The 56108-nt window shown below is 64.2% G+C and carries 53 protein-coding genes, 4 tRNA genes and 1 pseudogene (1 of these 58 running past the window's edge); 27 read left to right on the forward strand and 31 right to left on the reverse strand.

Annotated elements, in window-relative coordinates; genetic code table 11:
* The first annotated feature begins 811 nt into the window (after window positions 1-811).
* Window positions 812-1462 (forward strand): TetR/AcrR family transcriptional regulator, encoded by a 651-nt coding sequence (locus AC097O_RS20415; protein WP_479594687.1) that lies wholly within the window; start codon window positions 812-814, stop codon window positions 1460-1462.
* 86 nt (window positions 1463-1548) lie between these two features.
* Complete coding sequence (locus AC097O_RS20420) at window positions 1549-2076, forward strand: PEP-CTERM sorting domain-containing protein (protein ID WP_479589282.1); 528 nt, start codon at window positions 1549-1551, stop codon at window positions 2074-2076.
* 66 nt (window positions 2077-2142) lie between these two features.
* Here AC097O_RS20420 and fumC read toward each other — a convergent pair whose 3' ends face one another.
* From fumC to AC097O_RS20440, 4 genes are all read right to left on the reverse strand, one after another.
* Window positions 2143-3528, reverse strand: a complete 1386-nt coding sequence (gene fumC, locus AC097O_RS20425) for a class II fumarate hydratase (protein ID WP_479594688.1) — start codon at window positions 3526-3528, stop codon at window positions 2143-2145.
* Between the two features lie 69 nt (window positions 3529-3597).
* Window positions 3598-4551, reverse strand: a complete 954-nt coding sequence (locus AC097O_RS20430) for an MBL fold metallo-hydrolase (RefSeq protein WP_479594689.1) — start codon at window positions 4549-4551, stop codon at window positions 3598-3600.
* Window positions 4552-4711: 160 nt separating this feature from the next.
* Window positions 4712-7564, reverse strand: coding sequence for a response regulator (locus AC097O_RS20435; RefSeq protein ID WP_479594690.1), 2853 nt, complete (start codon window positions 7562-7564; stop codon window positions 4712-4714).
* A 30-nt stretch (window positions 7565-7594) separates the two neighbouring features.
* On the reverse strand, window positions 7595-8902 hold the full coding sequence (locus AC097O_RS20440) for an ATP-binding protein (protein ID WP_479594691.1): 1308 nt from the start codon (window positions 8900-8902) through the stop codon (window positions 7595-7597).
* 146 nt (window positions 8903-9048) lie between these two features.
* On the opposite strand from AC097O_RS20440, the gene AC097O_RS20445 reads away from it, so the two are divergent.
* Together AC097O_RS20445 and murI are read left to right on the forward strand one after the other, a co-directional pair.
* Complete coding sequence (locus tag AC097O_RS20445; protein ID WP_479594692.1) at window positions 9049-10611, forward strand: fumarate hydratase; 1563 nt, start codon at window positions 9049-9051, stop codon at window positions 10609-10611.
* Window positions 10608-11426, forward strand: coding sequence for a glutamate racemase (gene murI, locus AC097O_RS20450; protein ID WP_479594693.1), 819 nt, complete (start codon window positions 10608-10610; stop codon window positions 11424-11426). The genes AC097O_RS20445 and murI overlap by 4 nt, the downstream gene beginning before the upstream one ends.
* Here murI and AC097O_RS20455 read toward each other — a convergent pair.
* The 12 genes and pseudogenes from AC097O_RS20455 to AC097O_RS20510 form a co-directional block, all read right to left on the reverse strand.
* Window positions 11423-11881, reverse strand: coding sequence for an N-acetyltransferase family protein (locus AC097O_RS20455; protein WP_479594694.1), 459 nt, complete (start codon window positions 11879-11881; stop codon window positions 11423-11425). The two genes, murI and AC097O_RS20455, sit on opposite strands and share 4 nt — an antisense overlap.
* 12 nt (window positions 11882-11893) lie before the next feature.
* Window positions 11894-12364 (reverse strand): DUF2269 family protein, encoded by a 471-nt coding sequence (locus tag AC097O_RS20460; protein ID WP_479594695.1) that lies wholly within the window; start codon window positions 12362-12364, stop codon window positions 11894-11896.
* On the reverse strand, window positions 12361-12732 hold the full coding sequence (locus AC097O_RS20465) for a DoxX-like family protein (RefSeq protein WP_479594696.1): 372 nt from the start codon (window positions 12730-12732) through the stop codon (window positions 12361-12363). Before AC097O_RS20465 ends, AC097O_RS20460 begins: the two co-directional genes overlap by 4 nt.
* A complete protein-coding gene (locus tag AC097O_RS20470; protein WP_479594697.1) occupies window positions 12729-13244 on the reverse strand; it encodes a hypothetical protein in 516 nt (171 codons plus the stop codon). Before AC097O_RS20470 ends, AC097O_RS20465 begins: the two co-directional genes overlap by 4 nt.
* Window positions 13234-14370 (reverse strand): saccharopine dehydrogenase family protein, encoded by a 1137-nt coding sequence (locus tag AC097O_RS20475; RefSeq protein WP_479594698.1) that lies wholly within the window; start codon window positions 14368-14370, stop codon window positions 13234-13236. Before AC097O_RS20475 ends, AC097O_RS20470 begins: the two co-directional genes overlap by 11 nt.
* A 172-nt stretch (window positions 14371-14542) precedes the next feature.
* Window positions 14543-15178, reverse strand: a complete 636-nt coding sequence (locus AC097O_RS20480; protein WP_315225233.1) for a DUF6806 family protein — start codon at window positions 15176-15178, stop codon at window positions 14543-14545.
* A 137-nt stretch (window positions 15179-15315) separates the two neighbouring features.
* Window positions 15316-15537 carry a hypothetical protein gene (locus AC097O_RS20485; protein WP_479594699.1) on the reverse strand — a complete coding sequence of 74 codons (222 nt, stop codon included), beginning with the start codon at window positions 15535-15537 and terminating at the stop codon, window positions 15316-15318.
* Window positions 15538-15584: 47 nt separating this feature from the next.
* Window positions 15585-15669: transfer RNA gene (locus AC097O_RS20490), tRNA-Leu, on the reverse strand.
* Window positions 15670-15859: 190 nt separating this feature from the next.
* Window positions 15860-15935: transfer RNA gene (locus tag AC097O_RS20495), tRNA-Gly, on the reverse strand.
* 66 nt (window positions 15936-16001) lie between these two features.
* Window positions 16002-16075 (reverse strand) — tRNA-Cys (locus tag AC097O_RS20500).
* 57 nt (window positions 16076-16132) lie between these two features.
* Window positions 16133-16208: transfer RNA gene (locus AC097O_RS20505), tRNA-Gly, on the reverse strand.
* A 101-nt stretch (window positions 16209-16309) separates the two neighbouring features.
* A pseudogene (locus AC097O_RS20510) lies at window positions 16310-17473 on the reverse strand (pyridoxal phosphate-dependent aminotransferase); the annotation flags it as partial.
* A 69-nt stretch (window positions 17474-17542) separates the two neighbouring features.
* On the opposite strand from AC097O_RS20510, the gene AC097O_RS20515 reads away from it, so the two are divergent.
* On the forward strand, window positions 17543-17728 hold the full coding sequence (locus AC097O_RS20515; RefSeq protein ID WP_479594853.1) for a hypothetical protein: 186 nt from the start codon (window positions 17543-17545) through the stop codon (window positions 17726-17728).
* Here the strand turns inward: AC097O_RS20515 and AC097O_RS20520 are convergent.
* A complete protein-coding gene (locus AC097O_RS20520; protein ID WP_479594700.1) occupies window positions 17725-18996 on the reverse strand; it encodes a branched-chain amino acid ABC transporter substrate-binding protein in 1272 nt (423 codons plus the stop codon). The genes AC097O_RS20515 and AC097O_RS20520 overlap by 4 nt on opposite strands.
* Before the next feature lie 92 nt (window positions 18997-19088).
* On the opposite strand from AC097O_RS20520, the gene AC097O_RS20525 reads away from it, so the two are divergent.
* Complete coding sequence (locus AC097O_RS20525) at window positions 19089-19445, forward strand: Hsp20/alpha crystallin family protein (protein ID WP_479594701.1); 357 nt, start codon at window positions 19089-19091, stop codon at window positions 19443-19445.
* On the opposite strand, the gene tsaD is transcribed toward AC097O_RS20525, so the two are convergent.
* Window positions 19442-20515, reverse strand: coding sequence for a tRNA (adenosine(37)-N6)-threonylcarbamoyltransferase complex transferase subunit TsaD (gene tsaD / locus AC097O_RS20530; RefSeq protein WP_479594702.1), 1074 nt, complete (start codon window positions 20513-20515; stop codon window positions 19442-19444). The genes AC097O_RS20525 and tsaD overlap by 4 nt on opposite strands.
* Window positions 20516-20544: 29 nt before the next feature.
* On the opposite strand from tsaD, the gene AC097O_RS20535 reads away from it, so the two are divergent.
* The 5 genes from AC097O_RS20535 (at window position 20545) to AC097O_RS20555 (ending at window position 27032) form a co-directional block, all read left to right on the forward strand.
* Window positions 20545-21192: an ANTAR domain-containing response regulator gene (locus AC097O_RS20535; protein ID WP_479594703.1), complete on the forward strand. Its 648-nt coding sequence runs from the start codon at window positions 20545-20547 to the stop codon at window positions 21190-21192.
* Window positions 21193-21387: 195 nt separating this feature from the next.
* Complete coding sequence (locus tag AC097O_RS20540) at window positions 21388-23553, forward strand: putative bifunctional diguanylate cyclase/phosphodiesterase (RefSeq protein WP_479594704.1); 2166 nt, start codon at window positions 21388-21390, stop codon at window positions 23551-23553.
* Between the two features lie 318 nt (window positions 23554-23871).
* Window positions 23872-25116 (forward strand): CmpA/NrtA family ABC transporter substrate-binding protein, encoded by a 1245-nt coding sequence (locus AC097O_RS20545; protein ID WP_479594705.1) that lies wholly within the window; start codon window positions 23872-23874, stop codon window positions 25114-25116.
* A 138-nt stretch (window positions 25117-25254) separates the two neighbouring features.
* Entirely contained in the window at window positions 25255-26187 is a 933-nt protein-coding gene (gene ntrB, locus AC097O_RS20550) for a nitrate ABC transporter permease (protein WP_479594706.1), read from the forward strand.
* A complete protein-coding gene (locus AC097O_RS20555; RefSeq protein ID WP_315187846.1) occupies window positions 26184-27032 on the forward strand; it encodes a nitrate ABC transporter ATP-binding protein in 849 nt (282 codons plus the stop codon). Before ntrB ends, AC097O_RS20555 begins: the two co-directional genes overlap by 4 nt.
* 167 nt (window positions 27033-27199) lie before the next feature.
* Here AC097O_RS20555 and ypfH read toward each other — a convergent pair whose 3' ends face one another.
* Entirely contained in the window at window positions 27200-27874 is a 675-nt protein-coding gene (gene ypfH / locus AC097O_RS20560; protein WP_479594707.1) for an esterase, read from the reverse strand.
* Between the two features lie 212 nt (window positions 27875-28086).
* Here ypfH and AC097O_RS20565 point away from each other — a divergent pair, with 212 nt between their 5' ends.
* From AC097O_RS20565 to AC097O_RS20590, 6 genes are all read left to right on the forward strand, one after another.
* Window positions 28087-30084 carry an ATP-binding protein gene (locus AC097O_RS20565; protein ID WP_479594709.1) on the forward strand — a complete coding sequence of 666 codons (1998 nt, stop codon included), beginning with the start codon at window positions 28087-28089 and terminating at the stop codon, window positions 30082-30084.
* 170 nt (window positions 30085-30254) lie between these two features.
* On the forward strand, window positions 30255-30626 hold the full coding sequence (locus tag AC097O_RS20570; protein ID WP_479594712.1) for a response regulator transcription factor: 372 nt from the start codon (window positions 30255-30257) through the stop codon (window positions 30624-30626).
* The gene (locus AC097O_RS20575) at window positions 30626-31084 is read left to right on the forward strand and encodes a chemotaxis protein CheX (RefSeq protein WP_479594713.1); all 459 of its coding nucleotides are present in this window, start codon (window positions 30626-30628) and stop codon (window positions 31082-31084) included. The genes AC097O_RS20570 and AC097O_RS20575 overlap by 1 nt, the downstream gene beginning before the upstream one ends.
* A 36-nt stretch (window positions 31085-31120) precedes the next feature.
* Window positions 31121-31513, forward strand: coding sequence for a type VII toxin-antitoxin system MntA family adenylyltransferase antitoxin (gene mntA / locus AC097O_RS20580; protein ID WP_479594714.1), 393 nt, complete (start codon window positions 31121-31123; stop codon window positions 31511-31513).
* Window positions 31513-31902, forward strand: a complete 390-nt coding sequence (gene hepT, locus AC097O_RS20585) for a type VII toxin-antitoxin system HepT family RNase toxin (protein WP_479594715.1) — start codon at window positions 31513-31515, stop codon at window positions 31900-31902. Before mntA ends, hepT begins: the two co-directional genes overlap by 1 nt.
* 170 nt (window positions 31903-32072) lie before the next feature.
* Window positions 32073-32861, forward strand: coding sequence for a hypothetical protein (locus tag AC097O_RS20590; protein ID WP_479594716.1), 789 nt, complete (start codon window positions 32073-32075; stop codon window positions 32859-32861).
* 9 nt (window positions 32862-32870) lie between these two features.
* Here AC097O_RS20590 and AC097O_RS20595 read toward each other — a convergent pair whose 3' ends face one another.
* The 11 genes from AC097O_RS20595 to AC097O_RS20645 form a co-directional block, all read right to left on the reverse strand.
* Window positions 32871-33482 (reverse strand): PIN domain-containing protein, encoded by a 612-nt coding sequence (locus AC097O_RS20595; protein WP_479594717.1) that lies wholly within the window; start codon window positions 33480-33482, stop codon window positions 32871-32873.
* Window positions 33479-33907 (reverse strand): helix-turn-helix domain-containing protein, encoded by a 429-nt coding sequence (locus AC097O_RS20600; protein ID WP_479594718.1) that lies wholly within the window; start codon window positions 33905-33907, stop codon window positions 33479-33481. Before AC097O_RS20600 ends, AC097O_RS20595 begins: the two co-directional genes overlap by 4 nt.
* 55 nt (window positions 33908-33962) lie before the next feature.
* Window positions 33963-37151, reverse strand: coding sequence for a bifunctional diguanylate cyclase/phosphodiesterase (locus tag AC097O_RS20605; RefSeq protein WP_479594719.1), 3189 nt, complete (start codon window positions 37149-37151; stop codon window positions 33963-33965).
* 149 nt (window positions 37152-37300) lie between these two features.
* A complete protein-coding gene (locus tag AC097O_RS20610) occupies window positions 37301-37987 on the reverse strand; it encodes a helix-turn-helix transcriptional regulator (RefSeq protein ID WP_479594720.1) in 687 nt (228 codons plus the stop codon).
* 68 nt (window positions 37988-38055) lie between these two features.
* A complete protein-coding gene (locus AC097O_RS20615; protein ID WP_479594721.1) occupies window positions 38056-38526 on the reverse strand; it encodes a GyrI-like domain-containing protein in 471 nt (156 codons plus the stop codon).
* Window positions 38523-38972, reverse strand: coding sequence for a DUF1801 domain-containing protein (locus tag AC097O_RS20620; RefSeq protein ID WP_479594723.1), 450 nt, complete (start codon window positions 38970-38972; stop codon window positions 38523-38525). The genes AC097O_RS20615 and AC097O_RS20620 overlap by 4 nt, the downstream gene beginning before the upstream one ends.
* Window positions 38954-39379, reverse strand: a complete 426-nt coding sequence (locus AC097O_RS20625; RefSeq protein WP_479594724.1) for a PIN domain-containing protein — start codon at window positions 39377-39379, stop codon at window positions 38954-38956. The genes AC097O_RS20620 and AC097O_RS20625 overlap by 19 nt, the downstream gene beginning before the upstream one ends.
* Complete coding sequence (locus tag AC097O_RS20630) at window positions 39376-39609, reverse strand: FitA-like ribbon-helix-helix domain-containing protein (protein WP_479594725.1); 234 nt, start codon at window positions 39607-39609, stop codon at window positions 39376-39378. Before AC097O_RS20630 ends, AC097O_RS20625 begins: the two co-directional genes overlap by 4 nt.
* A 63-nt stretch (window positions 39610-39672) precedes the next feature.
* Window positions 39673-40077, reverse strand: coding sequence for a VOC family protein (locus tag AC097O_RS20635; protein ID WP_479594726.1), 405 nt, complete (start codon window positions 40075-40077; stop codon window positions 39673-39675).
* Window positions 40078-40240: 163 nt separating this feature from the next.
* A complete protein-coding gene (locus AC097O_RS20640; RefSeq protein ID WP_479594728.1) occupies window positions 40241-41992 on the reverse strand; it encodes a bifunctional protein-serine/threonine kinase/phosphatase in 1752 nt (583 codons plus the stop codon).
* Between the two features lie 12 nt (window positions 41993-42004).
* Window positions 42005-43234 (reverse strand): ANTAR domain-containing protein, encoded by a 1230-nt coding sequence (locus tag AC097O_RS20645; RefSeq protein ID WP_479594730.1) that lies wholly within the window; start codon window positions 43232-43234, stop codon window positions 42005-42007.
* A gap of 379 nt (window positions 43235-43613) precedes the next feature.
* Here AC097O_RS20645 and nirB point away from each other — a divergent pair, with 379 nt between their 5' ends.
* The 9 genes from nirB to AC097O_RS20690 all read left to right on the forward strand — a co-directional run bounded on the left by nirB (window position 43614) and on the right by AC097O_RS20690 (window position 54287).
* A complete protein-coding gene (gene nirB, locus AC097O_RS20650) occupies window positions 43614-46058 on the forward strand; it encodes a nitrite reductase large subunit NirB (protein WP_479594731.1) in 2445 nt (814 codons plus the stop codon).
* 66 nt (window positions 46059-46124) lie between these two features.
* Window positions 46125-46505 (forward strand): nitrite reductase small subunit NirD, encoded by a 381-nt coding sequence (gene nirD / locus AC097O_RS20655; protein ID WP_479594732.1) that lies wholly within the window; start codon window positions 46125-46127, stop codon window positions 46503-46505.
* 11 nt (window positions 46506-46516) lie between these two features.
* Entirely contained in the window at window positions 46517-49294 is a 2778-nt protein-coding gene (locus AC097O_RS20660) for a nitrate reductase (RefSeq protein WP_479594733.1), read from the forward strand.
* A gap of 61 nt (window positions 49295-49355) precedes the next feature.
* Window positions 49356-50291, forward strand: a complete 936-nt coding sequence (ybiB, locus tag AC097O_RS20665; protein ID WP_479594734.1) for a DNA-binding protein YbiB — start codon at window positions 49356-49358, stop codon at window positions 50289-50291.
* Window positions 50288-51121, forward strand: coding sequence for a uroporphyrinogen-III C-methyltransferase (gene cobA / locus AC097O_RS20670; RefSeq protein ID WP_479594735.1), 834 nt, complete (start codon window positions 50288-50290; stop codon window positions 51119-51121). The genes ybiB and cobA overlap by 4 nt, the downstream gene beginning before the upstream one ends.
* 244 nt (window positions 51122-51365) lie before the next feature.
* Complete coding sequence (locus tag AC097O_RS20675; protein WP_479594736.1) at window positions 51366-51989, forward strand: hypothetical protein; 624 nt, start codon at window positions 51366-51368, stop codon at window positions 51987-51989.
* Between the two features lie 59 nt (window positions 51990-52048).
* A complete protein-coding gene (locus AC097O_RS20680) occupies window positions 52049-52297 on the forward strand; it encodes an HPr-rel-A system PqqD family peptide chaperone (protein ID WP_479594737.1) in 249 nt (82 codons plus the stop codon).
* Complete coding sequence (locus tag AC097O_RS20685) at window positions 52294-53211, forward strand: HprK-related kinase A (RefSeq protein ID WP_479594738.1); 918 nt, start codon at window positions 52294-52296, stop codon at window positions 53209-53211. Before AC097O_RS20680 ends, AC097O_RS20685 begins: the two co-directional genes overlap by 4 nt.
* Window positions 53208-54287: a nucleotidyltransferase domain-containing protein gene (locus tag AC097O_RS20690; protein WP_479594739.1), complete on the forward strand. Its 1080-nt coding sequence runs from the start codon at window positions 53208-53210 to the stop codon at window positions 54285-54287. Before AC097O_RS20685 ends, AC097O_RS20690 begins: the two co-directional genes overlap by 4 nt.
* 67 nt (window positions 54288-54354) lie before the next feature.
* On the opposite strand, the gene icd is transcribed toward AC097O_RS20690, so the two are convergent.
* Window positions 54355-55614: an NADP-dependent isocitrate dehydrogenase gene (gene icd, locus AC097O_RS20695; protein ID WP_479594854.1), complete on the reverse strand. Its 1260-nt coding sequence runs from the start codon at window positions 55612-55614 to the stop codon at window positions 54355-54357.
* Between the two features lie 156 nt (window positions 55615-55770).
* Here icd and AC097O_RS20700 point away from each other — a divergent pair, with 156 nt between their 5' ends.
* Window positions 55771-56108: the 5' portion of a DUF192 domain-containing protein gene (locus tag AC097O_RS20700; protein ID WP_479594740.1), read on the forward strand. 118 nt of this gene lie beyond the right edge of the window; 338 of the gene's 456 nt are visible here — the first part of the coding sequence; its start codon is at window positions 55771-55773; its stop codon lies beyond the right edge, outside the window.

Raw genomic sequence — 56108 nt, forward strand, 5'->3', positions numbered from 1 at the left:
CTTCTCCACCGCCCACTTCTTTTGCTCTGCCGTGTATCTCTTGTGTTTCATGCTTTGTCTTTTGCCGCCCATCTTTGCCATTAAATGTTGAGGCGACATCTATCCTGACATGGAGGGGATGGCAGATGGCATAGTCACCTCAAAAAAAAGTTTTCTTCGACTGGCACTTTCACGATTGTTGTTAAGCGTGACACACCAACTAGCGAGACTAGGGTAATAGCAAACACTCCGGGGTTCTCGGATGATTTACTTTTCACAAAGTCAGTGAGTCCTATCCGGATTTGTACAAGGTACGAAAAGTGTGAGGGTGAGCCGATAGCTTGTCTACCTACACTTATTGAGGAGCCCGGCGCAGTACTTCCAGGACGCTGGGTTCAGGCTCCATCATCTCCAAGATATGACCCCAGGGCAGGGGATGGAAACCCGACTACTCCAGGCATCCGATTTGGCCCCTTCACTAATCAAGAGTGCAATGCGTCAGGAAGCGGTTGGGCAGCGCGAATTGGTACATGTGGAAAGGGCACAAGCATGCAACCTAATCCGATGGGGTGGCAAAGCTGCCAGTTGGTTGAGGTTAGAACAAAAAGAAAGTAGGAGTCTGGGAAATAAAAAGTGTCGTGGCGGTCGCGAGACGGACTTGGCCATTATGAAACCCAGGGAAGGCGGTTTTGCCAGATTTTCAGGCCCATTAACCGTAACTATGAGGCAAAGACATAGGTAAAAATGGACCGTTGCGGTCGATTTGCAGCTAAAACTCTTTCTGCCAGACAGACACCTAAACAGGCCGCCGCTTTCTCCTACACTCCGGGCTATGAAAGCGTCCGCCCCCGCCAAAAAGCCGCCACCCCGCACCAACGACCCCGAACGCACCCAGGCCGACATCCTCACCGTGGCCACCCGCGAGTTCTCGGAAAAAGGCTTTGCCGGGGCCCGCATCGACCTGATCGCCGAAGCCACGCGCACCAGCAAGCGCATGATCTACTACTACTTTGGTAGCAAGGAAGCCTTGTACCTGAAGGTGCTGGAAGATGCCTACAGCCGCATCCGCAAGATCGAGAGCGAGCTGCAGCTGCAAGACCTGGAGCCCATCGAGGCCCTGCGCACCCTGGTCAACTTCACCGTGGACTACGAGCGCACCCACCCCGACTTCATCCGCCTGGTGATGAACGAAAACATCCAGCGCGGTGCCTCCCTGGCCCGCAGCACCACCATCCAGCAGCGCAACGCCACCGCCATCGACGGCATCAAGGCGGTCTACCAGCGCGGCGTGGCTTCGGGCGTGTTCCGCCCCGGCCTGGACCCGGTGGACCTGCACATGTCGATCAGCGCCCTGAGCTTCTTCAACGTCTCCAACCGCCACACCTTCGCCCTCATTTTCCAGCGCGACATGGACAGCCCCGAAGCCGTAGCCCAGCGGCGGGCCAATGTGGTGGAGATGCTGCTGCGGTATGTGAGGGCCTAGCCCTCCAGCCTGTAAGCAGTTACCCCTAGTAGCGTTGGCGCGGACTGTCCGACAATTTGGCGGTTCATACCCACAGGAGTTATCCCATGCGGTCATTGTTCCTTGCCCTGGCCTTGCTCACCACGTCGATCGCCACCCAAGCCGGCGTGGTGACAATGAACTTCACGGCCAGCCCCTTGTCGGTCAGCGCGCCGGTTTCTTCGATCAGCGGCAGTTTCACCTGGGAGGCCAACAGCCTGACCGACCCGATCCAGAGCTTGCTATCTGTAGACCTGGCCATCGCCAGCCACACCTACACGCTGGCCGAACTCGGATTCGGCAATTTCACCATCGGCGCGCTGCCGTCCACCGTCTTTGGGGTCGCCTCTGCCGCCAATGCCGATGACTTCCTGTTCCAGTTCAACCCCTCCAGCACCAACCTCGGTTTATTCGCCTTCAGCGTACAGGGAACTACCGACCGGATCTGGTTCGCCGAGGGCGGCAGCAGCCGCTTTTCTTTCGCCAACGAAGTGCCCGAGCCGGGCACGCTGGCGCTGGTGACCCTGGCGCTCATCGGAGCCATAGTGGCCCGGTCGAGGACGCAGCCGCAGCCTAAGGTCGGGTTCACAAAATAATGGGAAATTGGCAGCCAGCGCCCATCCCATAAGCACAAGCAGCTAGTTTTTAGATAGCAAATATCCTCAGCGCCCCACCATATCTCCCGGCACCACCCACTGGTCAAACTGGGCACCCGTTACGTAACCCGAGGCCACTGCGGCTTCGCGCAGGCTGCTGCCGTCCTTGTGGGCTTTTTTGGCAATAAACGCGGCCTTGTCGTAACCAATGTGGGTGTTCAGCGCAGTCACCAGCATCAGCGAGCTGTTGACCAACGCCGTGATGCGCTCGCGGTTGGGCTCGATACCCACGGCGCAGTGGTCGTTGAAGCTGACCATGCCGTCGCTCAGCAGGCGCACGCTTTGCAAAAAGTTGTGCGCCACCATAGGGCGGAACACGTTCAGCTCGAAGTTGCCCGACGCGCCGCCGAAGTTGATGGCCACGTCGTTGCCGAACACCTGGGCGGCCAGCATGGTGACGGCCTCGCTCTGGGTGGGGTTGACCTTGCCGGGCATGATGCTGGAGCCGGGCTCGTTTTCGGGAATGCTGAGCTCGCCGATGCCGCTGCGCGGGCCACTGGCCAGCCAGCGCACGTCGTTGGCGATCTTCATCAGGCTGGCGGCCAGGGTTTTGAGCGCGCCGTGGGCATGCACCAGCGCGTCGCAGCTGGCCAGGGCCTCGAACTTGTTGGGTGCGGTCACAAACGGCAAGCCGGTCAGCCGGGCCAGTTCGCCCGCAGCGGCCACGGCGTAGCCCTTGGGCGCGTTCAGCCCGGTGCCCACGGCGGTGCCGCCCAGCGCCAGCTCGCACAGGTGGGGCAAGGCCGCCTGGATATGGCGCGCGCCGTGGTCGAGCTGGGCGACATAGCCCGAGAACTCCTGGCCCAGGGTGAGCGGCGTGGCATCCTGCAAATGGGTGCGGCCAATTTTCACGATGCCATCGAATTCGGCGGCCTTGTGCGCCAGGGTGTCGCGCAGCTTGCCTAGGGCCGGCAGCAGCTTGCGGGTGATGGCATCGACCGCCGCCACGTGCATGGCCGTGGGAAACACGTCGTTGCTGGACTGGCTGCGGTTCACGTCGTCGTTGGGGTGCACCAGGCGGTCTTCGCCGCGCACGCCGCCCATCAGCTCGCTGGCGCGGTTGGCCAGCACCTCGTTGACGTTCATGTTGGTTTGCGTGCCCGAGCCGGTTTGCCACACCACCAGCGGGAACTCATCCGGGTGCAGGCCCGCGATCACCTCGTCGGCGGCAATGGCGATGGCCTGGGTTTTGGGCGCGTCTTGCAGGCCCAGCGCCTGGTTGACCACGGCCGAGGCCCGCTTCACCAGCGCCAGCGCGCGGATGATTTCGCGCGGCTGCTGCTCGCCGGAGATGTCGAAGTTCTGCAGCGAGCGCTGGGTCTGCGCACCCCACAATTTGTCGGCGGGGACTTCGATGGGGCCAAAGGTGTCGCGTTCGGTACGGGTGGTCATGGGGCAATGTGGCGGGGTTGAGAAGCCCAAATGGTAGCGATTCTCAACAACCCGCCCAGGGGTGCGGCCTTAGCGTGGTATGACGTAGTTCACCGGCACCCAGCTATACGCCTTGCCGTTGGCACGCACCCGGCCCAGGCCGGGGAAGGCGATGTGCGCTGCAGCCACCACGTAGCCGCCCTTGGCGGCATCGGCGAAGGCGGCCTTGCGCTGCACGGCGGCGTTTTTGGCATCGCTGTCGAACGCAATCGTCACGGCAGGGTCGTCAAACTGTACGGCGGCCACGTGGATCAGGTCGCCCCAAATCACCAGCTTCTGGCCCTTGCTTTCCACTACGTAAGTGCTGTGCCCGGCGGTATGGCCGCGCGTGGCGATGGCCTGGATGCCCGGCACCAGGGTGGTGGTGCCGTCAAACGCCGAGAAGCGCTGGGCCTGGACGTAGGGGTTCAGCGAGGCCATCGCGCCCTGGAAAAAGCCCTTGGAATCGGCGGGGGCCTTGTCCAGGTTGGCCTGGCTGAGCCAGAAGTCGGCATCGTGCTTGTCGGCGCGCACGGTGGCGTTGGGGAAAGCCATTTTGTCGCCGTCCACCAGGCCGCCCACGTGGTCGGGGTGCATGTGGGTGATGTAGATCTCGTCCACCTGCTCGGGCTGGTAGCCCGCGGCCTTGAGGTTGGCCACCATTTTGCCCAGCGTGGGGCCGAACAGACCGGCGGCCCCGGCATCGATCAGCACCAGCTTGCTGCCGGTGTTGACCAGGTAGGCGTTGACCGAGGTTTCCAGCGGGGCCGCCAGGTAGGACTTGGCCAGGGCCTTCTGCACCTTGGCGGGCGTGGTGCGGGTCAGCAGCTTGTCTACCGGCAGATCCACCGTGCCATCGGACAAGGCGGTGACTTCAAAATCACCCAGCGCCATGCGGTAGAAGCCGGGGGCCTGGGTCTTGGCCATGGGCGCGGCGGCGTGGGCGGCGGTGGCGGTGAAGGCGGCGGCCAGGGCGGCGCGGAGAATGGTCTGGGCAATATGCATGGTGGTGGCAACAGTAGTGGAGTTGGAGCGCCATTCTGCGGCGTTTTGTAAACCTGCGCACCCTGACGGGTACTGCGGGAATTACATGCCAAATTGGCCCCTCACGCCCATTTGAAAAGCACAAGCAGCTATAAACTCGATAGCACCCAAGCGACCAGGCTCAGACCGGAAACAAGGCCATTTCGCCCAGCATCTGCTCGGCCTTGTCAAAGTCGAATTCAGCCAGCGCAGCGCACACGCGCTGGGCCGCACCGGCGTGTGGCCCGCCTTGCAGCAAGGAGGCCAGGTCGTTGGCGGCCTGGGCGGCGGCGGCATCGCTGTCCAGGATGTAGGCATGCAGGCGCAGTACCAGGGTCTGCAAGGTAGCGGCATCGGGCGGGGCGGTGCGGCCACGGGCGGTGTTGCCCAGCTGCTGCAGGCCGGGCTGTACCACCGCAATGGCATGCAGCAGGTCGGCCAGCAGCGCATCCAGGTGGGCAGCGGGCGAGACATTGGCGCAGGCGGCTTCCAGCGCGGCGGCGGCACGCTCCACCGCCTGTGCCCCAACGTTGCCCGCTGTGCCACGCAGGGTGTGGGCGCAGCGGGTGGCACTGGCGGGGTCGGGGTCGCTGCGGGCCTGGGCGAACTGGTCGGCAAACTCGCCCACACTGGCTGCGAAGCGCTGGAGCAAGCGGCGGTACAGGGCGCTATCCAACGCGCAGCGCGCCAGCCCGCGCCCCGTGTCGATACCGGGCAGCCAGGGCAGGTCGGGAGCGGAAGGCTCGGTGGGGCGGGTACCAGCGGGCGCCAGCGGCTCGCTGTCCACCGGTGCCGCCGGGCTGACCCAGCGGGCAATGGTGGCAAACATGGCCTCCACGTTCAAGGGTTTGGCGATGTAGTCGTTCATGCCCACGGCAATGACCTTGTCGCGCTCGTCCACCATGGCGTTGGCCGTCATGGCGATGATGGGCAGCTGCGCCCAGGCGGGGTTGCGGCGGATCTGCGTGGCGGCGGTATAGCCGTCCATCACCGGCATCTGGCAGTCCATCAGCACGCCGTCGAAGGGCCTATCCAGCGCGCTGTCGCGGTACAGGATGTCCAGCGCCTCCTGGCCGTGCTGGGCCACCGTCACCTGCATGCCCGCACGGGTCAGCAGATGGGTGGCCAGCTCCTGGTTCAGCGCGTTGTCTTCCACCAGCAGCAGGCGCGCGCCCCGCAGTTTTTGCCGGGTGTCACTGTGCAGGGCGCGCCGGTCGCGCACCGGGGGGCGCAGGGTGGAGCCCAAGCCCAGCGCCAGGCCTATGGCATCGGCCAGGTGGGCGCGGGTCACCGGCTTATGGACCACCGCGCGCAGCGGCACCTGCCGCTGGCCGGCCAGGCCCAGGATTTCGCCGTGGCCGTGGGCGGTGACCAGCACCACCGGGGGCGCGGCGGCCAGGTGCTGGCGTTGCAGCTCCAGGGTGCAGTCCAGGCCGTCCATCAAGGGCATTTTCCAGTCCATCAGCACCAGGTCGAAGGGCTGGTCCTGGGCCAGGCTCTGGGCGACCTGGCGCAGGGCATCGGGGCCATCGGCGGCCAGCGTCGCCACCATGCCCAGGCTGGTCAGCAGGCTTTGCAGGATCTCGCGCGCCACCGCCGTGTCGTCTACCACCAGCACCCGCAGGCCGTGCAGCGCAGGCGTGTCCACCGGGGTGGGCGGGGCCAGGCTGTCGGCGCTGGCGGCCTGGATGCCCAGGTAGGCATGGAAATGGAAGCTGGAGCCCGCCCCGGCGACGCTCTCGACCCAGATGCGCCCGCCCATCTGCTCGACCAGGCCTTTGGAAATGGCCAGGCCCAGCCCGGTGCCGCCAAACCGGCGGGTGATGGAATTGTCGGCCTGGGTGAAGGATTGGAACAAGCGGGCGCATTCGTCCGGGGTCATGCCGATGCCGGTGTCCTGCAGCCAGAAATGCAATCCGCCCGATCGCCCGCCCGGCTCTTCGGGCAAAGCACGCACCCCCAGCAGGATGTGGCCGGATGCGGTGAACTTGACGGCATTGTTGCCCAGGTTGGTAAGGATCTGGCCCAGCCGCAAGGGGTCGCCCACGCGCGCGGTGGGCAGGTCGGGTGGCAGGTCGAAATGGAGCTCCAGGCCTTTGTCGGCGGCCTTTTGCCCGATCAGGTTGGCCAGGTTGTCCAGTACCTCTTCGAGTTGGAAGTTGAGCATTTCGATGCCCAGCTTGCCCGCCTCGATCTTGGAGAAGTCCAGGATGTCGTTAAGGATGCCCAGCAGGTTCTCGGCCGCCCGGTTCAGCTTGGTGATGTAGTTGCGGGCATCGGGCGCCAGGTCGAGCTCCAGGGCCAGATGCGACATGCCGATGATGGCATTCATGGGCGTACGGATTTCGTGGCTCATATTTGCCAGAAAGTCGCTTTTGGCCCGGTTGGCCTCCTCGGCCTGCTCTTTGGACCGGGCCAGCGCAACATGCGCGGCCTGCAGGCGCTCTTGCTCCAGCACCAGCTGGACGGTGCGCTCCTCGACGCGCTGCTCCAGGATCTGGTTGAGCGCGCTGTAGCGCAAGTCGGCCAGACGCAGCTGCTGGATGTGTTGGTAGGCCCGCAGCGAGGCCATGGTGGCGGTGTAGAGCTTGTCTGCGGTGATGTTGGTTTTATTGATGTAGTCGTTGATGTCGAAGTCGCGGATCACCTGCCGCTCGGGGGCCAGGCCAGGCTGGCCGGTGCGCAGAATCAACTGCACGGCAGTGTTGCCCAGGGTGCGGCGGATGTGGTCAACCAGGTCCAGCCCGGCGGTATCGGTCTCCATCACCACGTCGATGAAGACCAACGCCCAGTCGCTGTGCAGCGCCAACTGTGTGCGCGCCTCGGCCGCGCTGTAGGCGCTGGTGAACTCCACCGCCCGGCCCTGGTACTCGCAGTCCCGCAAGGTCAGGCGGGTGATGACGTGGACCTCGGGCTCGTCGTCCACCAACAAGACGCGCCAGGGCGCGCCGCGCGCAAGCGCAAGCGGACTGCCGACAGCAGATGGCTTAAACATGTGCCTTTGGACGCTCTACAGTGCGATGGCTCATGGGCTGGCCACTTGCTTGGGCAGGTGGCAGGTGAACACAGCCCCCTGCCCCGGTGCCGTCTGCAACTGGATTTGCCCGCCCAGTTTTTGTGTCACCAGGTTGTAGACCACGTGCATGCCCAGCCCGGTACCGCCACCCTGGCGGTTGGTGGTGAAGAAGGGGTCAAACACTTTGTGGGCCACCGCGTCGTCCATGCCTCGGCCGTTGTCGCGGTAGGTCAGCACCGATTCCGTGGGCGTGTCGGCCAGCGCAATGTGGATTTGCGCATCGGTCTGTCCCGGCGTAAAGCCATGCACCAGCGAGTTGCTGATCAGGTTGGACAAAATCTGCGACCAGGCACCGGGGTAGCTGGTCAGCACCAGATCGGCCGGGCAGTCCACCGCGGTGGCCACGCCGGCCTGGCGCAGCGCCTGCTGGTGGGTCAGCAGCAGGTCCTGGATGTAAGCCAGCGGCTGGAAACTGCGGATGGCATCGTGTGTCTGGTCTACCGCCACCAGCTTGAAGCTTTTGACCAGGGCCGCAGCCTTCTCCAGGCTGATGAAGATCGAGTGCGAGAGTTCCTTGGAGTCGGCCAGAAACCGCTCGAAATCCGGCTGCTCCAGTTGGCCCGCGCGGAACTTGGTCTCCAGCTGCTCCACCATGTATTTGAAGTGGGACGAGCCCGTCAGCCCCAGGCCCACCGGGGTGTTGATCTCGTGGGCGATGCCGGCCACCAGGCCGCCCAACGCCGCCATTTTTTCCGCCTGGGCCAGATCGTGCTGGGCCGCCTGCAGGCGCAGCTCGGCAGCCTGGCGCACCTGGACCTCCTGGGCCAGCAACGCGTTGGCCTGCACCAGCTCCTGGTTGTGCCGAATCACCAGAAAATCGGCCTCGATGCTTTTCTTGAGCTCCCACATCAGCTTCATGTAGGCCTCGGGGTAGTGGCGGGTCTTGCTGTCGAGCACGCAGATGGTGCCAAACATCTCGTTGGGCTGCCATTCCAGCGGCACCCCGAGGTAGGAGATCATGTTCAGCTTGACATCGGGGTTGTGCTCCCACTGCGGGTCTTCCAGCGCATTGGGCACGTGCAGCAGGTCGCGGGTGGCCATCACGGTTTCGCAGTACAGGCCGGTGTCGAGCGCGGCTTTCTCGGCGTGCTCATAAGGGTTGCCTTCCGAGGTACTGGACAGCAGCACCTCGATCTGCTCAGGCAGCACCCGCATCATCAAACCCGCTGGCACATCAAAAATGCGGGCCATGACATTGATGGTGTCCTGCCACTTCTGGAGGAATTCGGGTGGAATCTGGTCGCTTTCATGGGACATCGCTTTTCTCCATAGGGCACACCAACACTGAACGTTATATGGCGCACCTGCCCGCGTCAAGCTCCTGGCCCCGCCCTACCCAGCGGTGATAATTGCAGGGTTTTCACCCCCGTCCGCCCCACTCCAACCATTAGCCAGGCACCCCCATGACCGCCCAACCCACGTCCATCCGCCAAGCCGATCTGATCGAATCCATCGCCGCTGCCCTGCAGTACATCAGCTACTACCACCCCACCGACTACATCGCCCACCTGGCCCGCGCCTATGACCGCGAGCAAAGCGCGGCGGCCAAGGACGCGATTGCGCAGATCCTGACCAATAGCAAGATGAGCGCGACCGGCCAGCGCCCCATCTGCCAGGACACCGGCATCGTCAACGTGTTCCTCAAAGTGGGCATGGACGTGCGCTGGGAAGGCTTTACCGGTAGCCTGGACGACGCGATCAACGAAGGCGTGCGCCAGGGCTACGCCCACCCCGATAACACCTTGCGCGCCAGCATCGTGGCCGACCCGCAGTTCGACCGCAAGAACACCAAGGACAACACCCCCGCCGTCATCGTCACCGAGATCGTGCCCGGCAACACCGTGGACATCACCGTGGCAGCCAAGGGCGGCGGCAGCGAGAACAAAAGCAAGATGGTCATGCTCAACCCCGGCGATTCGGTGGTCGATTGGGTGCTGAAAACCGTGCCCACCATGGGCGCAGGCTGGTGCCCGCCGGGCATGCTCGGGATCGGCATTGGCGGCACCGCAGAAAAAGCCGTGCTGATGGCCAAGCAAAGCCTGATGGACGACCTGGACATGTACGAGCTGCAGGCCAAATCGTCGGCGGGCGGCGCACTCACCAAAACCGAAGCCCTGCGCCTGGAGCTGTTCGAAAAGGTCAACGCCCTCGGCATCGGCGCGCAAGGCCTGGGCGGCCTGACCACCGTGCTGGACATCAAGATCAAGATGTACCCCACCCACGCCGCCAGCAAGCCCGTGGCCATGATCCCCAACTGCGCGGCCACCCGCCACGCCCACTTTGTGATGGATGGCAGCGGCCCGGTGTACCTGGACCCGCCGAGCCTGGACCTGTGGCCCAACGTCAACTGGACCCCCGACTACAACAAAAGCAAAAAGGTCGATCTGAACACCCTGACCAAAGCCGAAGTGGCCAGCTGGAAGCCCGGCGACACCTTGCTGCTCAACGGCAAGATGCTCACCGGCCGCGATGCCGCCCACAAGCGCATCCAGGACATGCTGGCCAAGGGCGAGAAGCTGCCGGTGGACTTCACCAACCGCGTCATCTACTACGTCGGCCCGGTCGACCCGGTGCGTGACGAAGCCGTGGGCCCCGCAGGCCCCACCACCGCCACCCGCATGGACGGCTTCACCGAGATGATGCTGGCCGAGACCGGCCTGATCTCGATGATCGGCAAGTCCGAGCGCGGCCCGGTCGCCATCGAAGCCATCAAAAAGCACAAGAGCGCCTACCTGATGGCCGTGGGCGGCGCCGCCTACCTGGTCAGCAAAGCCATCAAGACCGCCAAGGTAGTGGGCTTTGCCGATCTGGGCATGGAAGCCATTTACGAATTCGACGTGGTCGACATGCCCGTGACCGTGGCCGTGGACGCAGGCGGCACCAGCGCCCACATCACCGGCCCGGCCGAGTGGCAAAAGCGGATTGCGACCGGCGAATTCAAAAATATCGGAGTTGTTGCCGCTTGAGTTCACAGCCTATTGGCGTATTCGACAGCGGCATTGGCGGCCTGAGCGTCTTGCAGGCGCTGCAGGCTGCCCTGCCGCTGGAGCATTTCGTCTACCTGGACGACAGTGCCCACGCGCCCTACGGCGAACGCGACGATGCGCATGTCATCGAGCGCTCCCGCGCCATCACCGCCTACCTGCGCCAGACACACAGCATCAAGGCCCTGGTCATCGCCTGCAACACCGCGACCATGGCCGCCGTCGCCCTGCTCCGTGCCGAGCACCCGGACCTGCCCATCGTGGGCGTGGAGCCTGGCCTGAAACCGGCAGCAGCCGCCAGCCAAACCAAGCACGTGGGCGTGATCGGCACGCGCGGCACCGTGACCAGCGCCAAGTTCAAGGCCTTGCACGCCAGCCTGCAAGACCAGGCCGACTTCGTCGTGCAACCCTGCGACGGCCTGGCCGATGCCATCAGCCGCAGCGTGGAAACCGGCGAAGATTCAAAAGTGATAGCACTCTGCGCCCATTACATAAGCGCCATGGGCACATTTGGCTTAAACCCTGGCGAGATCGACACCCTGGTGCTGGGCTGCACCCATTACGTCTTTGCCCAGTCCCATCTGGCCGCGCTGGTGGGCCCGCAGGTGCGGATTTTGTCCACCGGCGAACCGGTAGCGCGGCGCACGCGGCACCTGCTGGAAACTGCAGGCACGCTGGCCACCCAAGGCCCGGGCCGGGTCCAGCTCGTCACCACCGGTGAACCCGCCGTACTGCAGGCCGCTGCCCGACGCTGGCTGGCGTTTGCGACTGAGGATGCGGTGCGCTGGGCCAACTAGGCCGGTACCGCCTTGCTATAGGCGAAGAAAATTTCGTCGCGCACCCAGCCGAGTGAGTCGTACACCGACTGCGCAGCCAGATTCGTCTTGGCCGTGGTCAGGTCCATCCGCACCACGCCCTGGCTAGCCGCAAACTGCTCCGCCGCCAGCAGCAACGCCCGGCCCGCGCCCGTCTTGCGCGCATCCGGGGCCACGAACAGGTCGTACAGCACATAAATGGGAGCCGCCGCCACCGAGCAAAACGAGGGGTAAAGCTGGCAAAACCCCAGTACACGCCCGCCGTCGCCTTGCGCCACCAGGATGGTGGACTCGCCACGGGCCATGCGCGCCTGGATGAAGGTCGTAGCTAGTGGCAGGTCTGGCGCCTGGTCGTAGAACTGGCGGTAGGCATCGAACAGCGGCGCAACGGTGGGCAGGTCGTGTAGCGTAGCCACACGGGTGGCGATCAAGGACATGAACATCACTTTCTAGAAATGGGGCTTGGCAACCATCAGATAAAACACACCCAGCATCGCCACAAACGCGGGGTAGCCCAGCCATTCCCACCAGCGGGCATAGCGCCAGTAGCGCGGCGGCAAGGGGGTGTCGGCTTGCGCTGCCGCCTGGGCCATGGCCGCCATCTGGATCTGCAGCCACACCACGGGCAACCAGCAGGCCCCGGCCAGCACAAACAAACCCACCGACCACAGCAACCAGGGCGTGGTCAGCGGCCACCCGGCCAGGTGCGCCAGCAGCAAACCCGTGGCGGGCTGCACCACCACCGTGGGTGTTGTCAGCCACCAGTCGGCCCGCACCACCAGCCGCGTCACCACCGCCTGCGCCGCCACATTGCGCGTGCGGTTGGTGAAAAACATGTAAAACGCCGAGCCAAACCCCGTGCCCACCAGCACCACGCTGGACAGGATGTGCAGCCATTTGAGCGTGAGATACAGGCTCATGCGGGCTGCTTCGCCAGCACCCATAGCGCCACCGCGATAGGCAGGTTCTTTGTCAGCGGCCCCAGCGGATGCAGCCACAGCGCGGGCTCCAGCAGCGTGGCGGCGGCGGTCATCAGCAGCATCACCGCCAGCGCGGCCAGGTAAACGCGGCGACCGGGCACAAAGGCCATCGCCAGGCCCAAGCCGAGATCCAACACAGCGCCGCCCACGACCAGCAGGTGCACCCAGGAAGGGGCATGGACACCCGCCGCTCCCAACAGCGCACGACTTTGGCCATCCAACTCCCACACACTGGCGCAGGCGGTCGCCACCCAAACGAAGACCAGGCTCCAGCGCAGCCAGTCGGACTCTTTGGATTCCAGCGTCATGGCACTTCCAGCATGTTTGCCTGGGCTTGTGCCTGTTGCCATTGCTGCACTTCGCCCGCATGCCGCACCAGAAAACGGCGCAGCCTTGCAAATCGCCTGCGCGTTTGCCAATAAAAGATAGCCTCCACTACCGGGCCGATCAGCCAGCGCAAAGCTGCCGGGCCCACCTCCAGGGTGTAGGTATAGACCAACACCGACTGCCCGGGTCCGCTGGCACGGTGGCGCATGGATGCTGCCCATTGGGTAAACGGGAAGGCGCGCCCAAGCATCGTGGCAGCCGCCAGCCGAGGGCGGTCGTAAGCCACAAACTGGGTTCGCATCGACAGCCCGCGCAGCAGCCCAGCGCCAGCGCTTTCGGTCACAGCCCCTTTGAACGGGCAAGGCGCATCTCCCTGCACGCGGGTGGCGCGCACCAGCGAATCCCAACGCAAGCGCCAGTGGTGGTAGTGAAAGGCATCAAAAACCACCGCTTCGCTGGCGGGCATGGGAAATTCCAGCTTTTTATGCGCCATGGTCAGCGGCCTCGTCCACGGTATCGGTCTGCATGCCCCAGCGGGCAAATTCAGGGCCGAAGTCTTCCAGAGGCAACATGCCTACGCAGGCGAAAGCCCCTACCGGCAAGGCCCGCTGGTGGGCCAGCCGCCGAGCCAGCAGGATAGCCGCCATGCAGGGAATTTCTGGCCCGTGATCTTCCCCCGCGGCGATGTGCCAGGCGCGGCGGGCGGGCTGGCCCATGGCATCCAGCCCGGCCACCCGCACCACCATGCCACCGAGCGCCGACCCCAGAAAGTCCAGCCACGGGGCCGTGCGGTGCAACAGGCCCGCCAGCCGGGCCGGTGGGCCAATCCAGCCCCGCGAGCGCAGGGCGGCCAGCAGGGCAAACACCCGCTGCGTCAACTTCACCTCTAGCGCCGCGCGGAACACCACCCGCTGCTGCACCTGGAAGTGCGGCGGGAACAGTGCCAGGTCCGGGATATCGCACAGCGCGCCCAAACGGGGTCGCAAACGGGCGAACTGCACCGCCACCGGCTCGGCCCAGCCGCGCAAAGACTGCCACCGCCCCTCTATCCACACAGGTATGGGCTCGCCGCAATAGCCCAGCACAGCGGCCAGCGTGGCCCGTCCGCGTGGGGCGGTTTGGGCCGGGGCAATGCAGATATCGATGCTGTCGATGCGCTGCCAGCCTTGGCACAGATGCGCCACTACCGCCGACGACAAGGCAGGCACAGTGCTGACTCCGCTGATCGCTGTGCGCCCGGCGGCCTGGAACGCGGCATGCACCGCCACAGGGAAATCACAGACGAAAGCACGACCGTCGGCCAAATCGATGTAATGCGCACCGGCAGCGGCAACGGCCAGGGCCACGCGGTAATCTTGTTGCTGAAAAGGTCCAGCGGTGTGGATGAGCAGGTCTACACCCAGTTGGCGCAGGGCATGGCTGAAATCTGGATGCGCTAGGTCGATGGCAACACCCCGCGCTGCAGAGCCCAGGGTATGGGCCAAGGCATCGGCGCGGCGCGCATCGCGCCCACCCACCAGCAACTGGATGGCGGAATCACCGGCCAAGGCGCGGCAGATGCGGGCACCGAAATTGCCGTATCCGCCAAGGACCAGGATCTTCAACGTCGTGCGTCCCACGGGCACCGGCGGCGATTACCTGCCAAGGCAAAAATTTGGATGAAAATGGGCTCTTGTGCTTGATTCATAAGCGTAAGAAGCTACATATTTAATAGCATACACAGAGACAGCGCGTCAGCCCCCGTGGTGCGCGCGGACCTGTAGGCCCGGGCGCTGGAGCCCGCTCTGGCAATCAGTGCAAGTGGCGCGGCCTGCGTCCGCCGCCGCCGTGGCCACCGGCGCCGCCCGAACCGCCCGGGCCACGGGGGGGCTTGCCCAGCTCCAACGAATTCACCAGGGCATCGAAGCGCTGGGTGAACAGCTGGTCGATTTCGCGCACGATGCCGTTGAGCTCGGACGCATCGAAGTGGCGCTCCATCATGTTGATGACATCCTGCACCAGCAGATCGCGCTGCACCTGCATGATGGCCGCAGGCGTGGGGCCCACGAACAGCATCAGGAAGTCGTCGCGCGAGTCGTCGGTGGCTTCTTCGTCTTCTTCGTCGAAGTCGGTGTCGTAGAAAGTGATCTCAATAGACGCACCGCGCTCGGCCAATTCGTTCAGGCTCATGCACATTTCGTCCAGCGCCTGCTTGAAGTCTTCGTCGCCCGGCACCGTCCAGCACATCTGCAGCATGTGCTCGGTGCCGTTGAACTGGATGCCCGGCTCTTCTTCGTAGGCGCTGCCCGCAGCATCGGCCAGGGACTTGGCCCCGGCGTACTTCCACAGCGGCTTGAGCGCGTCCTGGACTTGGTGGAACGTCACGTCGGTGCGCAAAGGCACTTGGCCGTGCACATGGATTTCAAAGGGGGCGTTGTAACGGGGCATAGGGAGATATTAGGCGCTTTTAGGGGGGTTGCAAACCAGCGCGAGGAGCCGGGGCACAAAACCTTGGGGATTCCTCCCAAGGAAGAGCGCCGTTGTCTGTGGTGGATTGGAAACCTGAGGATTTTACGTGCGCGGGTTCAGTGCGCCAGCGCAGCCACCATGGCCTGGGCCGCCTGCACCGCCTCGGCACGGGTGGGCCAAGGCGTGTCGCTGCCAGCCAAAGGCGGCAGTCCTTCCACATGGACCACCTCGATAGACCACGGCCCACCTGCAAAGTAGCTCAACTTGGCCATGTAATGGCGGCCATTGGCTACGCCGGGCACGTATTCTTCGAGGGGTTCGGGAGATTCTTGTTGCATGGGATTTAGGGCAAATCCAGCATTATCGCCACGCGAAAATGCGAATCTGGTGGCTCGGACCGGAATCGAACCGGTACGACTTGCGTCGGCAGATTTTAAGTCTGCTGTGGCTACCAATTACACCACCGAGCCTGCTGTATCCACCTCGGGCCGGGACCCGAGAATAGGCATCCTGTATCACTGCACCAGAGCTGAAAAGCAGCCGCATTGTAACCCGCAGCTTGGGTGGTTTTGGCTCTGCACGCCCGGTGCTGACCGCCGTAAAACGCAAAAACAAACGGGCATAAAAAAAGGAAGCCTAAGCTTCCTTTTCTGCCAAATTTGGAGCGGGAGAAGAGTCTCGAACTCTCGACCTCAACCTTGGCAAGGTTGCGCTCTACCAACTGAGCTACTCCCGCGTTTCAAGCCTTGCATTCTAGCATGGCTTTTTATGCAAAACCCGAAATCAATCGAATTTTGAATTCTGGAGGCGCGACCCGGAGTCGAACCGGGCTAGCCGGATTTGCAATCCGGTACATAACCGCTTTGTTATCGCGCCGCACTCACTGCATTCATCATAAAAAAGGGAAGCCTGAAGCTTCCCTTTTTACCAATTTGGAGCGGGAGAAGAGTCTCGAACTCTCGACCTCAACCTTGGCAAGGTTGCGCTCTACCAACTGAGCTACTCCCGCGTTTTCAGCCTGAAATCATAACATGACTTTGGACTGATTTTGACTTGAACCGGGGTTCTTGTCGTTTGCTGCTTTGCACTCTAGGTGCGCTGCAGCAAGCCTCAAATTATAGCCCACTTTTTGAGCCTTTCCACGCCCTGCTCCAAACGGCGCAGGTCTTTGGACGCAAAACACCAGCGCAGCCAGCCCTGGGCCTCGGGGGCAAAGGCGTTGCCAGGGGCCAGGCCCAGGCCCGCCTCGGCCACCAAACGCTTGGCGGTGACCAGGGAATCCGGGTGGCCCGCCAGCTGGAAAAAGGCGTACATGCCGCCCTGCGCCGGGGCCACGCGCACGCCGGGCACGGCTTGCAGCAGCGGCACCAGGGTGTCGCGGCAGGTTTTCAGGTGCGCCACCACGCGCGGCGTGATGTTGTCGGTGCCCTGCAAGGCGGCGATACCGGCGCGCTGCACGAACACGCTGGCGCACGAGGTGTTGAACTCGATAAGCTTGCCCATGTGCGGCGTGGCGCTGGAGGGCATCACCAGCCAGCCCAGCCGCCAGCCGGTCATCAAAAAGCTTTTGGAAAAACTGTGCACCACCACCAGCCGGTCTTCGGGCGCGGCCAGGTCCAGAAAGCTGGGGGCGCAGCCGTTGGCGCTGGGTGCGTAGTACAGGCGCTCGTAGACCTCGTCGGCCAGGATCCAGGTGCCCGTGCGGCGGCAGTGGTCGAGGATGGTTTGCTGTTCGGCGCGGGTCAGCGTCCAGCCGGTGGGGTTGTTCGGGGCGTTGAGCACCAGCAGCTTGGTGGCGGGCGTGACCGCCGCCAGCAACTGCGCCATGTCCAGCGCCCAGGCTCCGTCGGCCTGCGGCTGCAGTGCGACGCAGCGCAGCCGTGCACCCAGGATGGCGGGCTGGGCGGTGAGGTTGGGCCAGACCGGCGTGACGGCCACCACCTCGTCGCCCGCGTCCACCAGCATCTGGATGGCCAGCATCAAGGCGTTGACACCGCCAGAGGTGATGGCGATGCGGTCGGCAGCGATGGGGCCATGCAAGCCGCCCATGTAGTCGGCCACCGCCTGGCGCAGCTCGGGCAGGCCTAGGTTGTGGGAATAAAAGGTCTCGCCCTGCTGCAGCGAGGCGATGGCCGCCTGGCGTATGAAATCGGGCGTGACTTCGTCGCTTTCGCCGAACCAGAAGGCCAGCACGTCGCTGCGCCCCATGCCCGCATTGGCGACTTCACGGATTTTGGATTCTTCGAGGTTCAGGATGGCTTGGCGCATAGACGGATAGGAGCTGTGGAGGCATGATTATGGTCGCCCCCGCCTGGAGATATCCCCATGCCCTACCGCGCTGTGATGTGCTGTTTTCTCGCCTTGGCGTTGGTGGGCCCTGGCTTTGCCAAAACCAAAAAAGCCAAAGGCGGCTCCCAGGTGCGCGTCCTCAAAGACTCTTCAGAGAGCACCGCCGAGCGCAACCGCCGCCTGCTGCGCGAATGCAAAGGCAGGCCCAACGCCGGGGCCTGCGCGGGCTATACCCGCTAATTTGGCCGCACCATCTTGCAAGTGGTGGGCATCTCGGCCTGGGCGGCGTTGATCTGCTTGATGACCCGAAAACCGTAGCCCGAGCCTTCCACGTCGAACTTCACACCCGGTGTGCCCTGGCGGTCCATGCTGCCCACGGCCAGGGACTGCTGGAACTGGTGGTCGGCCGCGCGCATGCTGCCAGTTTGGCCATACAAACTGGCGCTGGTGCTTTCCATACTTGTAGCTACAGCTATCAAATCCATAGTGCCGGCCTTTTCAATCGCCTGGGCCAGCGCCTCCACCATCAGCTGCATGCGCATGTGCAGATAGTCGTCGGCGGGCTTGGGAAAGCGCTGGCGAAAGGCCTGCACAAAGGCCTGGCTCTGCGCCGTGGGCGTGTTCGGCAGCCAGTCGGCCACGGCGATGACCTTGCCCACACCCGCCTCGCCCAGCGCTGCCGGAGCCCCCAGCGCGTTGCCGTAGAAGGTGTAGAACTTGCCCTCGAAGCCCACTTCGCGGGCGGCCTTGACCAGCAGGGTCAGGTCGTTGCCGAAGTTGCCGGTGATGACGGCCTGCGCGCCGCTGGCCTTGATCTTGGTGGCGTAGGGAATGAAGTCTTTGACGCGGCCCAGCGGGTGCAGTTCGTCGCCCACCAGCCGCACGTCGGGGCGCTGCAGGGCCAGTTGGCGCTTGGCTTCGCGCGCCACGGCCTGGCCGAAGCTGTAGTCCTGGCCCAGGATATAGACGCTTTTGACCGCTGCGTCGTCCTTGAACACCGCCATCAGCGCGGCCATGCGCATGTCGGCGTGCGCGTCAAAGCGGAAGTGCCAGAAGCTGCATTTCTCGTTCGTCAGCGTGGGGTCTACTGCGGCGTAGTTCAGCAGCAGCACGCGCTTGCCGGGTTCGCGGTCGTTGTGCTTGTTGATGGCATCGACCAGCACGGCGGCGGTGGCGGACGAGTTGCCTTGCAGGATGAACTGCGCGCCGTCGTCGATGGCGGCGCGCATAGCCGACAGGGCTTCTTCGTTCTGGCCCTTGCTGTCATAGCGCTCCAGCGCCAGCAGGTGTTTGCCGTCGGGCAGCGGCACGCCGCCACGTGTATTGACGCGCTCCACCGCCCAGACCAGGTTACGGAACACCGCCTCGCCGCCGTTGCCAAACGGGCCGCTCAGGCCTTCAACCAAGGCCAGCTTGATGGGCGCGGGGGCGGCCTGGGCTGACAGAAAAACCAGGCCACATAGCGCCACAGCGCACGATTTCAAGAGCGCACGTCGAAACTTAAACATCTAAAAACTTCCTTGAAATAGGGGGTGGCGCACGCAGATGTGATTCAGGCGGCAATCACTGTGAGCGCCGCGTAATGTAAACGGAGCCTACTATGTTTATCGCAGCCACCCACCCCGCTTTTGCCCGCCACAACAACCTGCGCGCCCTGCAACATTTGCTCGACGAGAAGCGCTCTGCAGGCTACCGCATCACCCAGGACGAGCATGCCTACAGCCTGCAGTTCGACGTGCCCGGCATTGCCAAGGAGCAGCTCTCCATCGGCATCGAAGGCAGCGTGGTGCGCATTGAAAGCCAGCCCGATGCGCCCCGCACCTACAAGGCCGCGTACGAGTTGCCGCAGGACATCGACGTGTCGGCCAGCGATGCGCGGCTGGAGAACGGTGTGCTGACCTTGAAACTGGCCAAGAAAGCCCCGGTCAGCAACGTCTCCAACCTGACCATCAACTAAAGCGAATCCAAGGGCCAACGCGGCTTGACGTCAAAAGCGTAAGCCCGCGTGGGTGCCTGCAGGCCCGACTGCAGGCGCATGGCACCGGCCATGGCGATCATCGCGCCGTTGTCGGTGCACAGGTGCAGCTCGGGGTAGTGCACGCGGATACCGGCCTTGGCGCAGACCGCATTGAGCTGGCTGCGCAGCGATTTATTCGCCCCCACCCCGCCAGCGACCACCAGCCTGCGCAGGCCGGTGCGTTGCAGGGCCGTCATGGATTTCTTCAACAGCACTTCGACGATGGCCGCTTGGGTGCTGGCGGCGAGGTCGGCTTTGCGGGCCTCCAGGTCGTCACCCAATTTCTTGGCCTGCGTCATCACCGCCGTTTTCAAACCGGCAAACGAAAAATCCAGGTTGCCGCTGTGCAGTAAGGGACGTGGCAACTTGAAAGCCACCGGGTCGCCTTGCTCGGCCAGGCGCGACAAGGCCGGGCCGCCGGGGTAGCCCAGGCCCATGAGCTTGGCGGATTTGTCGAAGGCCTCGCCCGCTGCATCGTCTATGGTTTCGCCCAGCATCTCGTAGCGGCCCACGCCGTCCACCCGCATCAGCTGGGTGTGGCCACCGGACACCAGCAGCGCCACAAACGGAAACTCCGGTGGGTCCACGCTCAAGAAGGGCGACAGCAAATGCCCTTCCAGGTGGTGCACGCCCAGCACCGGCTTGCCCAGGGCAGCGCCCAGCGCACAGGCCACGCCCGCACCCACCAGCAGCGCACCGGCGAGGCCAGGGCCGCGGGTGTAGGCCACCACGTCCACGTCTTGCAGGGTGTGTGCGGCTTCATCCAGCACCTGGCGGGTGAGCGGCAGCACGCGGCGGATGTGGTCGCGGCTGGCCAGCTCGGGCACTACGCCGCCGTAGGCCTGGTGCATCTCGATCTGGCTGTGCAGCGCGTGCGCCAGCAATACCGGCAAAGCCGCGCCGTCGGCGCGCACGAGCGCAATTCCGGTTTCATCACACGATGATTCAATACCCAATACCAGCACAGGCGTTCCCTCATTAATCAGGCTTGGAGTGTAGGCCCGCACCATGTTGGCGCGAATCTTGCAGGTTTTTGCGCATGAATGAAGCCCTGCGCATCGTAGTGATTGCCCCCGACCTGGACGTGCTGGACCCGCACGACGAAGCCGGCCTGCTGCAGGCCGAACGCTCGCGGGCGCTGCGCATTGGCCTGCTGGAAAACGGCTACAACCTGGTCGCCAGCCTGCCCGCCGACGTGTTCCTGACCGAGCGCCTGGCCCAGTTGCAGCCCGACATGGTGATCGTGGATGCCGAAAGCGAAGCACGCGACGCGCTGGAACACGTGGTGATGGCCACCCGCAACGCGCGCCGCCCCATCGTCATGTTTACCAACGACGACGACACCTCGCACGTGAAAGACGCGGTGGCGGCGGGCGTATCGGCCTACATCGTGGCCGGGCTGTCTGCCGCGCGCATCCGCCCCATTCTGGACGTGGCCATGGCCCGCTTCGAGTTCGAACAGGCGCTGCGCAAGGAACTGGCCGACACCCGCCAGGAGCTGGACGGCCACAAGGCCGAGCTGCTCAACCGCAAGGTGATCGACCGCGCCAAGGGCCTGCTGATGCAGCGCCAGGGCCTGACCGAGCAACAGGCCTACGACCGCCTGCGCAAGGCCGCCATGGACAAGAGCCTGAAGCTGGTGGATGTAGCCCAGCGCATCCTGGACGTGGCCGACCTGCTGGGTTAAGCACCGCGCAGTTACAGCGCACACAAACGGTGCACAATTTTGTCCGCAATAATGTTTTGAAATAAAATATGCCGCTTGCGCCCTAGCTGATTGCACGAGCAGCTACTTATTCAATAGCAAGACTGCCGCACCCCAGGGTGAAGCTACCGGTTCTTGCCCCTCCCCTTTTTCATGCCGCCCTTGCCAACGTCCTCTGTGGAAACTGCCCTCGCTCCCGCCGCCCGTTCGCACCACGCCAGCCCCTTGCTGGCGCGGTCGATGAACCTGCACAAGGTGCTGGACACCCTGGTCAACAACCTGGAAGGCATGGCCTACCGCTGCCTGCCCGACGTGCACTGGACCATGCGCTTTGTCAGCCAGGGCTGCTACAAGCTCACCGGCTACCACGCGCTGGAGCTGATCGACAACCAGGCCGTGTCGTGGGAGCGCATCACCCACCCGAACGACCGCATCCGGGTGCGCGCCGAGATCCTGGCTGCCGCCGCTGCCGACCAGCGCTTCACCGTGCACTACGCCATCCAAACCCGTGGTGGAGCCGTGCGCCGCGTCAAGGAGCAAGGCGTGATGGTGATCGACGAGGGCGAGCAGCAGGTACTGGAAGGTTTTATCGAAGACGTGACCGAGGGCTTTGTGACCCTGGAGGCGCTGGCCCATGCCGAAGCCCGCTACCGGCAGATTTTTGAGCATGCGCGCGATGGCATCTTCCAGACCTCGCAAGAGGGCCGCTACCTGTCGGCGAATCCGGCGCTGGCCCGGCTGTACGGCTACGACACCGCCGAGGCGCTGATGGCCGACATGGCCGACATCGACCGCCGTCTGTACGTGCAGCCGCAGCGGCGCGAGCGCTTCCAGAAACTGATGGCCGCCCACGGCGAGGTGCGCAACTTCGAGTCCGAGGTGTACCGGCGCGACGGCAGCACCATCTGGATTTCGGAAAACGCCCACAGCGTGCGCGATGCCCAGGGCGCGTTCGTCTGCTTCGAGGGCACGGTGCAAGACATCACCGAACGCCGCAGCCAGCGCGAACAACTCGAGCGCCAGGCCAACTACGACGGCCTGACCGGCCTGGCCAACCGCAACCTGCTGCGCGACCGCATCGGCCCGGCCATCGCCCACGCCGAGCGCATGGGCCTGTTTCTGGCCGTGGTGTTCATCGACCTGGACCACTTCAAGCTCATCAACGACAGCCTGGGCCACGACGCGGGCGACCAGTTGCTGGTGGAGATTGCCCAGCGCATGCGCAACTGCGTGCGCGCCAGCGACACCGTGTCGCGCCACAGCGGCGACGAGTTTGTGCTGCTGCTCAACGAGCACTTCCGGGCCAACAGCGTGATCTCGCACCTGCAGCGCGTGCTCAAGCAGATCAACCAGCCGGTGAGCTTGTTGGGGCGCGAATTCCAGGTGGGCGCCAGCATGGGCGTGGCGCTGTACCCGCAAGACGGCGACGACGCGCAAAGCCTGCTCAAGCACGCCGACGTGGCCATGTACGCCGCCAAGGAGCGGGGCCGCAACAACTTCCAGTTCTTCACCCCCGAGCTGAACAAGGTGGCCGACGAGCGGCTCGACCTGGCCACCGCCATGCGCGCCGGGCTGGAGCACAACGAATTCACCGTGGCCTTCCAGCCCAAGGTCGACCAGCACCGGCGCATCGTCGGCGTGGAAGCCCTGGCCCGCTGGCACAGCGCCAGTATCGGCGTGGTGGGGCCCGACCGCTTCATTCCGATCGCCGAAGAAACCGGGCTGATCGGCGAACTCACCGAGCTGATCCTGCGCCAGGCCTTTGCTGCCGCCGCGCAGTGGGACGGGCCGCAGGGCGCGCACCTGGTGATCGCCGTCAATTTGTCGGCGCGGCTGTTTTTGGCCGACGACCTGGTGCTGCGCATGGCCGCCCTGGTGCGCGCCAGCGGCCTGCCGCCCGAGCGGGTGGAGCTGGAGATCACCGAAGGCGTGTTCCTGGACGACAGCGCGCGCGCCATCAGCGTGCTCAACGCCTTCAAGGCGCAGGGTTTCCGGGTGGCGATGGACGACTTTGGCACCGGCTATTCCAGCCTGTCGTACCTGCGCCATCTGCCGCTGGACACGGTGAAGATCGACCGCTCGCTGGTCACCGACATCGAGTCCGATGACGACGTGGCCATGATCGCCCGCGCCATGGTCAGCCTGTGCCAGAACCTGCGCAAGACCGTGGTCGCCGAGGGCGTGGAAAACCAGGCCCAGTTCGACCTGCTGCGCAGCCAGGGCTGCGACGAATTCCAGGGCTACCTGCTGGCCAAGCCCATGGCCAACGCCGCCTTTTGCCAACTGCTGGCGCAAGACGGTGGCTTCATCCGCGCACCCTCGCCCGCCAAATCCAGCCGCTGAAATGGTGCACTGCACAAGAACAGTGCAAAACCTTTGCTTACAAACGAAATAGGCCTCTAGCGCTTATTCCATAAGCACAAGCAGCTACTAATAGAGTAGCAAATCAGTGCCCACCCCACCTGGCACGGTGCTTGCATTACCAGACCAAGACCACCGATGGTCCCATGGCAGCGAGCACCCAATGGCGGGTGCCCAACGCCACGTATTCGGACAAAGGCGTCCCCACCCGTTAGAGGCTGCAACCTGCAGCGCGCTGCGCGGTGAGGACGCCTTTTTTCGTTCTGGAACCACTTTCGTTTCAATCTTGGGAGCCCTTTGATGACCGACCTTTTGAAGACCAAACTCAGCCGCCGCTCGGTGCTGCAAACCGCCGCCGTCGGTGCCGTGGGCATCAGCCCCGCCCTGCGCGCCCTGGCCTATGCCCAAGGCTCCGACAAGCCCGAAAAAGAAGAAGTCAAAATCGGCTTCATCCCCCTGACCGACTGCGCCAGCGTGGTGATGGCCTCGGTGCTGGGCATCGACAAAAAATACGGCGTGAAGATCATCCCCAGCAAGGAAGCCAGCTGGGCCGGTGTGCGCGACAAGCTGGTCAACGGCGAGCTCGACTTTGCCCACGCCCTGTACGGCCTGATTTACGGCGTGCACCTGGGCCTGAGCGGCCCCAAGAAAGACATGGCCGTGCTGATGACCCTGAACCAGAACGGCCAGGCCATCACCTTGAGCAAAAAGCTGGCCGAAAAGGGCGCGGTCGACGGCCCCGGCCTGGCCAAGCTGATGGCCGCCGAGAAGCGCGAATACACCTTTGCCCAGACCTTCCCCACCGGCACCCACGCCATGTGGCTGTACTACTGGATGGCGGCCCACGGCATCAACCCCATGAGCGATGCCAAGGTCATCACCGTGCCGCCGCCGCAAATGGTGGCCAACATGCGCGTGGGCAATATGGACGGCTACTGCGTGGGCGAGCCCTGGAACCACCGCGCCATCATCGACGGCATCGGCATCACCGCCACCACCACGCAAGACATCTGGAAAGACCACCCCGAAAAGGTGCTGGGCACCACCGGCGAATTCGTCAAGAAGTACCCCAACACCGCCCGCGCCGTGACCGCGGCGATTCTGGAAGCCGGCCGCTGGATCGATGCCGGCCTGGCCAACAAGAACAAGATGGCCGAAACCATCGCCGACAAGAGCTACGTCAACACCAGCGTGGATGCCATCAACCAGCGCATTCTGGGCCGCTACCAGAACGGCCTGGGCAAGACCTGGGACGACCCGAACTACATGAAGTTCTACAACGAAGGCACGGTCAACTTCCCGTTCCTGTCCGACGGCATGTGGTTCATGACCCAGCACAAACGCTGGGGCTTGCTGAAAGACCACCCCGACTACCTGGCCGTGGCCAAGCAGATCAACCAGATCGACATCTACAAGCAAGCCGCTGCCGCCAGCAAAACGCCGGTGCCCAAGAGCGACATGCGCAGCAGCAAGCTGATGGACGGCGTGGTCTGGGACGGCAAGGACCCTAAAAAGTACGCCGACAGCTTCAAGGTCAAAGCCTAGGGCTTGGCTCCCCCCCAGGCTGCGCTGCGCTTCGCCAACCCCCTACCGGGGGCGATACCAGTGGCCTGGCAAAGCCAGTTCCACGGTATCCACGAATAAGTCCACCGCTCTCATCTGTCACATCCCCAGGAGAAAACCATGGTCAGTGCCGTATTCCATTCCCCCCGCGATGCATCGTTTGATGCCTCCGACAGTCCACCCGCTCCCAAAATGCTAGCTGCTACCGCCCAAGACACCAGCGCTAGCGACCTGAAAGACGTAAAAATGGCGACTCCCAAAATGCCTTTTGACTGGCGCGGTTTCTGGCGCCAGGTGGTGCCGCCCGTCCTGGGTCTGGGCCTGCTGATCGGCATCTGGGCGATTGTGTCCATCACCACCGCCAGCAACATCCCCTCGCCGTACGAGACCTTCCAGCAGGCCGTGGTGCTGTTCAGCGACCCGTTCTACCGCAAGGGCCCGAACGACCAGGGCGTGGGCTGGAACGTGCTGGCTTCGCTGGAACGGGTGGCACTGGGCTTTGGCCTGGCGGCGCTGGTGGGCATACCAGCCGGTTTTGCGATTGGCCGGTTTGAGTTCATGGGCCGCATGTTCAACCCGCTGATCAGCCTGCTGCGCCCGGTGTCGCCGCTGGCCTGGCTGCCGATTGGTTTGATGGTGTTCAAGGGTGCCAACCCCGCCGCCATCTGGACCATCTTCATCTGCTCGATCTGGCCCATGGTCATCAACACCGCAGTGGGCGTGCAGCGCGTACCGCAGGACTACATGAACGTGGCCCGCGTGCTGAACCTGAGCGAATGGAAGATCGTCACCAAGATCCTGTTCCCCGCCGTGTTGCCCTACATGCTGACCGGCGTGCGCCTGGCCGTGGGCACCGCCTGGCTGGTGATCGTGGCGGCAGAGATGCTGACCGGCGGCGTGGGCATTGGCTTCTGGGTGTGGGACGAGTGGAACAACCTGAACGTCAAGAACATCATCATCGCCATCTTCGTGATCGGCATCGTCGGCCTGATGCTGGAATACGCCCTGATCAAACTGGCCACCGCATTTACTTTTGAAGAGGTGAAATCATGAACCCCACCCCCGCCAGCCTGAGCACCAAGTACATCGAAATCCAGGGTGTCGAGCAGACCTTCAAGACCGCCAAGGGCATCTTCCCGGCCCTGCGCGACATCAACCTGACCATTGCCAAGGGCGAATTTGTGGCGCTGATCGGCCACTCGGGCTGCGGCAAGTCCACCCTGCTGAACCTGATTGCCGGCCTGACCGACCCCACCAACGGCACGCTGCTGTGCGCCAACCGCGAGATCAAGGGCCCCGGCCCCGAGCGGGCGGTGGTGTTCCAGAACCACTCGCTGCTGCCCTGGCTGACCTGCTATGAGAACGTGTATTTGGCGGTAGAGCGCGTCTTCGGCGCGGCCAACAAGTCCACCGGTGCGCCGTCAGAAAACAAGGCCCAGCTCAAGGCCCGCACCGATGCAGTGCTGGCCCTGGTGGGCCTGACCGCCGCCGCGCAAAAGCGCCCCGGCGAAATCTCGGGCGGCATGAAGCAGCGCGTGGGCATTGCCCGCGCCCTGAGCATGGAGCCCAAGGTCTTGCTGATGGACGAGCCCTTTGGCGCGCTGGACGCACTGACCCGCGCCAAGCTGCAAGACGAGCTGCTGGCCATCGTGCAAAAAACCCACAGCACCGTGGTCATGGTGACCCACGACGTGGACGAAGCCGTGCTGCTGAGCGACAAGATCGTGATGCTGACCAATGGCCCTGCCGCCACCATCGGCGAAGTACTCAGCGTGAACCTGCCGCGCCCGCGCAACCGCGTGGAACTGGCCGACAACGCCGACTACCAGGGCTACCGCAAGGCGGTGATCGACTTCTTGTACACCCGGCAGGCCCACGTAGAAAAAATTACTGCGTAATTTTTTGGCTCACCCCCAGGCTACAGTGCTGCGCATCTTTCGCCAACCCCCTTGCTGGGGGCAACACCAGCAGCCTGGCAAAGCCAGTTCTGCGGTGTTTCTGGAAGGCGCGCGTTCAGTCTGTAACAGGCGGGGTGTATAGCCGCATCCACGGCCTGTATGTGGCCTCAGGGTTGGGGTGGGCTGCTCTGCGCAGCCTGCTCCCAGATGCGCTTGGGGATGTGGCCCTTCAGCCGCTCAATCAGCAGCTCCACCACCTCCTCATTCACGGCATGCCCCAGGAAGGGGATCACATCGGCGGTGATGTCACCACCCAGGCGCACCAGCCGCTCGGCTGCGGCGACCGTGTGGCCATAGGCCACCACCTCGTCGCTCTTGCCATGGATGAAGTGCAGTGTGGTGGTGGCCGGTGCCTGCTCTGGCAACTGGGCAAACCGCCCCGACAGCGCCACCACGCGGCCCGCCAGGGGTTCTGCTAGCTGGGTGGATTCGAGTGCCATGATCGCGCCCTGCGAAAAGCCCACCAGGGCTGTCTCGGCATGCGTCAAACCGGTGCGCTGCTGCCAGCCGCGCACCGTGGCCACGAAGCGCGGCAGGGTGTCGGCTATGCGCTGCGGGCGGTTGTCATCGCTGATGCCTTGCACCGAAAACCATTGGAACCCCGCACCCAGGTCGGAGGCATCCGGCCCGGCCACGCAGACCACCGCCGCCTGCGGGAACTCCAGCGCCAGCCGCTGGCCCAGCAGCACCAGGTTCTGCGGCGTGCCGCCCACGCCATGGAACAACAGAAACAACTGGCGCGGCGCGCTGGCGGGCATTTGAACGGTGATGGATGCGGGCATGGAAGGGATTCAGAAAAATGGGCAGCCGGGCATGTTAAACGGTGTGCGCTGACCACCCCATTCTGGTGCAGCCCATGGCCCGCAGGCTGGCCCTGTTATTGCCTGTTCTGTGCATGCCCCCTACTTCATTTACTACAAAAAAAGTAGCTACTCACGCCGATGGTATAAGCACGGAAAGCCTTTTCTCCTTAGGAAAGTACCGCGACATTGTTTTGGCGGTAGCGCTGTTTCTGCTGTTCGACCTGGGCGTGCTGGTGCTGAACTTTGCCACCTCTTACCAGATCAGCGAAGACGCGCACAGCATCAACCTGGCAGGCCGCCAGCGCATGCTGTCGCAGCGCTCGGCCAAGGCCTTGCTGGTGGTGGAAGCCGCCCGTACCAAGGGCCAGGCCGCACCTGAAGCCCTGGCCGAGCTGCGCGATGCCGTCAGCCTGTTCGATGCCACGCTGCAAGGCTTTGTGCATGGTGCCATCGTTCCCAGCGGCAGCGGCAAGCCGGTGTATCTCAAGCCCGCCGTAGACCCCGCCGCCCTGCAGGCGTTACAGCAGGCCCAGGCCCTGTGGAGCCCGTTCCAGCGCGCCCTGTCCCCGGTGCTGAATGGCCAGGCCAGCGATGCCGAGCTGCACGCCGCCAGCGCTTACGCCCAGGCCCACAACCAGGAACTGCTGGGCCTGATGAACCGCCTGACCACCGCATTGGAGGCCACCGCCTCCCAGCGCGCCACCACCCTGCGCCAGGTGCAGACGGCAGGCATCGTGCTGGCACTGCTGAACTTTGCCTTCATCCTGTTCAAGTTTTTGCGCCGCCTGCGCCGCCTGGACGCGGGCATCGAAGCGGTGACCCGCGAGAACCAGGAGATCCTGGCCAGCGTGCGCGAAGGCCTGTTTTTGATCACCCCCGACTTCCGGCTCGGCTCGCAGGTATCGCAATCGGCCCAGGCCCTGTTTGGCCGCCCGCTGCGGCCCGGCGACAGCTTCTTCGACCTGCTGGCCAGCATGGTGGACGGCAAGGTGTTGGTGGATGCCCAGGACTACGTGGCCCTGCTGTTCGCCCCACACGTCAAAGAGGCGCTGGTGCAAGACATCAACCCGCTGCTGGAGGTGCAGGCGCTGGTGAAAAACCGGCTGGGGCAGACGGTGCCGCGCACCCTGGCCTTCCGCTTCAACCGGGTCCACACGGGTACGGGTGCGGGCACCGCCATCGCCCACGTGCTGGTCACGGTGCAAGACATTTCCGACCGCACCCTGCTGCACACCCAGTTGCAGGCCGAACGCCAGCGCTCGCAAAAAGAGCTGGCCCTGCTGCTGGCAGCCTGCGAGACCGACCCGGCCCTGCTGCGCCAGTTTGTGGCCCGCTCCGAGGCCAGCCTGCTGGAGATCAACGACCTGCTGCGCGGCAGCGCCCAGGGCCGGCCTGCGCTGCGCCATGCGCTGGACCAGGCCGCCCGCCGCATCCACGCGCTAAAGGGCGACGCGGGCGCGCTGGGGCTGGACTCGCTGGTGCACCAGGCCCATGCGTTTGAGTCGGCCCTGCTGCTGGCCCGCAGCGACGACAGTGGCGACCCCCTGCTGGCCCTGCCCTTGCCGCTGGAGGCGCTGCTGGGCCGCATGGCCGCATTGAAAAGCCTGGCGGGCATCCAGCGCGACAGCCGCATGGCGAGCAATGGCTTGAACGCGGCACTGACCCGGCTCGCCACAGACACCGCCAGCGCCCTGGGCAAACGCGTAGCCTCCGCCGTGCAAATGGAGCACCAGGCCGAACTCGCCTCGGATGCGGCCGATCTGGTGCGCGAAATCTGCACCCAGCTGGTCCGCAACGCCGTGGCGCACGGCATCGAAGCACCCGCCACCCGCCAGGCCTGCGGCAAGGCCGCCACAGGCCGGCTGGAAGTGCAGTTAGGCAGAAATGGCACGGAATGGATCTTGCGTGTACGGGACGATGGCCGGGGCCTGAACGCCAGCAGCCTGCGGCAAAAGTTGCTTGACCTGGGCTGGTACACCGCCCGCCAGCTGGAGAGCTTCAGCGACCGCCAGATCGTTGGCCAGATCTTCAAGCCCGGCTTCTCTACCGCCGATGCCGCCGATGTGCATGCCGGTCGTGGGGTGGGGCTGGACATGGTGCACGCCAACGTGCAGCGCCTGGGCGGGCGCTTGACGCTGGCCTCCACGCCGGGGCAATTCACGGAAATAACGGTTCGATTTGAAGTTTGAAATGACACCTACCACGCAACCGACAGAACGCACACCTTCCAGGAATACTGTGGAACCGACTTTGCCGGGCCACTGGTATTGCCCCCTGCATGTCGCATCGGTTTTGGCAAACCGATCCGAGGGGGGTTGGCGAAAGATGCGCAGCACTGCAGCCTGGGGGTGAGCCAAATATGCGCCTTTTGGTCGTAGACGACTCCAACATGATCCGCACGCGCATCAGCAAGATCGTGCAAGACGGTGGCCTGGGCAAGATCGCGCTCGTCGGCCTGGCACGCAACGGCGTAGAAGCCCTGCGCATCGCCAAAGCCACCCAGCCCGATGTGGTGACCATGGACCTGACCATGCCCGAGATGGACGGCGTGGAATGCATCCGCGAAATGCTGCGCCTGCTGCCCCACACCCGCATCCTGGTGGTCAGCGCGCTCAACGACAAGGCCACCGCCATCGCCGCCCTGAGGCTCGGCGCACGCGGCTTTGTGGCCAAGCCCTTTACCGACGACGACTTGCGCCTGGCCCTGCTCGACGTGACCGAGGGGCCATGATGCAAACCCTGTCCGAGACCGAACTCCGGCTTTTCGTGGACTCGGTGCGCCGCTACTTCGACACCACCACCGCCCAGACGCCGCAAATCACCTCGGCCTTTTTGGGCACCGCCCCCGTGCCCGGCCACCAGTTCACCGGCATAGTGCAGTTCTCGGGCAGCTTCCACGGCCAGGTGCTGGTCTCCATGCCCGGCCCCTTGCTGCGCGATCTGCTGGTGCTGCAGCACGCCACCGACTTCAGCGATGCCAACCTGCTCGATGCCGTAGGCGAAATCGCCAACACCCTGGCCGGCAACGCCCGCAAAGCGCTGGGCACGGGCCTGCACATCTCCGTGCCCACCACCCGCCAAGGCAGCGCCCCCCTGCCCCCCACCGTGCGCCCCCACCCCTACGCCATCACCCTGCGCTGGAACCACCAGCCCGCGCTGGTGCTGGTGGATATGGAGCGGCGGGAATAGACCAGTTTTCAAGCCAACTGGGCCGATAATCGAGCGATGCCGACCACCGAACTCTCTGCCCTCCGCGACGCGCTGCACGCCCATGGCGGCCTGCAGTTGGTGATGGTGTTTGGCTCGGTCGCCCGCCATACCGCACGGGCAGACAGCGACATCGATGTCGCCGTTCTGGCAGACACCCCGCTGGACCCCGAGAGAAAAATGCGCTTGGTGGAAACCATCGCGCGCACCACGGGCCGGGCCGTGGACCTGGTCGATCTGGCCACCGCAGGCCAACCGTTGGCAGGCCAAATCCTGCAACACGGGCAGCGCCTGCTGGGCACCGCTGCCGCACAGGCCACCTGGGCCACCCGCACGCTGCTGGATGCCAACGACTTTTTACCCTACGTGCAGCGCACTCTGGCCGAGCGGAGGCTGGCGTGGATAGGCTAGTGTTGGAAAGCAAACTTGAATCCTTGCGCCGCTGCGTTGCCCGGGTGCAAAGCAAATGCCCGAGCACGCTGCAAGCACTGGTGGATGACATGGATACGCAAGATGTCATCGTGCTCAACCTCAGCCGCGCAGTACAACTCTGCGTAGACATTGCCATGCACCACCTCAGCGACTCGGGTGCCGCCATTCCCCACACCATGGGAGACGCGTTTGTGGCGCTGCAACAGCAGGGCCTGATAGATGCCACGCTGTGCGCCCGCATGCGTGGCGCAGTGGGATTTCGCAACCTGGCCGTGCACAACTACGATGCCATCAACTGGGCCATCGTGTTCGCCATCGCCCACACCCACCTGGACGACTTCCGCGCCTTTGCCAAAGCGATGCTGTAGGTAAGCCCACCCAGAGGATTTAAATTCTTTAGGCTGCTACCGCTTATTCCATGGGCGGTAGCAGCTCTTAAATTTGTAGCTATTGCATCGCAATGCATCGCCATCGACGAGCCCCCGCTTAGGTCTGGGGATGGGGCAGAATCATCCGCATTGCCTCACCATTACCGCCCATGTCCACCAAGCCCCCCTTGCGCCCGCACCTGGTCCGCCCCTGGGCGCTGATGCGCACACAACAGCAGTTGCAGCAGCACGGGTATCCGCGCCTGCAGATGGCGCTGCTGGTGGCGCTGACGGGGCTGTCGGGCTTGCTGGCCTCTTTTGTGATGCTGGGCCAGGGGCTGACATCCATGGCGCTGCGCTACCCGCTGGCTTTGGCGCTGGCCTACCTGGTGTTTTTGGGGCTGCTGTGGCTATGGCTGCGCAGCCGGGCAGACGACTATCTGGACGCGACCGATTTGTTACCCGATGTGCCCATTGGCCCCAGCGGCAACCTGCCTGCCATGCGCAGCGGCTCGGGTGGCGACTTTGGGGGTGGCGGTGCCACGGCTTCTTTTGACACCACGGACAGCATCCTCCCGCCCAGCCTGGAGGCAGCGCCCACGGTAGAAAAAGGTTTTGGCGATGCCCTGGGTACGGTCGCCGAAGCGGAAGAGTGGGCCATTCCCTTGGTGGTGTTGCTACTGGGCGCAGGCCTGGCTTTGTCGATGCTGTATATGGTGTACGCGGCGCCCGTGCTGTTCGCCGAACTGTTGCTCGACGGCGTGCTGTCGGCTTCGCTGTACCGCCATCTGCGCGGCCTGCAAAGGCAGCACTGGCTTACCTCGGCTTTGCGCCGCACCGCGCTGCCGTTTGTGCTGACCGGCATCTTTCTGTGCCTGTGCGGATGGGCCATGCAGGGCTATGCGCCTAGTGCCCACTCCATCGGTGGCGTGCTGCAACATGCGCACCGCATCCCATAGCGGCACCAGCTACAGATCCAGCGTTCCGTTTGCGTGCTGCACGCGCAACGCAGCGGCAGTCAGCGTTTGCCCATCGCCAGCCAATTTATCCAACAACGGCTCGACGGCGGGCGCTGTTCGCAACGACAGGCGAAACGCCCGAAAAGCCGCTGCAAACGGCATGGGCGATTGCTGTAGCAGTGCCAGCAGATACGGATCGGCCCGCTTCACCCCAATGCCCAGCGCTGCCAGGTCTTTCACCCGGTAGTCGCCCACGTTATGGCTGATCAAGGCTACTGTCACTGTCCCCGGATAGGCTTTGGCATGCAGCAGGTAGTGGGCGCAGGCGGCCACGTGGATGTCCTTGGCCGACCGCACAGCCGCCGCCACCGGTTTGAAATGTGCCTGCACCGCCCGCGTGGACACCATGGCTTGCGGCAGTGCAGCCTCCATCCGGGCCCTATTGGCGTGGGCGTCGGCCAGGGTCGCTTTGCGCCCGGTCTGCACCAGTGCGCGGGCCAGCTCGTCCAGGATCAACGGGCTCCAATGCAGTTTGAGCGCGCCGTGGTAGTCCAGAAAAATCAACAGCGCCCGCGTCGTCGCCCCAAACAGCACGTCGGCATCGGCCACGACGGGGTTCACAGACCGATCTCGTCCCCAAGCCCGTGGGCGAATGCCGTCATCGCTGCTTGTCGGCTAGCCTGCTGCCCGGTTTGCCAGTCCAGCACGGCACTGCGCAGCACGCGGCGCTGGTTGCCGACCTTTTGGTGCAGGGGAATCTGGCCAGCATCAATGAGCTTTACGAAATACGGGCGCGACACGCCCACCAGTTGTGCGCCCTGCTCGGTGGTGAGTACCGCATCGGCTGAAGCTTGGCTCGGTTGTAGTGGGCGTTTGGCTGCAGGCACGACCTGCACGACCGGCACCATCTGGACCGACAGCATGGCCATGAAATCGGCCCGGATACTTTCCAGCTGTGCCGCCGAGGCGTTCACGTGTTTGCGCACGATCTGCACCAGCGGATCGGGATTGACGGCGATGGGGAGTGGCAAGGTAGCGGTGGTCATGCCACTATTTTAAACCGTTTACTCGAAATATGCGAAACCCTCGAAACCCCAGCACTCACCCCCGCATCCGCCCCATCGTCCCCACAAAGGCCTCAAACTCGTCCACCGGCAGCGGCTTGCTGAACAGATAGCCCTGGTAGGCGTGGCAGCCCTGGTGGGCCAGGAACAGGCGCTGGGCTTCGGTTTCCACGCCTTCGGCCATCACGGCCAGGCCCAGGCTGTCGCCCAGGGCGATGACCATTTTGGCGATGGCGGCATCGTTGGGGTCGGTGAGGATGTCGCGCACAAAGCCCTGGTCGATCTTGAGCTGGTCCAGCGGCAGCAGCTTGAGGTGCGACAGCGACGAGTAGCCGGTGCCGAAGTCGTCCAGCGAAAAGCCCACGCCTACCGCCTTGAGCGCGTCCATCTTGGTGATCACCCCTTCGATATGGGCCACCAGCATGCTCTCGGTCAACTCCAGTTTCAGGCGCTGCGCTCGGGCACCGGTGCGCGCCAGCACGGCCAGCACCTGGTCGACAAAGTCGCTCTGCTGGAACTGGCGCGGGCTCACGTTAACGGCCACCGTGAGGTGGGCAAACGCCGGCCGCGTGGCCCACTGCGCCAATTGGGTGCAGGCGGTTTCCAGTACCCACAGGCCCAGCGGCAGGATCAGGCCGGTATCTTCGGCCAGCGGGATGAATTCGGCCGGAGACACCATGCCGCGCTCGGGGTGCTGCCAGCGCACCAGGGCCTCCACGCCGGTCAGCTCGGCCTCGCCCACAATTTGCGGCTGGTAGTAGAGCTGCAGCTGGTGGCCCACCAGGGCTTCGCGCAGGCCCATCTCCAGCGCGGCGCGGGCGGTTACCACGGCCTGCATGTGGGGGTCGAAGAAGCGCAGGGTGTTGCGGCCCGCGCTTTTGGCCTGGTACATGGCCAGGTCGGCGCGCTTCAGGGGTTCCTCGATGCCTTCGTCGAGCTCGCCAAACAGGGTGATGCCGATGCTGGGCGTGCTGTGGTGCACGGCCCCGGCGATGGCGAAGTTCTGGTTCAGCACGGCCAGGATTTTTTCGCCCACGGCCTCGGCGTGGGTGACGGCATCCAGGGTGTGCTGGCCCAGGTCTTCAAGCATCACCACAAATTCGTCGCCACCCAGGCGGGCCACGGTGTCGCCCTTGCGGATGCAGGTGGACAGGCGCCGGGCCACCTCTTGCAGCAGCAGGTCGCCCATGTGGTGGCCGTAGCTGTCGTTCAGGGTTTTGAAGTTGTCCAGGTCAACAAACAGCAGTGCGCCATGGCGTTTGTCGCGGGCGTGGTTGGCCATGCTCAGGGCCAGGCGGTCCATCAGCAGGCGGCGGTTGGGCAGGCCGGTCAGGGGGTCGAAGAAGGCCAGGTTCTGGATCTGGTCTTCGGCGGCCTTGCGGTCGGTGATGTCGGTGAAGGTGTCCACGTAATGCGTCACCTGGCCGTGCTCGTCCTTGATGGCGGTGAGGGCAAACCAGCCGGGAAACAGCTCGCCATTTTTGCGCCGGTCCCAGATTTCACCCTGCCACGAACCGCTGCGTTCCAGGCTGGCCAGCATCACTTCGAAAAACGCCGCATCGTGGCGGCCCGAGCGCAGCAGCTCTGAGGGGGTCTGCCCCACGGCCTCGTGCGCGGCATAGCCGGTGATGTCGGTAAACGCCTGGTTGACCCGCAAGATGCGCCAGTTGCCGTCGGTGACCAGCATGCCCTGCTGCGACTCGAAGGCGGTGGCGGCAATGCGCAGCTCGACCTCGGCCTGCTTGCGCCCGGTGATGTCGCTGAGCACGGTGTGCACCGCCTTGGCACCGTCGTACTGGATCGGCGTGCCCTGCACTTCCACGTCGATCAGCGTGCCGTCCAGCTTGAAAAAGCGCAAGGCCACCACGCCCACGCGCTGCCCACTTTGGGCCACGTAGCGCGCCCGCTGGTGCGCCAGCGCCAACGATTCGGGGTGCAGCAGATCGGCCATGTACCGCCCCACCAGATCCTGGGGCGAGGCGGCACCAAACAGCAACACTGCGGCCGGGTTGGCGTAAACGATGCAGTCCTCCACATGCACCACCACCGCCTCGGGGGACCATTCCACCAGGGTGCGAAAGCGCTCCTCGCTGTCGCGCAGGGCGTGTTCGCGCTCCCCCAGCGTGTCCAGCAGGTGGTTGAGCCCGCCGATCAGCTCGCCCACCTCGTCGTTCTGCTGGATGGCCAGCGGCTGCGGGGGTAGCTCGCGCTGCTCCGGGTCGGCCAGCCGGGCCAGGGTATGCACGGCTTCCAGCATCGGGGCCAGTTGGCGGCGCAGCATCCACCAGGTGAGCACCCCGGCCAGCAGGGTCAGCCCCAGCGTGGCCAGCAGCATGCGCTGCTGCATGGTACGGATGGGGGCAAAGGCCACGTCGGTGGGCAGCACGGCGGCCACCGTCCAGCCCGATTCGGTGAGCTGCTTGCTCGACACCAGCACCTGCACGCCCTCGCGGTTGCGCATCAGGCTGAAGCCCTCGTGGCCTTGCAGGATGTAGTCGGTGACCGGGTCGGCACCCGGTGCGGGCAGGGTCTCCAGAATGCGGGCCTTGTCGCTGGCGGTAACGATCTGCCGTGACGCGGGCGCCAGAAAGAAAATGGCACCGGTCTTGGCGTAGCGGTTGTCGGTGATGCGATCCAGAAAGTTGCGCCGGTGCAGGCTGGTCAGGCCCACCAGCACGCCCGCCACCGCGCCCTCCCCATCCACGATGGGCACCGCCACCGGCACCACCGGGGCCTGCAGCGGCGGGTAGAAACTGGGGTGGCCCACGCTGGACTCGCCGCGCTGGAAAGCCGCCCGAACCGCATCCTCGCCCACCGGCGTGCCGGGCACCCAGCCCACGGGCAGCCCATCGGCATGCAGGGGCCGGCCATCGCGCCCGTACAGAATAAAGCCGCCGTTGAACAGGCTGACCAGCACCGGGCGCGTATCCAGGTAGCTTTGCAGTACGCCCCACTGCGCAGGCGGCGTGTGGGTGAGCATGGAGGCCAGGGTGGCCAGGGGGCGCAGGCGCTGCTCCAGCTCGCTGTCTACCGCCACGGCGGCGGCGCTGACGGCGGCCACCTGCTGCTCGCCCAGCATGGCCGTCATGTCGTCACGCAGCACATCGCTGGCGTAGAAAGACAGCGACCAGATGCCCGCCAGAAAGATCGCCAGCGTGCTCAGCGTGATGCGGGTTTTCAGCGAGCGCCACGGAAACACCCGGGGCGCGGCAAGATGGCTACTCAACATTCCAATCCATGCAAAACCTCTCCGGTGGCCGGGGCTTCAAACCTCAGAAAGTTACGATTTGTATCGACGTAGCCGAACTGTAACCGCACACCGTCCACACGCCGCGCCAGAAGCCCTACCGGCGCATCCGAAAGCCCGTCAAGCGATCAGCACGCCACCGTGCGCAAAAAGTCGGCCAGAGTGCGCCCGGCCTCGGGGCGGAATGGCGTGTCCAGCACCGCCACGCTCTGCATGCGGTCCACGCGGAAACTGCGAAAGTCCTGCCGCACCTCGCACCAGGCCACCAAGGTCCAGGTGCGGCCCCAATAAAAGCAGCCCAGCGGCTGCACCGTGCGCTGGCTGCTGGCCTCCTTGGCATCGAAGTAGTCCATGTGGATCTTGCGGCGCAGGCCGATGGCCTCGCGCAGGGTTAGCAAATGGGCCCGCACCGGGGCGGTGAGGCCGTTGTAGCTGCTGGGCGGCGCGTACAGGGCCAGGCTCTCGGCGGCCACACGGGCGGCGGGCGGCAGGATGGACAGCATCTTGCCCAGAGCGTCCTCCGCCGCCAGGGCCAGCGCCGCATCCAGCCAGGGCTGCGACAGCCGCACCGCCGCCACCAGCGCCTTGGCCTCCTCCTGGCTAAACATCAGCGGCGGCAGCTCGAAACCCGCGCCAAACCGGTAGCCCACGCCCGGCTCGCCCTCGATGGGCACGCCCTGGCGCTGCAAGTCGGCCACGTCGCGGTACACGGTGCGCTCGGAGATTTCCAGCCGCTCGGCCAGAAACGCCGCCGTCGACAAGCGCCGCCCGCGCACCAGCTGCACCAGGTGAAAAAGGCGGTCGGCACGGCGCATATTTACAAGCCTTTTAAGCTTCTAGCGCTTACTCCGTAAGCGTGACAAGCTATTAAAACCATAGTGCATCAACCTGCATCCTGCACGCCGATGTAGATGGCAATCCGCCCTTCCCCGCTGTACTCCTCAAAGTCGCTGCCATAGCGGCGCGGGTGGGCGGGCTGGCCCTGGAAGTGCTGCCACACGGCCGCCCACAGCGCAATCACCGTGGCCGGCATGGGCCCCTGGGCCTCGAACACCAGGTAGGGCCCCGCGGGCACGGTAATGGCCTGCAACCCCTCGGGCACCTGGGTGGCCTGCACGGCAGCGCTCACATCGAACGCGCCCATGGCATCGGACTCATAGCCGCTGTACACGCCGTACAAGGCCGATTGGGGCGTGTAGCCGGGCACCGACTGCGCCACCCGCTCCGAGAAGAACCGCTGCCACAGCGGCGCGATTTGCGCCGTGGCGGGCGAGAACTCGGCCGCGTTGGTAGTGCGGGTGGTGATGCCCGCCAGGTGCAGGGGCTGGTCGCGGTGGACAAGGTGGGGGGTCATACGGGGGCCTTTTTTGCAAGATGGTAGGTGAGCGCCATGCCAATGCAGAACTGCAAGGTAGCGGTCGGCACTGGGTCGCCGGTCTGCAAGACGATGGCGCGGTTGCCTTCAAAGCCAAAGTCGTGCGGAAACAGGGTTTTGAACTGCTCCACCAGCCGGGTCTGGCAGTGGAAATACACCGCGTACTCCTCCGGGCGGCGCGCATCCCAGCCCAGCCGCACGGTGCTGCCGCTGCGGGTGTGCGGCGTGAGGTAGGCGGGCTGGCCCCACTTCAGCGTTTCCTCCAGCGGCCCCACCCCCGGCGTGCGGGCCGCCACGTCAAACACCATCTGCCGCAGCGCCAGCAGCTTGCGCCGCACGGGTGGCGGCCAGGCCTGGAAGACGGCCTCTACACAGGGGTCGGTGAAGGCTTGCATGGGGGGCTTGGTCAAGGCTGGGCCAGCCATGGGTTCAGTACCTCCACCCCAGTCCCCTCAAAGTCGCGCACATTGCGGGTGGCCACGGCAAAGCCGTGGGCCGAGGCGATGGCGGCGATGGCGGTGTCGGCAAAGGCCAGGGGCTGGCCCGCAGCCTGGGCGCTGGCGTGGATGCGGGCGAAGGCTTCGGCGGCGGGGCGGTCAAAGGGGAGCACGCGGCCTTCAAACAGCGGCAGGATTTGCGCGTCCAGGGCCTGCTGCAAGGCGGTGCGCCGCCGCCCGGCGGGCAGCAGCGCCACACCGGCCAGCAGCTCGGCCAGGTTGACGGTGGTGAGGTACAGGGTGTCGGATGCCTGGGCATCGAGCCAGTCCAGCACCTGGGGGTCGGGCACTGGCTTCAGGGGCTCGGACAGCACGTTGGTGTCGAGAATGATCATTCGAACTCCGCCGGGGCTACGGGGGTGGAGTCGCGCCGAATGTCCAGCTCTACGCCGCCCAGGCTGCGCCCGATGGCCGACAGCGCCGTGCCCATGCCCAGCCGGGGCCGCACCGCCGCTTCCAGGATGGCGCGTATCTCCGCCTCGGTGCTGCGCCCGTGCTGCAGGGCGCGCAGCTTGAGGGCGCGGTGGGTGGCTTCGGGGAGGTTTCGGACGGTGACAGCGGACATGCGGCGCTCCTGTGCAATCGGCGTAAATGATATCAAATATACCGATTGATGGCACTTTAATCCTTACTCAGCCATCGCGTGCAGGCCCACGCGGTTGCCGTCCGGGTCCTGGATATGGGCGATGAAGCCCATGCCCGGCGGCAGCGCGGTTTTGGGTTTGAGCAGCTTGGCATCCAGGGTCTGGGCGCGGGACAGGGCGGCGTCGATGCTGGGCGAGCAGTCCAGGTAGACCAGGGTGCCCTCGGTGCTGGGCTGGGACGTGTCGGCCCCGCTTTGCAGGCAGCCTTTCACGCCCTCGTCGGGCGCGGTGAAGATGGCCAGGGTGTAGTTTTGGCCGCCCATGGGAAAGGCTTCGCGGTGCAGGGTTTGGGCCAGAACGGTCTCGTAAAACGGCTGGGCACGGTCGATGTCGGTGACGGGGATTTCGAACCAGCTAATCGCGTTAGGGTTGGCGTTGGGGTTGGACATGGTGGAAGGCCTTTCGTTGCAGTTAAAGAAGACCTGCATGGTGCCTACCTGCTGCTGACAACGGTGTGTCAGTAGGCCTGCATGGCCGCATCCAAAGCTCTCAAAACCATAGCTACAAAAGTCCATGCGACTGGCGTAGACGGCCTAAAAAACCCCTAAATCTTCATTTCGGCAAGAACAGCAACCAGAACACCAGCAGCACGTTGAACAGCACCGACACCACCAAGGCCAGCTTCCAGATGGAAGTAGGGTCGCGGTGCAGCAGGGGCGACGGGGCCGGGGCGGTCAGGGGGCGGGACGCGCCGCGCTCCAGGGCCAGCAGGAATTCTTCGCCGGTCTCGAAGCGCTGGCGCTTGTCGCGGGCCACGGCTTTTTGCACCACGTGGTCCAGCCAGATGGGGATTTCGGGGTTGTGGCGGCTGGGCGCGATGGGGTCGCGGTAGTAGCGACCCACCTGGTAGGGCAGCACTTCGCCGTAGGGCAGCTTGTGGGTGAGCAGCTGGTACAGCGTCACGCCCAGGGCGAACAGGTCGCTCTGGGTGGTGGGCAGCTCCTCGGCTGCGTCGCCACCGAAAGCACTGAAACCCCACTGCTCGGGGTTCACGTAGCTGGGCGTGCCCGCGTGCAGCTTGCGCATGGCCTCGGGCTCGCGGCCGGTGAGGGCCACGCCCAGGTCGAGCAGGCGCAGCACGCCGTCTTCGCCCTGGTGCAGGTTGGCGGGTTTGATGTCGCGGTGGATGACGTTTTGCTGGTGCAGCCTCCCCAGGGCCTGGGCCACCTGGCGGGCGGCGCTGACGGCCTGGTGTACGGTGAACTTGTTCTGCCGGTCCAGCATCTGCTGCAGGGTTTCGCCACTGTGCCAGTCGTACAGCAGGTAGAAGGCACTGGAGGGTTGGCCGGTGGCGCTGTTGACGGGATGGGTGTCGTGCAGGGCCACCAGGTACTCTGCCGCGCGGCTGGAGCCCATGCGCTTGGCCAGCCAGGCTTCGTGGGCCAGCATGGCGCGCTCTTGCGGGTCGTGGGCACGGCTGGGGTGCAGGGTTTTGAGGGCGTACAGGGCCTGGGTAGTGGGATGGCGTACTTGCACGACGACGTTGATGCCGTTGTCGGCCACGGGGGCGGTGACGGTCAGGCCGTCGATCTGGTCGCCGACGCGGAACGGGCCGGGGATGGGCAGCGCCCGGGCGGCGCGGTTTTCGTCTTCCAGCGTGGCATCCAGCAGGCCCAGCACACGCACCACGATGGCGGTGACGTTGTCCTGGCTACCGGACTTAAGGGCGGTGTGGACCAGGCTCTCGGCGGCAGTTTTGGCATCATCCCCATGGGCCAGCGAGGCCATTTGCGCGTCGTCGAGCACGCCGTGCACGCCGTCGGTCAGCAGCACAAACACATCGCCCACCTGCAGGTCGCCCTGGAAATAGTCCACCACCAGCCGGTCGTCCACACCCACCGAGCGCAGCAGCTGGTGGCGCAGGTCGGGGTGGTCGGGCACGTGGTCGTGCGTGAGCTGGGTGCACAGGCCGCCGCGCAGCAGGTAGGCGCGCGAGTCGCCCACATGGCCCACCGTGTACGACTGGCCGCGCAGCACCACCGCCGTCAGGGTGGTCAGGCCCAGGGCCGGTTTGCGGCGGCGGTTGATGCCCGCCAGCCAGGCGTTTTGCGCGCCGATGATGCGGTCTAGCGCGACCGTGGTGTCCCAGGTTTCGGGCGTGGAGTAGTAGTCGCGCACCAGGCTGGTCACCGTGGTTTGCGCGGCCTCTTTGCCCATGCCGCCGGTGCTGACCCCATCGGCCAGGGCCACGATGCAGCCCATGTCCACCTGGCCCGGCTCGGGCAGCATGGCGGCGCAGAAGTCTTCGTTGACGGGCTTGGTGCCCGCCAGCGAGGTGAAACCGATGTCGAGTTGGAAGGCCATACGGTAAGGGGCTTAGCCCATCAGCATTTGCATGCTGGTTTCATACTGGTTGGAGAGCTGCTCGTACACGTCCAGCAGCTCTTCGCTGGCCTGCGCCAAGCCCTCCGGATGCTGCAGTGCTCTGCTGCCTGCCTGCAACTGCTGCCAACCTAAAGCGGCGGCCTCCAACAGGCGGCGGATCTCGGGCGTGCCCAACGGGACTTGCTGCAGGTAGGTTTGCGCCTGGTCAAAAGCCGCCTGGGCCTCGGCCATGGCCACCGCGCCGGTAGGCCCCAGCAGCGCGCACTTGGCAAAGCGCTGGCACAGCATGCGCTGGCGGCCTGCGGTGTTGAGGATGTGCAGCGGGGGCGCGCCGCCGGAGCTCTCCAGCGCGGCGGTCAGGCGCTCGGCTTCCTGCAAGAGCTGCTCGGCCAGCGCGTCGATGGCTGGCGTGGCCTGCGCCGGAGCTTGCAGGGCCTGTTTCAGGCGCGCCCAGGTCTGCCCTGCCCGCTCCACCAGGTCGCCAAAGGTGGCTTGCGACAGGCTTTTGCCCAGCAGCGCCAAATTGGCATCCACGCGCTGGATGGACTCTTGCAGCAGTGTGCGCTGTGGGCTACCGGCCAACTGCAACAGATACAGCTTGACCAGGCGCTGCGACAGCATGCGCAACTGCCCGGCGCGGTTCACGCCGTCGGCGTACAGGGCCGAATGGACGATGCTTTGCGACACCTGGCCCAGGCGCTGGTTGGTGTGCATGGAGGCGCTGCGCAGGATGCGAAAGGCATCGTCGTCCGACAGATGCCGGGCGCGCATCAGGATGCCTTTGGCGCGGTCTACCACCTTGCGCTCTTCAAAGCGGGTGGTGGCATCCTGCAGCGCCTGGCGCAGGCCGCGCTCGTGTTGGAAGCGGGCCTGGGCCAGGTGCACCAGCGCACGCAGGCGCTGCGGGGCGTAGCCATCGACGATGTAGGCGTGCACGCCGCTGGCTACGCCGCTCTGGATGTGCTCGGCATCGGCATCCCCAGTGAACAGCAGCACGGCGCAGGGGGCGGTGTCGGCCAGGGTCTGCAGGAGTTTGAAGAAGGCCGCATCCGGGCGGGCCAGCTCGCACACCAGCACATCTGGTGCATGGCGCGCCACGCCGTGCACCAACTTATGGCGGTCGGTGACCTCGTCCAGCAGGTCCAGGCCGGCGGCTTGCAGGTGGGCGGCCTGCACCGCCCCGGCCCCCAGCTTCGCCCCAAAAAACAACACAGATGTCATGCAAATCAACCACTTAGAGAGGAATTAGGAGCCCTTACAGCAGCACAGCAGACCCACCAGAGGCCATGCCAAAAGGCGGCCCATCATATGGCACAAGTTTTGCATAGTTCACAGCGGGCGTAACGAAGCGCCCAGCCGTGGCCAGAGCGCTGCGGAGACTGTACACAACGCCGTGTGCACGCATGTATTTTTAAGAATGTGCTCTTGCGCACGTTCTGTCGGGGCCGCACCGGCCTAGGCAATTTCGTATTTTTCTCTCTTATTTTTTTATGCCACCGCAGCGTGGCCAGTTCTGGCGCTTTTTCCAGGTCTGGCACATAGCTTGCGCTGGGGCCCCTCGTTTAGCACTGCAACGTCAAAGCATTTCTGGAGTACCACGATGAAAAAATCCAAATTGGTGATGGTCGGTAACGGCATGGCCGGTGTGCGCACGATTGAAGAGCTGCTCAAGGTGGCGCCGGACCTGTACGACATCACGGTTTTCGGTGCCGAGCCGCACCCCAACTACAACCGCATCCTGCTGTCCCCCGTGCTGGCCGGTGAGCAGACGCTGGACGAGATCGTGCTGAATTCGTGGGAGTGGTACAGCGACAACCACATCACCCTGCACGCCGGTAAAAAAGTCACCGAGGTAGACCGCGTGAACCGCGTGGTGCGCGCCGTGGCCCCCGATGGCAGCGTGGTCGAGGCCGAATACGACCGTCTGCTGATGTGCACCGGCTCCAACCCCTTCATCCTGCCCATCCCCGGCAAGGACCTGAAGGGCGTGATCGCCTACCGCGACATTGCCGATACCAACGAGATGATCGATACCGCCACCAAGTACAAGAACGCGGTAGTCATCGGCGGTGGCCTGCTGGGCCTGGAGGCTGCCAACGGCCTGATGCTGCGCGGCATGACCGTGACCGTGGTGCACGTGAACGAATGGCTGATGGAGCGCCAGCTCGACAAGGTGGCGAGCCAACTGCTGCAAAAGTCGCTGGAGGGCCGGGGCCTGCAGTTCCGCCTGGGCGCTCAAACCCAGGAGCTGGTGGGTGGTGAGGATGGGCGTGTGACGGCCATCCATTTCAAAGACGGCACCGAGCTGGCCACCGACCTGGTGGTGATGGCCGTGGGCATCCGCCCCAACACCGAGCTGGCCGCCAGCATGCGCCTGCACATCGACCGCGGCATCGTGGTCAACGACACCATGCAGACCGTGACCGATGGCCGCATCTACTCGGTGGGCGAATGCGCGGCCCACCGGGGCATTGCCTACGGCCTGGTGGCCCCGTTGTTCGAGCAGGCCAAGGTGGCGGCCAACCATCTGGCCGAGTTCGGCATTGGCCGCTACATGGGGTCGCTGACCTCCACCAAGCTGAAGGTCACCGGCATCGATTTGTTCAGCGCAGGCAACTTCACCGGCGGCGAAGGCACGGAAGAAATCGTCATGAGCGACCCGTTTGGCGGGGTCTACAAAAAGCTGGTGCTCAAGGACGACAAACTCATCGGTGCCTGCCTGTACGGCGACACGGTGGACGGCAGCTACTACTTCAAGCTGCTGCGCGATGGCCGCAGCATCGGCGAGGTGCGCGACCGGCTGATGTTTGGCGAATCCAACATCGGCGACACCGGCCACGAAGGCCACAGCAAAGCCGCCACCATGCCCGACAGCGCCGAAGTCTGCGGCTGCAATGGCGTGAACAAGGGCACCATCTGCAAGGCCATCAAGGAAAAAGGCCTGTTCACCCTGGAAGAAGTCAAAAAGCACACCAAGGCCAGCGCCTCCTGCGGCTCGTGCACCGGCCTGGTGGAGCAGATTTTGATGTTCACTGCCGGTGGCGACTACTCGGCCACGCCCAAGACCAAGGCCATCTGCGCCTGCACCGACCAGGGCCACCAGGCGGTGCGCGACGCGATTGTGAAAAACAAGTTTTTGACTATAGCCACGGTGTTCACCAGCATGGGCTGGAAGACCCCCAACGGCTGTTCCACCTGCCGCCCGGCTGTCAATTACTACCTGATTTCCAGCTGGCCCAAGGAGGCCAAGGACGACCCGCAAAGCCGCTTCATCAACGAGCGCAGCCACGCCAACATCCAAAAGGATGGCACCTACTCGGTGGTGCCGCGCATGTGGGGCGGTGAAACCAGCGCCAGCGAGCTGCGCCGCATTGCCGACGTGGTGGACAAGTACAAAATTCCCACCGTCAAGGTCACCGGCGGCCAGCGCATCGACCTGCTGGGCGTCAAGAAAGAGGATTTGGTCAACGTCTGGAAAGACATCGGCATGCCCAGCGGCCACGCCTACGCCAAGGCACTGCGCACGGTGAAAACCTGCGTGGGCAGCGAGTGGTGCCGCATGGGCACGCAAGACAGCACGCAAATGGGCAAGGACATGGAGCGCGCGATGTGGCGCATGTACGCCCCGCACAAGGTGAAGTTTGCCGTGTCGGGCTGCCCGCGCAACTGCGCCGAGTCGGGCATCAAGGACGTGGGCGTGATCGGCGTGGACAGCGGCTGGGAGATGTACATCGCGGGCAACGGCGGCATCAAAACCGAGGTGGCGCACTTTCTGGTGAAGGTGAAAACCTCGGCCGAGGTGCTGGAGTACACCGGAGCGTTCTGCGAGCTGTACCGCCAGGAGGGCTGGTACCTGGAGCGCACCGTGCACTACGTGGCCCGGGTCGGCATGGAACACATCAAGCAGCGCATTCTGGAAGACCACGCAGGCCGCAAAGCCCTGTGGGAGCGCCTGCAGTTTGTGCTGGACGGCGAGCCCGATCCCTGGTTTGACTTGCCAAATGCGCAGGTCGATACCCGACAGTTCACAGCATTGACAGCCTGAATTTATAAAAAATCGGCCCCTAGCGCTTATTCAATAAGCGCAAGCAGCTACGAAAGGAATAGCAAAATGAGCGAATGGAAAATCATCTGCCGCGTCGATGACATCCCCGTACTCGGTGCCCGCCGCGTCAGCCGCGCCCAGGGCATGGATGTGGCCGTGTTCCGCAACGCCCAGGACGAAGTATTTGCCGTACTCGACCGCTGCCCGCACAAAGGCGGCCCGCTGAGCCAGGGCATCGTGTTCGGCACCAGCGTGGCCTGCCCGCTGCACAACTGGAACATCAATCTCAAAGACGGCTGCGTGCGCGAGCCCGACGTGGGCTGCACCCAGAAGTTCAGCGTCAAGGTGGACAACGGCAACGTGCACCTGATGCCCGAAGAGCTGGCCACGCTGGCGCTGGAATTTGTGCCGACCACCGCCGGACCCAAGACTTTGCAATCCGCTTGAATTCACGCTACATGACCAGCCCCACAGAAACCAAGTCCACCTGCCCGTACTGCGGTGTCGGTTGCGGCGTGATCATCGAATCCACCGGCGCGCAGATCACCGGCGTGCGCGGCGACCCCGACCACCCGGCCAACTTCGGCCGCCTGTGCACCAAGGGATCCACCCTGCACCACACTGCCACGGCAGCGGTGACGCTACAAACCCGCCTGCTGCATCCGATGCAGCGCCTGCAGCGCGGGCAGGCACCCCAGCGCGTCTCCTGGGACCACGCCCTGGGCATGGCCACCCGCAAGTTCGCCCAGGTGATCCAGGACCATGGCCCGGACGCGGTGGGTTTCTACATTTCCGGCCAGTTGCTCACCGAGGACTACTACGTCTTCAACAAGCTGGCCAAGGGGCTGATCGGCACCAACAACGTCGACACCAATTCCCGCCTGTGCATGAGCAGCGCGGTGGCCGGCTACAAAACCACGCTGGGCGCGGACTCGCCCCCGGCCTGCTACGACGACGTGAACCACACGCAGTGCATCTTCATCGTGGGCAGCAACACCGCCTGGGCGCACCCCATCCTGTTTCGCCGCATCGAAGATGCCAAGCGCGCGAACCCGGCGATGAAGATCATCCTGGCCGACCCGCGCCGTACCGACACCGCCGAGATCGCCGATCTGCACCTGCCCATCCAGCCCGGCACCGACGTGATGCTGTTCAACGGCATGCTGCACATCATGCTGTGGGAGGGCTGGACGAATGCCGACTACATCGCGGCCCACACCAACGACTTCGAGGCCCTGAAAACCACCGTGCGCGATTGCACGCCCGAGCTGGTGGCGCAGATCTGCGGCATCACCAAGGAAGCGCTGCACCAGGCCGCCCAGTGGTTTGCCACCAGCAAGGCTACGCTCAGCCTGTACTGCATGGGCATGAACCAGTCCAGCAGCGGCACGGCCAAAAACGCCGCGCTGATCAACCTGCACCTGGCCACCGCGCAGATCGGCAAGCCCGGCGCGGGCCCGTTCTCGCTGACCGGCCAGCCCAACGCCATGGGCGGGCGCGAAGTGGGTGGCATGGCCAATCTACTCAGCGGCCACCGCGACCTGGCCAACCCCGCGCACCGCGCCGAAGTGGCCGCGCTGTGGGGCGTGGCCGACGTGCCGTCCAAGCCCGGCAAAACCGCCATCGAGATGTTCCAGGCCGCCGCCGACGGCGAAATCAAGGCCTTGTGGATCGCCTGCACCAACCCCGCCCAGAGCATGCCCGACCAGGCCACCGTGCGCCGGGCCCTGGAGCGCGCCGAGTTGGTCATCGTGCAAGAGGCCTTCAGCACCACCACCACCTGCGAATACGCCGACCTGTTGCTGCCCGCCACCACCTGGGGCGAAAAGGTTGGCACCGTGACCAATTCCGAGCGCCGCATCAGCCGCGTGCGCCCCGCCGTGCCCGCGCCCGGCGAGACCCGGCACGACTGGTCGATTGCCACCGAATTTGCCCAGTTGCTGGAAAGTGCACTGTCCAAACCGCCCCAACTGTTCAACTACCCGACACCCGAATCCATCTGGAACGAGCACCGCGAATCCACCCGGGGCCGGGATCTGGACATCACCGGCATGAGCTACGCCATGCTGGACACCGGTGCCCAGCAATGGCCGCTGCGCACGGGCGACACCACCGGCCAGGCGCGCCTGTACGAAAACGGCATCTTCCCCACCGCAGACGGCAAGGCCCGGTTTGCCAACACCGTCTACAAACCCGTGGCCGAGCCGCGCGAAGCCCGCTACCCGTTCTCGCTCACCACAGGCCGCCTGCGCGACCAGTGGCACGGCATGAGCCGCACCGGCACCCTGGGCCGCCTGTTCGGCCACGTGGCCGAGCCCAGCATCCAGATGCACCCGCAAGACATGGCGCGCCGCCAGCTCACCGACGGCGACCTGGTCCACGTGACCAGCAAGCGCGGCTCCATCCTGGTGCCGCTGGTGGCCAGCACCGACGTGGCCATGGGCCAGACCTTCATCGCCATGCACTGGGGCGAAGAATTTTTAAGCGGCGTGAGCGCCAATGGCGAACGCCTGATGGGCGTGAATGCGCTGACCAACTCTGCGTTTTGCCCCACCTCCAAGCAGCCCGAGCTCAAGCACACCGCCATCAAGATCCTGAAGGCCGAAATGCCCTGGTCGCTGCTGGGCGTGGCCTGGCTGCCCGAGGTGGACGCGCTGGCCGCCCGCGAAAAGCTCAAGGGCCTGATGGCGCAGTTTCCGTTTGCCAGCGTGGTGCCGTTTGGCCGCGAGCGCACCGGCCTGCTGTTCCGCGCCGCCAGCCATGAGGCGGTGGCCGACGAAGTCATCGCCCAGATCGAAACCCTGCTGGGCCTGGGTGGCTTGGACGTGCTGCGCTACGCCGACAAAAAGAAGGGCCAACGCCGCGCCGTCAAACTGGAGCGTACAGCAGACAACGCCGAGCTCACCGGCTTCGTGCTGGCAGGCGACACCAGCGCCGAGGTGTGGATCAAGACCCTGCTGCAAGACCAATTGCCCGCCCTCGCCTATGGCCGCCTGCTACTGGTGCCCGGCAGCAAAGCCCCGGTGGCCGTGAAGGCACGCGGCAAGCAAATCTGCACCTGTTTCAACGTCACCGACGATGCCATCCGCGCCACACTGGTGGACTGCCGGGGCTTTGAAGACGAGCGCCTGGACCAGCTGCAAACGGCTTTGAAGTGCGGCACCAACTGCGGCTCCTGCCTGCCCGAAGTGCGCAAGATGGTGCGCGCCAGCATGCCCACGGCGCAAGCCGCCTGAGCGCAGCGCGCGTCATTCAGCAAATAACCATCCGTTATCAGCCATCCACGACAATCGCGCCATGGGAATCAGCCAATACATCAAAGAAATCGGCCGTGGCAAAGACGGCGCACGCGCCTTGTCACGCGCCCAAGCCGCCGACCTGTTCGGCCAGGTGCTGGACGGCACCGTCACCGACCTGGAAGTGGGCGGCTTCTGCCTGGCCATGCGCATCAAGGGCGAAACCGAGTCCGAAATGGCCGGTTTTCTGGACGCGACCTATGCCCGTCTCACCATGGTGCCCGCCTGCGACCGCCCGCTGGTCGTGCTGCCCAGCTACAACGGTGCCCGCAAGCTGCCGGTGCTGACCCCGCTGCTGGCCCTGCTGCTGGCGCGCGTTGGCCTGCCGGTGCTGGTGCATGGCACGGCCACCGAGTCCACCCGTATTTCTGCACAAAATGTGCTGCTAGCGCTTGGTACACCAGCACAAGCAGCTATAAAGAAAATAGCAAATGGTGAAGTCGCCTATGCCACTACCGAGCTGCTCTGCCCCGGCCTGAAACGCCTGCTGGACGTGCGCCGCGCGGTCGGCCTGCGCAACCCTGCGCACAGCCTGGTCAAGCTGATGGCCCCCACCGACGGCCCCAGCCTGGTGGTCAGCAGCTACACGCATCCCGAGTACGCCGTGTCCATGGCCGCCACCTTCGCGCTGATGGAGTCCAACGCCCTGCTGCTGCGCGGCACCGAAGGCGAAGTGGTGGCCGACGCCCGCCGCGCCCCGCAAATGACCGGCTACCTGCGCGGCCAGCCCCAGCTGATGCAGGAAGCCCAGTCCGGCCCGCTGGCCGCCGTGCCGGACCTGCCCAAGGAAATCGATGCCGACAGCACCGCCGCCTACATCCGCGACGTGCTGGCCGGGCGCAAACCCGTGCCCGCGCCCATCGCCCAGCAAGTGGCGCACATCTTGCGTTTGACCCAACAAATACCTCTGCAAATAACCGAACCGGCCACCGTATGAAGCCCACCGACACCGCCTTCCCCACCAGCTTTGGCACCGTGAACCAGCTGACCCCCGCCAAAGCCGTGCACGGCGGCCAGTGCACGTTGGTCGGTGCCGGGCCGGGCGACCCGGAGCTGCTCACGCTCAAAGCCCTGAAAGCCATCCAGGCCGCCACCGTACTGCTGGTCGATGACTTGGTGAGCGACGAGATCACTGCCTTTGCCTCGCCCACCGCCCGCATCGTCCATGTAGGCAAGCGCGGCGGCTGCAAATCCACCCCACAGGCCTTTATCGAAAAACTGATGATCATGGCCGCCCGCGAAGGTGAAAACGTGGTGCGCCTCAAGGGCGGCGACCCTTTCATCTTTGGCCGCGGCGGCGAAGAAGTCGAACACCTGCAGGCTGCAGGCATCCAGGTCAGCGTGGTCAACGGCATCACCTCCGGGCTGGCAGCGGTCACCTCGCTGAACGTGCCCCTGACGCACCGCGAATACGCCCACGGCGTGGTCTTCGTCACCGGCCACGCCAAGCCCAATGACGAAGGCACCGACTGGCAGGCCCTGGCCGCCACCGCCTTCAGCGCCAAACTCACCCTGGTAATCTACATGGGTGTGAGCGGTGCCCGCCGCATCCAGGACGAGCTGCTCACCGGCCTGCCCGCCAGCACGCCCGTGGCGGTGGTGCAAAACGTCTCGCTGGCCACCCAGCGCCACGTCGTGACCACCTTGGGAGCCTTGTCTGACACCATAACCCGCGAACAACTCGGCAGCCCCTCCATCATGGTGGTCGGCGACGTGGTGCGCGGCATCCAGGTGGCAACAGAAAGTGCACGGGTACAGGCTGCTTGAATCAGCCACGCAGCCGCTCGGGAGTGGCGGCCATGCATGCCCAAGGCCCTTGCAAAGGGGTGTCGATTTTTTTTACAGCGCCCGGACTTTTTGCACACAATGGACGCATGGAAACCTGGGTGTTACCTTTAAGCCGTTGAATCGCTTGGATATTTTTTTATAATCCAGGTAAGGCACAATATTTGCTGCAATCAGGCTATCAGCCCGAATTCAGCGGCCGCATCCAGAACGCTCAGGACTACCTATGTCAAAGAATCCACACACTTCATCGCCCGAAACTGCAGCAACCGATGCGCAAACCGCCACCTCCGGCCTGGCGCCGGATGCCATGGCCCGCCGTCGTATGTTGTTGAAAAGCCTGGGTAAGGGTTCGTCCGTGATCGCAGCAGCAGCCTTGCCCATGCACACCCTGGCAGGCACGGGTACCTTGGCCATCGCCAGCAACGGCAAACGCTGCACCGTTTCCAGCATGGCCTCTGGCGTGCACTCCAAGGAAACAGTCACCGAAACTTGCTCGGGGCGCAAGCCGTCCAGCTATGCCAGCCCCAGTAGCTGGCCCAGTGTGAGTAGGCAGGGCAATACTTACACCGTGTCGAGCGCGGGTATCACCAGTTTCACAAATACTTCGCCGTTCAGCACTGTGTTCGGCGGAGGCGCGTCCACGACCATAGCCGACATCATGTCCACCGCGCAAAACTCGGATGAAGCCGTCTGGATTACCGCATTGTTTAATGCCATTATTGGTATGTCTGGTGTCACCAGCTCAGGGGTCAAAAACTTCCCCTACACCCCGGCACAAGTGATTGCCATGTACGCGTCCAAACCCACGGCCGTGGCGTTCTTCAGAGCCAACCTGCAAAGCGTTTAGTTCGCAGGCATTCAAAAATTCCACACACCACCCGCTACAACGTCAATCCAGCTTCCCGCTTGCACTGGGCTTCGTGGAATGACGAGTACGTCGTCTTTGACGAAGGCTCTGGACAAACCCACCAGATGGATTCGGTCAGGGCTTTTGTACTGGACCGGCTGTGTGATGGCATTCAAAGCCCGGACAAAGTAGCCGCAGAACTTGCCAGCATCCCCACGCTGGCCGATACTTCCAATTTGACCGAATTGGTTGCAACCATCCTGGAAGAATTTTGTGTACATGGATTGGCGGAAGTGGTTCACGCGTGAAATTAGAAAAACTGTCGGTATCCGCGGTTCAACATAAACTCAAAAGCAATGGGCTGATTCTGAAAATCGGCCCATTTTCATTTCGGATTATTTCGCCCATTCGGTCCGTCGCAGACGGTGTGTTGGCCCTGTATGCCAACCATGTGGTGCTGGACGACAGCCACTTCGTGGACTACACCGTCACGATTGCATCGGCCTCGGGCTGGCGGCGTTGGGCCCGGCGCCAGGCGATTTTCCAGTTCGACGGCATGGAGCCCTTCATTCCCCTGCCCGAAGACCACGCATTCCCACTGCTGGAATGGTCGATGAACTGGTGCATTGCCATGCATGCCCACCACTATCTGCTGCTGCATTCCGCCGTGATCGAAAAGGAAGGCTGCGCCGTGGTCATGCCAGCCCCGCCGGGCTCGGGCAAAAGCACCTTGTGCGCAGGCCTGGTACACCGCGGCTGGCGCTTGCTGTCGGATGAGCTGGCACTGATCTCGCTCACCGACACCGCCATCACCCCACTGGGCCGCCCCATCAGCCTGAAGAACCAGTCGATCGAGGTGATGCGCAACTTCGTGCCGGGTGCCGTATTCAGCAAAGAGGTACATGACACTTCCAAAGGCCGCGTTTCGCTGATGCAAGTGCCCGCAGCCCATACCGAGCGCCTCCACGAGACTGCCCAGCCCCGCTGGGTGGTTTTCCCAAAATACGTGGCGGGCTCACCGCCCCAGATGGTGGCGCGCTCCAAGGCCAACAGCATGCTGGAGCTGGGCCGCAACTCGTTCAACTACATGGTGCTGGGCCTCAAGGGGTTCGAGGTGCTCTCGAAGGTAATCGATGCCAGCGATTGCTACGACTTTCAGTACAGCCAACTCGACGACGCGGTGGTTGCATTTGACGATCTGGTCGCCAGGAGGAACGATTGAGCACCCCGCTTCTGACGACCGCCTGGGCCCAGCCCGACTGGACACCCGCGTTATCGGTACGCGAATGGGAAGATTTGTTCGGCCAGGCACGCCAGTCCGGCCTGCTGGCGCGCCTGTCGTACCTGCACGTGGACAAAGGGCTTCTGGCCGACGTACCCGACGGCCCACGCCGCCACCTGGAAGGGGCTTTACGGCTCGCGGACCGGCAGCAACACGAAGTCCGCTGGGAGGTGGATTGCATCCGCCGGGCTTTGCATGGTGTGGAGACCCCCATCGTCCTGCTCAAAGGTGCGGCCTACCTGATGGCCAACCTGTCCACCGCGCGGGGGCGTTTGTTTTCCGACATCGACATTTTGGTGCCCCGCAGCCACATCGAAGCCACTGAGAACGCACTGTTCAATGCAGGCTGGATCTCCGACGAGCGCGATGCCTACAACGAGCGCTACTACCGGGAATGGATGCACGAGATCCCCCCGCTGCGGCACATCCACCGCGACTCGTTTATCGACCTGCACCACACCATCACGCCACCCACCTCGCGGTTCAAGGTGGATGGCCAGAAGCTGCTGCGCAACATCCAGCCGCTGGCAGGCTACCCCGGTATTTTTGTGCTGGCCCCTGTGGACATGGTGCTGCACAGTGCGGTGCACCTCTTCCAGGAGGGTGAATTCGGGCATGGCCTGCGTGACATGCTGGATTTGCACGACCTGTTCAAGGACTTCCAGGGCCAGCCGGGCTTTTGGGATGCCTTGCTGGACCGCGCCGACGAACTGGGCTTGCAGATCCCGCTCTTCCACGCCGTGTTCCATCTGCGCCGTCTGTTCAAGTTCAGCCCGCCAACCCAGTGCGTGGACCGTCTGGACAAAATGGGCCCCAGCCCACTCTCGCGCACGCTGATGGCCTGGATGCTGGGTCTGGCGCTGCAGCCAGACCACCCCAGTTGCGACACCCGCTGGACCGGGCTGGCCCGCTGGCTGTTGTACGTGCGCTCGCACGCATTGCGCATGCCCATGCGCCTGCTGGTGCCGCACCTGCTGCGCAAATCTTGGATGCAGCGCTTCCCCAAGAAGCCTTAGCCTCCCCAGAATGCGAAAAGCCCCTGCGTTGCAACAACGCAGGGGCTTTTTTGGTAGCCAGCAGGGCTTACATGTTTTCTATCATCACCTCGCCAAAGCCCGAGCAGCTCACCTGCGTCGCGCCCTCCATCAGCCGGGCAAAGTCGTAGGTGACCCTTTTGCTGGCGATGGAGCGCTTCATGGACGCGATGATGAGGTCGGCGGCTTCGAACCAGCCCATGTGGCGCAGCATCATTTCGGCCGACAAAATTTCGGAGCCCGGGTTCACGTAATCCTTGCCCGCGTACTTGGGTGCGGTGCCGTGGGTGGCCTCAAAGCAGGCCACCGAGTCCGACAAATTGGCACCCGGTGCAATACCGATGCCGCCGACCTGGGCGGCCAGCGCGTCGGAAATGTAGTCGCCGTTCAGGTTCAGCGTGGCAATCACGCTGTATTCGGCCGGGCGCAACAGGATTTGCTGCAAAAACGCATCGGCGATCACGTCCTTAACGACGATTTCCTTGCCCGACTTGGGGTTCTTGAAACGCATCCAGGGGCCGCCGTCGATCAGCTCGGCACCGAACTCTTTTTGCGCCAGCGCGTAAGCCCAATCCCGGAAGCCGCCTTCGGTGAACTTCATGATGTTGCCCTTGTGCACGATGGTCAGGTTGGGCTTGTTGTTGTCGATGGTGTACTGCAGAGCCTTGCGCACCAGGCGCTCGGTGCCTTCGCGCGACACGGGCTTCACGCCAATGCCCGAGGTATGGGGGAAGCGGATTTTCTTGACACCCATTTCTTCTTGCAGGAACTTGATCAGCTTCTTGGCCTTGTCGGATTCGGCTTCGAACTCGATCCCGGCGTAGATGTCCTCAGAGTTCTCGCGGAAGATCACCATGTCGGTCTTGTGCGGCTCTTTCACCGGAGAGGGCACGCCATCAAAATACTGCACCGGGCGCAGGCACACATACAGGTCCAGCTCCTGGCGAAGGGCCACGTTGAGCGAGCGGATGCCGCCGCCCACGGGCGTGGTCAGCGGGCCCTTGATGGACACCACGTAGTCTTTGATTGCCTCCAGGGTTTCCTTGGGCAGCCATTCATCGGGGCCATAGACCTTGGTGGACTTCTCACCGGCAAACACCTCCATCCAATGGATCTTTTTCTGGCCGCCGTAGGCTTTTGCCACGGCTGCGTCCACCACCTTCAGCATCACCGGCGTGATGTCCTGGCCGGTGCCGTCGCCTTCGATGAAAGGGATGATGGGCTGGTCGGGCACGTTCAGGGAAAAATCCGCGTTGACGGTGATTTTTGTGCCTTCAGCGGGGACGGTAATGTGCTGGTACATGGAAATGGAGGCTCCGTGGGATGGCGAAAAAAGGATGGCGAATTCAGTTTAACTTTATCCTGTGGCACCTCTGTAACCCGGCAGTTCGTCAACCCCTCGTAAAGTAGGCGAATCGGCGCTGCCCTGCTGCCAAAATCTTCCAATTTCACAAACCGCCTCGCCATGCATAAAAACCTCTCCCGCGCCGCGCTGGCGCTATCGCTGGCATGTGCCTCCGCCCTGGCCCAGGAAGGCCCGCAACTGAACCTGCCGCGTGCCACGTTGACGGCAGGCATCCACCAGATCGACACCCAACTGGCCCTGACCCCAGAACAGCGCCAGATCGGCCTGATGAACCGCCGCGACATGCCGCAACAAGAGGGCATGCTGTTTGTGTTCGAGCAGCCCGGCACCCAGTGCTTCTGGATGAAAAACACCCTTTTGCCCTTAACAGCCGCCTTCGTGGACGATCACGGAGTCATCGTCAACCTTGCCGACATGAAGCCACAGACCACAGACTC

The sequence above is a fragment of the Rhodoferax sp. LS1P39 genome, assembly GCF_056521425.1.

Excerpts from the sequence above, each read along its gene's own strand:
- AC097O_RS20415 (WP_479594687.1), top strand. The coding sequence starts at position 812 with ATGAAAGCGTCCGCCCCCGCCAAAAAGCCGCCACCCCGCACCAACGAC.
- AC097O_RS20420 (WP_479589282.1), top strand. The coding sequence starts at position 1,549 with ATGCGGTCATTGTTCCTTGCCCTGGCCTTGCTCACCACGTCGATCGCC.
- fumC (WP_479594688.1), bottom strand. The coding sequence starts at position 3,528 with ATGACCACCCGTACCGAACGCGACACCTTTGGCCCCATCGAAGTCCCC.
- AC097O_RS20430 (WP_479594689.1), bottom strand. The coding sequence starts at position 4,551 with ATGCATATTGCCCAGACCATTCTCCGCGCCGCCCTGGCCGCCGCCTTC.
- AC097O_RS20435 (WP_479594690.1), bottom strand. The coding sequence starts at position 7,564 with ATGTTTAAGCCATCTGCTGTCGGCAGTCCGCTTGCGCTTGCGCGCGGC.
- AC097O_RS20440 (WP_479594691.1), bottom strand. The coding sequence starts at position 8,902 with ATGTCCCATGAAAGCGACCAGATTCCACCCGAATTCCTCCAGAAGTGG.
- AC097O_RS20445 (WP_479594692.1), top strand. The coding sequence starts at position 9,049 with ATGACCGCCCAACCCACGTCCATCCGCCAAGCCGATCTGATCGAATCC.
- AC097O_RS20455 (WP_479594694.1), bottom strand. The coding sequence starts at position 11,881 with ATGTCCTTGATCGCCACCCGTGTGGCTACGCTACACGACCTGCCCACC.
- AC097O_RS20460 (WP_479594695.1), bottom strand. The coding sequence starts at position 12,364 with ATGAGCCTGTATCTCACGCTCAAATGGCTGCACATCCTGTCCAGCGTG.
- AC097O_RS20465 (WP_479594696.1), bottom strand. The coding sequence starts at position 12,732 with ATGACGCTGGAATCCAAAGAGTCCGACTGGCTGCGCTGGAGCCTGGTC.
- AC097O_RS20470 (WP_479594697.1), bottom strand. The coding sequence starts at position 13,244 with ATGGCGCATAAAAAGCTGGAATTTCCCATGCCCGCCAGCGAAGCGGTG.
- AC097O_RS20480 (WP_315225233.1), bottom strand. The coding sequence starts at position 15,178 with ATGCCCCGTTACAACGCCCCCTTTGAAATCCATGTGCACGGCCAAGTG.
- AC097O_RS20485 (WP_479594699.1), bottom strand. The coding sequence starts at position 15,537 with ATGCAACAAGAATCTCCCGAACCCCTCGAAGAATACGTGCCCGGCGTA.
- AC097O_RS20515 (WP_479594853.1), top strand. The coding sequence starts at position 17,543 with ATGTGCTGTTTTCTCGCCTTGGCGTTGGTGGGCCCTGGCTTTGCCAAA.
- AC097O_RS20520 (WP_479594700.1), bottom strand. The coding sequence starts at position 18,996 with ATGTTTAAGTTTCGACGTGCGCTCTTGAAATCGTGCGCTGTGGCGCTA.
- AC097O_RS20525 (WP_479594701.1), top strand. The coding sequence starts at position 19,089 with ATGTTTATCGCAGCCACCCACCCCGCTTTTGCCCGCCACAACAACCTG.
- tsaD (WP_479594702.1), bottom strand. The coding sequence starts at position 20,515 with ATGGTGCGGGCCTACACTCCAAGCCTGATTAATGAGGGAACGCCTGTG.
- AC097O_RS20535 (WP_479594703.1), top strand. The coding sequence starts at position 20,545 with ATGAATGAAGCCCTGCGCATCGTAGTGATTGCCCCCGACCTGGACGTG.
- AC097O_RS20545 (WP_479594705.1), top strand. The coding sequence starts at position 23,872 with ATGACCGACCTTTTGAAGACCAAACTCAGCCGCCGCTCGGTGCTGCAA.
- ntrB (WP_479594706.1), top strand. The coding sequence starts at position 25,255 with ATGGTCAGTGCCGTATTCCATTCCCCCCGCGATGCATCGTTTGATGCC.
- AC097O_RS20555 (WP_315187846.1), top strand. The coding sequence starts at position 26,184 with ATGAACCCCACCCCCGCCAGCCTGAGCACCAAGTACATCGAAATCCAG.
- ypfH (WP_479594707.1), bottom strand. The coding sequence starts at position 27,874 with ATGCCCGCATCCATCACCGTTCAAATGCCCGCCAGCGCGCCGCGCCAG.
- AC097O_RS20570 (WP_479594712.1), top strand. The coding sequence starts at position 30,255 with ATGCGCCTTTTGGTCGTAGACGACTCCAACATGATCCGCACGCGCATC.
- AC097O_RS20575 (WP_479594713.1), top strand. The coding sequence starts at position 30,626 with ATGCAAACCCTGTCCGAGACCGAACTCCGGCTTTTCGTGGACTCGGTG.
- mntA (WP_479594714.1), top strand. The coding sequence starts at position 31,121 with ATGCCGACCACCGAACTCTCTGCCCTCCGCGACGCGCTGCACGCCCAT.
- AC097O_RS20590 (WP_479594716.1), top strand. The coding sequence starts at position 32,073 with ATGTCCACCAAGCCCCCCTTGCGCCCGCACCTGGTCCGCCCCTGGGCG.
- AC097O_RS20600 (WP_479594718.1), bottom strand. The coding sequence starts at position 33,907 with ATGACCACCGCTACCTTGCCACTCCCCATCGCCGTCAATCCCGATCCG.
- AC097O_RS20610 (WP_479594720.1), bottom strand. The coding sequence starts at position 37,987 with ATGCGCCGTGCCGACCGCCTTTTTCACCTGGTGCAGCTGGTGCGCGGG.
- AC097O_RS20615 (WP_479594721.1), bottom strand. The coding sequence starts at position 38,526 with ATGACCCCCCACCTTGTCCACCGCGACCAGCCCCTGCACCTGGCGGGC.
- AC097O_RS20620 (WP_479594723.1), bottom strand. The coding sequence starts at position 38,972 with ATGGCTGGCCCAGCCTTGACCAAGCCCCCCATGCAAGCCTTCACCGAC.
- AC097O_RS20625 (WP_479594724.1), bottom strand. The coding sequence starts at position 39,379 with ATGATCATTCTCGACACCAACGTGCTGTCCGAGCCCCTGAAGCCAGTG.
- AC097O_RS20630 (WP_479594725.1), bottom strand. The coding sequence starts at position 39,609 with ATGTCCGCTGTCACCGTCCGAAACCTCCCCGAAGCCACCCACCGCGCC.
- AC097O_RS20635 (WP_479594726.1), bottom strand. The coding sequence starts at position 40,077 with ATGTCCAACCCCAACGCCAACCCTAACGCGATTAGCTGGTTCGAAATC.
- AC097O_RS20640 (WP_479594728.1), bottom strand. The coding sequence starts at position 41,992 with ATGGCCTTCCAACTCGACATCGGTTTCACCTCGCTGGCGGGCACCAAG.
- AC097O_RS20645 (WP_479594730.1), bottom strand. The coding sequence starts at position 43,234 with ATGACATCTGTGTTGTTTTTTGGGGCGAAGCTGGGGGCCGGGGCGGTG.
- nirB (WP_479594731.1), top strand. The coding sequence starts at position 43,614 with ATGAAAAAATCCAAATTGGTGATGGTCGGTAACGGCATGGCCGGTGTG.
- nirD (WP_479594732.1), top strand. The coding sequence starts at position 46,125 with ATGAGCGAATGGAAAATCATCTGCCGCGTCGATGACATCCCCGTACTC.
- AC097O_RS20660 (WP_479594733.1), top strand. The coding sequence starts at position 46,517 with ATGACCAGCCCCACAGAAACCAAGTCCACCTGCCCGTACTGCGGTGTC.
- ybiB (WP_479594734.1), top strand. The coding sequence starts at position 49,356 with ATGGGAATCAGCCAATACATCAAAGAAATCGGCCGTGGCAAAGACGGC.
- cobA (WP_479594735.1), top strand. The coding sequence starts at position 50,288 with ATGAAGCCCACCGACACCGCCTTCCCCACCAGCTTTGGCACCGTGAAC.
- AC097O_RS20675 (WP_479594736.1), top strand. The coding sequence starts at position 51,366 with ATGTCAAAGAATCCACACACTTCATCGCCCGAAACTGCAGCAACCGAT.